This window comes from Bradyrhizobium sp. (assembly GCF_049519115.1).
Classification (GTDB): domain Bacteria; phylum Pseudomonadota; class Alphaproteobacteria; order Rhizobiales; family Xanthobacteraceae; genus Bradyrhizobium.
The window spans coordinates 1-53,778 of record NZ_JBEKRB010000009.1 but is presented as its reverse complement, the minus strand read 5'-3'; the positions used below and the strand labels follow the sequence as shown (position 1 = coordinate 53,778).

The 53,778-nt window shown below is 61.3% G+C and carries 60 protein-coding genes and 3 pseudogenes (1 of these 63 only partly in view); 39 read left to right on the top strand and 24 right to left on the bottom strand.

Going from position 1 to position 53,778, the window contains the following annotated elements:
- Positions 1-140, bottom strand: partial view of a phosphoserine phosphatase SerB gene (gene serB, locus ABSE61_RS10105; protein WP_423870953.1) — the start only. Its footprint begins 757 nt before the window's first position; only the first 140 of its 897 coding nucleotides appear in the window; it begins with the start codon at positions 138-140; its stop codon lies off the left edge, out of view.
- Here serB and miaA point away from each other — a divergent pair.
- From miaA to ilvC, 8 genes are all read left to right on the top strand, one after another.
- Complete coding sequence (gene miaA / locus ABSE61_RS10100; protein ID WP_423870952.1) at positions 139-1,068, top strand: tRNA (adenosine(37)-N6)-dimethylallyltransferase MiaA; 930 nt, start codon at positions 139-141, stop codon at positions 1,066-1,068. The two genes, serB and miaA, sit on opposite strands and share 2 nt — an antisense overlap.
- A 547-nt stretch (positions 1,069-1,615) precedes the next feature.
- Positions 1,616-3,391, top strand: coding sequence for an acetolactate synthase 3 large subunit (locus ABSE61_RS10095; protein WP_423870951.1), 1,776 nt, complete (start codon positions 1,616-1,618; stop codon positions 3,389-3,391).
- Positions 3,392-3,608: 217 nt separating this feature from the next.
- Complete coding sequence (locus ABSE61_RS10090) at positions 3,609-4,592, top strand: threonine dehydratase (protein WP_423870950.1); 984 nt, start codon at positions 3,609-3,611, stop codon at positions 4,590-4,592.
- A gap of 173 nt (positions 4,593-4,765) precedes the next feature.
- Positions 4,766-5,308 (top strand): acetolactate synthase small subunit, encoded by a 543-nt coding sequence (gene ilvN / locus ABSE61_RS10085; protein ID WP_423870949.1) that lies wholly within the window; start codon positions 4,766-4,768, stop codon positions 5,306-5,308.
- Between the two features lie 3 nt (positions 5,309-5,311).
- Positions 5,312-6,007: a class I SAM-dependent methyltransferase gene (locus ABSE61_RS10080; RefSeq protein WP_423870948.1), complete on the top strand. Its 696-nt coding sequence runs from the start codon at positions 5,312-5,314 to the stop codon at positions 6,005-6,007.
- A gap of 10 nt (positions 6,008-6,017) precedes the next feature.
- Positions 6,018-6,899: an EamA family transporter gene (locus ABSE61_RS10075; RefSeq protein WP_423870947.1), complete on the top strand. Its 882-nt coding sequence runs from the start codon at positions 6,018-6,020 to the stop codon at positions 6,897-6,899.
- Between the two features lie 2 nt (positions 6,900-6,901).
- Positions 6,902-7,501 (top strand): LysE family translocator, encoded by a 600-nt coding sequence (locus tag ABSE61_RS10070; RefSeq protein WP_423870946.1) that lies wholly within the window; start codon positions 6,902-6,904, stop codon positions 7,499-7,501.
- 160 nt (positions 7,502-7,661) lie between these two features.
- Positions 7,662-8,681 carry a ketol-acid reductoisomerase gene (gene ilvC / locus ABSE61_RS10065; protein ID WP_423870945.1) on the top strand — a complete coding sequence of 340 codons (1,020 nt, stop codon included), beginning with the start codon at positions 7,662-7,664 and terminating at the stop codon, positions 8,679-8,681.
- 162 nt (positions 8,682-8,843) lie between these two features.
- Here the strand turns inward: ilvC and ABSE61_RS10060 are convergent.
- Positions 8,844-9,129 (bottom strand): annotated as a pseudogene (locus ABSE61_RS10060) (GIY-YIG nuclease family protein).
- Between the two features lie 64 nt (positions 9,130-9,193).
- Positions 9,194-9,589, bottom strand: a complete 396-nt coding sequence (locus tag ABSE61_RS10055) for a RidA family protein (RefSeq protein ID WP_423870944.1) — start codon at positions 9,587-9,589, stop codon at positions 9,194-9,196.
- 171 nt (positions 9,590-9,760) lie between these two features.
- Between ABSE61_RS10055 and ABSE61_RS10050 the strand changes: the two genes are divergently transcribed.
- Positions 9,761-10,360 carry a M24 family metallopeptidase gene (locus ABSE61_RS10050; RefSeq protein WP_423870943.1) on the top strand — a complete coding sequence of 200 codons (600 nt, stop codon included), beginning with the start codon at positions 9,761-9,763 and terminating at the stop codon, positions 10,358-10,360.
- A gap of 73 nt (positions 10,361-10,433) precedes the next feature.
- Here ABSE61_RS10050 and ABSE61_RS10045 read toward each other — a convergent pair whose 3' ends face one another.
- Positions 10,434-11,477: an AraC-like ligand-binding domain-containing protein gene (locus ABSE61_RS10045; protein ID WP_423870942.1), complete on the bottom strand. Its 1,044-nt coding sequence runs from the start codon at positions 11,475-11,477 to the stop codon at positions 10,434-10,436.
- Between the two features lie 439 nt (positions 11,478-11,916).
- On the opposite strand from ABSE61_RS10045, the gene ABSE61_RS10040 reads away from it, so the two are divergent.
- Together ABSE61_RS10040 and ABSE61_RS10035 are read left to right on the top strand one after the other, a co-directional pair.
- Complete coding sequence (locus ABSE61_RS10040) at positions 11,917-12,498, top strand: cupin domain-containing protein (RefSeq protein WP_423870941.1); 582 nt, start codon at positions 11,917-11,919, stop codon at positions 12,496-12,498.
- A gap of 286 nt (positions 12,499-12,784) precedes the next feature.
- A complete protein-coding gene (locus ABSE61_RS10035) occupies positions 12,785-14,407 on the top strand; it encodes an ABC-F family ATP-binding cassette domain-containing protein (RefSeq protein ID WP_423870940.1) in 1,623 nt (540 codons plus the stop codon).
- Between the two features lie 583 nt (positions 14,408-14,990).
- Here ABSE61_RS10035 and ABSE61_RS10030 read toward each other — a convergent pair.
- The 4 genes from ABSE61_RS10030 to ABSE61_RS10015 form a co-directional block, all read right to left on the bottom strand.
- A complete protein-coding gene (locus ABSE61_RS10030; RefSeq protein ID WP_423870939.1) occupies positions 14,991-15,434 on the bottom strand; it encodes a Spy/CpxP family protein refolding chaperone in 444 nt (147 codons plus the stop codon).
- Between the two features lie 129 nt (positions 15,435-15,563).
- Positions 15,564-15,968, bottom strand: a complete 405-nt coding sequence (locus ABSE61_RS10025; protein WP_423870938.1) for a hypothetical protein — start codon at positions 15,966-15,968, stop codon at positions 15,564-15,566.
- 16 nt (positions 15,969-15,984) lie between these two features.
- Positions 15,985-16,509: a sensor histidine kinase gene (locus ABSE61_RS10020; protein WP_423870937.1), complete on the bottom strand. Its 525-nt coding sequence runs from the start codon at positions 16,507-16,509 to the stop codon at positions 15,985-15,987.
- Positions 16,506-16,871: a histidine kinase dimerization/phosphoacceptor domain -containing protein gene (locus ABSE61_RS10015; protein WP_423870936.1), complete on the bottom strand. Its 366-nt coding sequence runs from the start codon at positions 16,869-16,871 to the stop codon at positions 16,506-16,508. The genes ABSE61_RS10020 and ABSE61_RS10015 overlap by 4 nt, the downstream gene beginning before the upstream one ends.
- 480 nt (positions 16,872-17,351) lie before the next feature.
- Between ABSE61_RS10015 and ABSE61_RS10010 the strand changes: the two genes are divergently transcribed.
- Genes ABSE61_RS10010 through ABSE61_RS10000 form a run of 3 tightly spaced genes read left to right on the top strand, consistent with a single transcriptional unit; the run spans position 17,352 to position 19,491 of the window.
- On the top strand, positions 17,352-17,990 hold the full coding sequence (locus ABSE61_RS10010) for a tetratricopeptide repeat protein (protein WP_423870935.1): 639 nt from the start codon (positions 17,352-17,354) through the stop codon (positions 17,988-17,990).
- Positions 17,991-18,001: 11 nt separating this feature from the next.
- Positions 18,002-18,640: a class I SAM-dependent methyltransferase gene (locus ABSE61_RS10005; protein ID WP_423870934.1), complete on the top strand. Its 639-nt coding sequence runs from the start codon at positions 18,002-18,004 to the stop codon at positions 18,638-18,640.
- Positions 18,641-18,684: 44 nt separating this feature from the next.
- A complete protein-coding gene (locus ABSE61_RS10000; protein ID WP_423870933.1) occupies positions 18,685-19,491 on the top strand; it encodes an alpha/beta fold hydrolase in 807 nt (268 codons plus the stop codon).
- Between the two features lie 8 nt (positions 19,492-19,499).
- Here the strand turns inward: ABSE61_RS10000 and ABSE61_RS09995 are convergent, their stop codons facing one another.
- The 5 genes from ABSE61_RS09995 to ABSE61_RS09975 all read right to left on the bottom strand — a co-directional run bounded on the left by ABSE61_RS09995 (position 19,500) and on the right by ABSE61_RS09975 (position 24,304).
- Positions 19,500-20,465 carry a J domain-containing protein gene (locus tag ABSE61_RS09995; protein WP_423870932.1) on the bottom strand — a complete coding sequence of 322 codons (966 nt, stop codon included), beginning with the start codon at positions 20,463-20,465 and terminating at the stop codon, positions 19,500-19,502.
- A 349-nt stretch (positions 20,466-20,814) separates the two neighbouring features.
- Complete coding sequence (locus ABSE61_RS09990; RefSeq protein WP_423870931.1) at positions 20,815-22,113, bottom strand: NAD(P)/FAD-dependent oxidoreductase; 1,299 nt, start codon at positions 22,111-22,113, stop codon at positions 20,815-20,817.
- A gap of 7 nt (positions 22,114-22,120) precedes the next feature.
- Positions 22,121-22,852, bottom strand: a complete 732-nt coding sequence (locus ABSE61_RS09985; RefSeq protein ID WP_423870930.1) for an amino acid ABC transporter ATP-binding protein — start codon at positions 22,850-22,852, stop codon at positions 22,121-22,123.
- Positions 22,853-22,859: 7 nt separating this feature from the next.
- Positions 22,860-23,513, bottom strand: a complete 654-nt coding sequence (locus ABSE61_RS09980) for an amino acid ABC transporter permease (RefSeq protein ID WP_423870929.1) — start codon at positions 23,511-23,513, stop codon at positions 22,860-22,862.
- Between the two features lie 23 nt (positions 23,514-23,536).
- A complete protein-coding gene (locus tag ABSE61_RS09975; RefSeq protein ID WP_423870928.1) occupies positions 23,537-24,304 on the bottom strand; it encodes an ABC transporter substrate-binding protein in 768 nt (255 codons plus the stop codon).
- Positions 24,305-24,573: 269 nt separating this feature from the next.
- On the opposite strand from ABSE61_RS09975, the gene ABSE61_RS09970 reads away from it, so the two are divergent.
- Together ABSE61_RS09970 and ABSE61_RS09965 are read left to right on the top strand one after the other, a co-directional pair.
- The gene (locus ABSE61_RS09970) at positions 24,574-25,413 is read left to right on the top strand and encodes a universal stress protein (protein WP_423870927.1); all 840 of its coding nucleotides are present in this window, start codon (positions 24,574-24,576) and stop codon (positions 25,411-25,413) included.
- A 328-nt stretch (positions 25,414-25,741) separates the two neighbouring features.
- Positions 25,742-26,002, top strand: coding sequence for a hypothetical protein (locus tag ABSE61_RS09965; RefSeq protein ID WP_423870926.1), 261 nt, complete (start codon positions 25,742-25,744; stop codon positions 26,000-26,002).
- A gap of 43 nt (positions 26,003-26,045) precedes the next feature.
- Here the strand turns inward: ABSE61_RS09965 and ABSE61_RS09960 are convergent, their stop codons facing one another.
- Together ABSE61_RS09960 and ABSE61_RS09955 are read right to left on the bottom strand one after the other, a co-directional pair.
- A complete protein-coding gene (locus ABSE61_RS09960) occupies positions 26,046-27,629 on the bottom strand; it encodes an ABC transporter permease/substrate-binding protein (protein ID WP_423870925.1) in 1,584 nt (527 codons plus the stop codon).
- Complete coding sequence (locus ABSE61_RS09955) at positions 27,626-28,411, bottom strand: ATP-binding cassette domain-containing protein (RefSeq protein ID WP_423870924.1); 786 nt, start codon at positions 28,409-28,411, stop codon at positions 27,626-27,628. The genes ABSE61_RS09960 and ABSE61_RS09955 overlap by 4 nt, the downstream gene beginning before the upstream one ends.
- 139 nt (positions 28,412-28,550) lie before the next feature.
- On the opposite strand from ABSE61_RS09955, the gene ABSE61_RS09950 reads away from it, so the two are divergent.
- From ABSE61_RS09950 to ABSE61_RS09905, 10 genes are all read left to right on the top strand, one after another.
- Positions 28,551-29,384 (top strand): ABC transporter ATP-binding protein, encoded by an 834-nt coding sequence (locus ABSE61_RS09950; RefSeq protein ID WP_423870923.1) that lies wholly within the window; start codon positions 28,551-28,553, stop codon positions 29,382-29,384.
- A gap of 276 nt (positions 29,385-29,660) precedes the next feature.
- Positions 29,661-30,224, top strand: a complete 564-nt coding sequence (locus ABSE61_RS09945; RefSeq protein ID WP_423870922.1) for a YbhB/YbcL family Raf kinase inhibitor-like protein — start codon at positions 29,661-29,663, stop codon at positions 30,222-30,224.
- A gap of 123 nt (positions 30,225-30,347) precedes the next feature.
- Positions 30,348-31,136, top strand: a complete 789-nt coding sequence (locus tag ABSE61_RS09940; RefSeq protein WP_423870921.1) for an ABC transporter permease — start codon at positions 30,348-30,350, stop codon at positions 31,134-31,136.
- A gap of 256 nt (positions 31,137-31,392) precedes the next feature.
- On the top strand, positions 31,393-32,379 hold the full coding sequence (locus ABSE61_RS09935) for an ABC transporter substrate-binding protein (protein WP_423871038.1): 987 nt from the start codon (positions 31,393-31,395) through the stop codon (positions 32,377-32,379).
- A gap of 21 nt (positions 32,380-32,400) precedes the next feature.
- The gene (locus tag ABSE61_RS09930; protein ID WP_423870920.1) at positions 32,401-33,096 is read left to right on the top strand and encodes an NUDIX hydrolase; all 696 of its coding nucleotides are present in this window, start codon (positions 32,401-32,403) and stop codon (positions 33,094-33,096) included.
- A gap of 233 nt (positions 33,097-33,329) precedes the next feature.
- The gene (locus ABSE61_RS09925; protein WP_423870919.1) at positions 33,330-34,325 is read left to right on the top strand and encodes a polyphosphate kinase 2 family protein; all 996 of its coding nucleotides are present in this window, start codon (positions 33,330-33,332) and stop codon (positions 34,323-34,325) included.
- A 70-nt stretch (positions 34,326-34,395) separates the two neighbouring features.
- Positions 34,396-35,637, top strand: a complete 1,242-nt coding sequence (locus ABSE61_RS09920) for a sensor domain-containing diguanylate cyclase (RefSeq protein WP_423870918.1) — start codon at positions 34,396-34,398, stop codon at positions 35,635-35,637.
- A gap of 73 nt (positions 35,638-35,710) precedes the next feature.
- Complete coding sequence (locus ABSE61_RS09915; RefSeq protein ID WP_423870917.1) at positions 35,711-35,959, top strand: hypothetical protein; 249 nt, start codon at positions 35,711-35,713, stop codon at positions 35,957-35,959.
- A gap of 239 nt (positions 35,960-36,198) precedes the next feature.
- Positions 36,199-36,411: a hypothetical protein gene (locus ABSE61_RS09910; RefSeq protein ID WP_423870916.1), complete on the top strand. Its 213-nt coding sequence runs from the start codon at positions 36,199-36,201 to the stop codon at positions 36,409-36,411.
- A 306-nt stretch (positions 36,412-36,717) separates the two neighbouring features.
- Entirely contained in the window at positions 36,718-37,311 is a 594-nt protein-coding gene (locus ABSE61_RS09905; protein WP_423870915.1) for a phasin family protein, read from the top strand.
- Positions 37,312-37,502: 191 nt separating this feature from the next.
- Here the strand turns inward: ABSE61_RS09905 and ABSE61_RS09900 are convergent, their stop codons facing one another.
- Positions 37,503-37,724, bottom strand: coding sequence for a hypothetical protein (locus tag ABSE61_RS09900; RefSeq protein ID WP_423870914.1), 222 nt, complete (start codon positions 37,722-37,724; stop codon positions 37,503-37,505).
- A gap of 317 nt (positions 37,725-38,041) precedes the next feature.
- On the opposite strand from ABSE61_RS09900, the gene ABSE61_RS09895 reads away from it, so the two are divergent.
- The 8 genes and pseudogenes from ABSE61_RS09895 (at position 38,042) to ABSE61_RS09860 (ending at position 43,726) form a co-directional block, all read left to right on the top strand.
- Positions 38,042-38,398 (top strand): hypothetical protein, encoded by a 357-nt coding sequence (locus ABSE61_RS09895; protein WP_423870913.1) that lies wholly within the window; start codon positions 38,042-38,044, stop codon positions 38,396-38,398.
- Positions 38,350-38,769, top strand: a complete 420-nt coding sequence (locus tag ABSE61_RS09890; protein WP_423870912.1) for a BA14K family protein — start codon at positions 38,350-38,352, stop codon at positions 38,767-38,769. Before ABSE61_RS09895 ends, ABSE61_RS09890 begins: the two co-directional genes overlap by 49 nt.
- Positions 38,770-38,866: 97 nt before the next feature.
- On the top strand, positions 38,867-39,310 hold the full coding sequence (locus tag ABSE61_RS09885) for a hypothetical protein (RefSeq protein WP_423870911.1): 444 nt from the start codon (positions 38,867-38,869) through the stop codon (positions 39,308-39,310).
- A complete protein-coding gene (locus ABSE61_RS09880; protein WP_423870910.1) occupies positions 39,310-39,984 on the top strand; it encodes an OmpA family protein in 675 nt (224 codons plus the stop codon). The genes ABSE61_RS09885 and ABSE61_RS09880 overlap by 1 nt, the downstream gene beginning before the upstream one ends.
- Positions 39,985-40,588: 604 nt before the next feature.
- Positions 40,589-42,148 (top strand): 2-isopropylmalate synthase, encoded by a 1,560-nt coding sequence (locus ABSE61_RS09875; protein WP_423870909.1) that lies wholly within the window; start codon positions 40,589-40,591, stop codon positions 42,146-42,148.
- A gap of 273 nt (positions 42,149-42,421) precedes the next feature.
- Positions 42,422-42,745 (top strand): annotated as a pseudogene (locus ABSE61_RS37130) (Clp protease N-terminal domain-containing protein); the annotation flags it as partial.
- Positions 42,746-42,763: 18 nt separating this feature from the next.
- The gene (locus ABSE61_RS37125) at positions 42,764-43,150 is read left to right on the top strand and encodes an ATP-dependent Clp protease adaptor ClpS (RefSeq protein WP_490338366.1); all 387 of its coding nucleotides are present in this window, start codon (positions 42,764-42,766) and stop codon (positions 43,148-43,150) included.
- A gap of 243 nt (positions 43,151-43,393) precedes the next feature.
- On the top strand, positions 43,394-43,726 hold the full coding sequence (locus ABSE61_RS09860) for a hypothetical protein (protein ID WP_423870908.1): 333 nt from the start codon (positions 43,394-43,396) through the stop codon (positions 43,724-43,726).
- A gap of 133 nt (positions 43,727-43,859) precedes the next feature.
- Here the strand turns inward: ABSE61_RS09860 and ABSE61_RS09855 are convergent, their stop codons facing one another.
- The 3 genes from ABSE61_RS09855 to ABSE61_RS09845 form a co-directional block, all read right to left on the bottom strand.
- Positions 43,860-44,060: a hypothetical protein gene (locus ABSE61_RS09855; RefSeq protein WP_423870907.1), complete on the bottom strand. Its 201-nt coding sequence runs from the start codon at positions 44,058-44,060 to the stop codon at positions 43,860-43,862.
- Positions 44,061-44,342: 282 nt separating this feature from the next.
- Entirely contained in the window at positions 44,343-44,525 is a 183-nt protein-coding gene (locus ABSE61_RS09850) for a hypothetical protein (RefSeq protein WP_423870906.1), read from the bottom strand.
- A gap of 259 nt (positions 44,526-44,784) precedes the next feature.
- Positions 44,785-45,024 (bottom strand): hypothetical protein, encoded by a 240-nt coding sequence (locus ABSE61_RS09845; RefSeq protein WP_423870905.1) that lies wholly within the window; start codon positions 45,022-45,024, stop codon positions 44,785-44,787.
- Positions 45,025-45,326: 302 nt separating this feature from the next.
- On the opposite strand from ABSE61_RS09845, the gene ABSE61_RS09840 reads away from it, so the two are divergent.
- Both ABSE61_RS09840 and ABSE61_RS09835 read left to right on the top strand, forming a co-directional pair.
- On the top strand, positions 45,327-45,512 hold the full coding sequence (locus ABSE61_RS09840) for a hypothetical protein (RefSeq protein WP_423870904.1): 186 nt from the start codon (positions 45,327-45,329) through the stop codon (positions 45,510-45,512).
- Between the two features lie 228 nt (positions 45,513-45,740).
- Positions 45,741-46,979 (top strand): ABC transporter substrate-binding protein, encoded by a 1,239-nt coding sequence (locus ABSE61_RS09835; protein WP_423870903.1) that lies wholly within the window; start codon positions 45,741-45,743, stop codon positions 46,977-46,979.
- 281 nt (positions 46,980-47,260) lie between these two features.
- On the opposite strand, the gene ABSE61_RS09830 is transcribed toward ABSE61_RS09835, so the two are convergent.
- The 3 genes from ABSE61_RS09830 to ABSE61_RS09820 form a co-directional block, all read right to left on the bottom strand.
- Positions 47,261-48,160, bottom strand: coding sequence for a J domain-containing protein (locus ABSE61_RS09830; RefSeq protein WP_423870902.1), 900 nt, complete (start codon positions 48,158-48,160; stop codon positions 47,261-47,263).
- Positions 48,161-48,427: 267 nt separating this feature from the next.
- Positions 48,428-48,898: a hypothetical protein gene (locus tag ABSE61_RS09825; protein ID WP_423870901.1), complete on the bottom strand. Its 471-nt coding sequence runs from the start codon at positions 48,896-48,898 to the stop codon at positions 48,428-48,430.
- Between the two features lie 234 nt (positions 48,899-49,132).
- Positions 49,133-49,267: a hypothetical protein gene (locus ABSE61_RS09820; protein WP_423870900.1), complete on the bottom strand. Its 135-nt coding sequence runs from the start codon at positions 49,265-49,267 to the stop codon at positions 49,133-49,135.
- A gap of 242 nt (positions 49,268-49,509) precedes the next feature.
- Between ABSE61_RS09820 and ABSE61_RS09815 the strand changes: the two genes are divergently transcribed.
- Both ABSE61_RS09815 and ABSE61_RS09810 read left to right on the top strand, forming a co-directional pair.
- Positions 49,510-49,689, top strand: a complete 180-nt coding sequence (locus tag ABSE61_RS09815) for a hypothetical protein (RefSeq protein ID WP_423870899.1) — start codon at positions 49,510-49,512, stop codon at positions 49,687-49,689.
- 687 nt (positions 49,690-50,376) lie between these two features.
- A complete protein-coding gene (locus tag ABSE61_RS09810; RefSeq protein WP_423870898.1) occupies positions 50,377-50,697 on the top strand; it encodes a superinfection immunity protein in 321 nt (106 codons plus the stop codon).
- A gap of 10 nt (positions 50,698-50,707) precedes the next feature.
- Here the strand turns inward: ABSE61_RS09810 and ABSE61_RS09805 are convergent, their stop codons facing one another.
- On the bottom strand, positions 50,708-51,103 hold the full coding sequence (locus ABSE61_RS09805; RefSeq protein WP_423870897.1) for a hypothetical protein: 396 nt from the start codon (positions 51,101-51,103) through the stop codon (positions 50,708-50,710).
- Between the two features lie 118 nt (positions 51,104-51,221).
- Complete coding sequence (locus ABSE61_RS09800; protein WP_423870896.1) at positions 51,222-51,755, bottom strand: lipocalin-like domain-containing protein; 534 nt, start codon at positions 51,753-51,755, stop codon at positions 51,222-51,224.
- A 194-nt stretch (positions 51,756-51,949) separates the two neighbouring features.
- On the opposite strand from ABSE61_RS09800, the pseudogene ABSE61_RS09795 reads away from it, so the two are divergent.
- A pseudogene (locus ABSE61_RS09795) lies at positions 51,950-53,004 on the top strand (alpha/beta hydrolase).
- Positions 53,005-53,778 lie beyond the last annotated feature (774 nt).

Below are 53,778 nucleotides of genomic sequence, written 5' to 3'. Positions count from 1 at the left end.
AAGGGGATGTCGACGGCGACCTCATCGAACAGCCATTGCGCGGGTCCAGAAAAGGGCAGAATCGCGCGCGCGCCCTCGAGCACCGTGCTATCGAGTGCGGGATTGGCAGGATGGCAAATCAGTGTAGCGACAAGGGACATGAATTCGAAAGGCCATAACAACACTGCCGTGCTTATCGCAGGGCCGACCGCCAGCGGCAAGTCGGCCTTGGCGCTGGCGTTGGCTCGAAACACCAATGGCGTGATCATCAATACGGATTCCATGCAGGTCTATCGCGACCTGCGCGTGCTGACGGCGCGCCCCTCTCAACGCGAAGAAGCCGAAGTTCCGCATCGGCTCTATGGCCATGTCGATGCGGGTTTAAATTTTTCGGCCGGCGCCTGGGTCGCGGATGCGACCAAAGTGCTCGCGGAACTGCGCGCGCAACATCGCCTGGCCATCTTTGTCGGTGGCTCCGGTCTCTATTTCAAGGCGTTGACGCGCGGGCTCTCGGCCGTGCCGCCGATTCCGCCAGAGGTGCGCGAGGCGGTGCGCGCGCGGCTTGAGCGCGACGGCGTCGAGGCGCTGCATGCGGAGCTTTCGCGGCGCGATGCGGTTTCCGCCGAACGGCTCAAGCCGCGCGACCGCACCCGCGTAGCGCGCGCGTTTGAGGTGATCGAAACCACCGGACGGTCGCTGCCGGATTGGCATCGCGAGGGCCTGCCGCCGCTGTTGCCTGAAGGCACGTTCCGCGCGCTCTATCTTGCACCGGAGCGCGATGCGCTCTACGCGCGGATCGATGCGCGGTTCGAGGCGATGCTGGAAGCCGGCGCGCTGGAAGAGGTCGCACAGCTCGCCGCGCGAGAACTCGATCCGCTGTTGCCGGCGATGAAGGCGCATGGCGTGCCGGCGCTGATCCGCCACCTCAGGGGCGAGATCACGCGCGAAGAGGCCAGCGAGATCGGCCGCGCCGACACGCGTCATTACGCCAAGCGGCAATTCACCTGGTTTCGGCACCAGCTGCCGGAGTTCGAGTGGGTGAAGCCGGAAGCGGCGGGGGAGTGGGTGGAGGGAATGCTTCGCTCATAGTGCTTCCTTTCGTCGTCCCTGCGAAAGCAGGGACCCATAACCACCGGCGTTTGGTGGAAGCACACAGTGTCTACCCACTGTCCAAACGGAAAGGCCGCGGCGTATGGGTCCCCGCGTGCGCGGGGACGACAGATGCGTATAGGGTGCTAGGTCGCGCCCCGGAATGATGGCCCGGGCGTCCCGCATGCCTGCAAACCCAAAATTCACCCTCGCCGAAACCACCGAAGCCCGCTAGGGTTGATTTGAGCGCAATCGGTGGCCTCCGGCTTGACTTTCGGCCCTCAGCCAGTATGTTCGCGCAACCTTTGGGAAGTCCGAGCTGCTAAATGCGTAATATTATTGCCAAACTCCTTATTATCGTAGTCGTACCCAGGCGCGCCGCCGGGGATGGCTAGTTGCCATCCAAATTCGGACGGTGCGCCAGGGCCCTCTTCGGGGCCTTTTTTATTACCCAAACCTCAAGACCTGAAGCCTCAACCAGCCAGACGCCTTTCGAACCCGAAACACCGCGCCAAAGCGCATCCGGGCCAAGCCAAGGAAATACGTCATGAGTGACAAGAGCCACGATCCGAACCAGATGACCGGCGCCGCCATGATTGTGCGCGCGCTGATCGATCATGGCGTCCAGCACATTTTCGGCTATCCCGGCGGCGCCGTGCTTCCGATCTATGACGAGATTTTCCAGCAGAGCGAGGTCGAGCACATCCTGGTGCGGCACGAGCAGGGCGCCGGCCACGCCGCCGAGGGCTATGCGCGGTCGACCGGCAAGCCCGGCGTGGTGCTGGTGACCTCGGGGCCGGGCGCCACCAACATGGTGACGCCGCTTACCGACGCGCTGATGGATTCGATTCCCTTGGTCTGCATCACCGGTCAGGTGCCGACCCATCTGATCGGCAACGACGCGTTCCAGGAATGCGATACGATCGGCATCACGCGGCCCTGCACCAAGCACAACTGGCTGGTGCGCAATGTCAACGATCTTGCCAAGGTGCTGCACGAGGCGTTTTACGTCGCGAGCACCGGCCGTCCAGGGCCGGTGGTGGTCGACGTGCCGAAGGATGTGCAGTTTGCCGCCGGCACCTATCATCCGCCGCGCAAATCCGACGTGCATGTCTCCTACGCCCCGCGCGTCAAGGGCGATGCGATGCAAATCCGTAAAGCCGTGGCGTTGCTCGCCGGCGCCAAGCGGCCGGTGATCTATTCCGGCGGCGGCGTCATCAATGCCGGCCGCGAGGCTTCCAAGCTGTTGCGCGAGCTGGTCGAGGTCACGGGCTTTCCCATCACCTCGACCTTGATGGGGCTGGGCGCCTACCCGGCCTCGGGCAAGAACTGGCTGGGTATGTTGGGTATGCACGGCACCTATGAGGCCAACATGGCCATGCATGATTGCGACGTCATGCTGTGCGTCGGCGCGCGCTTCGACGACCGCATCACCGGGCGCACCGATGCGTTCTCGCCAGGTTCGAAGAAGATCCACATCGATATCGATCCGTCCTCGATCAACAAGAACATCCGCGTCGATGTGCCGATCATTGGGGACGCCGCCAACGTGCTCGGCGATATCCTGCAGGTGTTCAAGGCCGAAGCGAAAAAGCCCGACATCAAGGCCTGGTGGGCGGGAATCGCGAAATGGCGCGCGCGCAATTCGCTGTCCTACAAGAAGAACAACGATGTCATCCTGCCGCAATTCGCGATCCAGAAGCTGTTCGAGGCCACGCGCGGCAAGGACACCTACATCACCACCGAAGTCGGCCAGCATCAGATGTGGGCGGCGCAGTTCTTCGGCTTTGAGGAGCCGCACCGCTGGATGACCTCAGGCGGTCTCGGCACCATGGGTTATGGCCTGCCGGCTGCGCTCGGCGTGCAGGTCGCGCACCGCGACAGCCTCGTCATCGACATCGCGGGCGATGCCTCGGTGCAGATGACGATCCAGGAAATGTCGACCGCGGTTCAGCATGAGCTGCCGATCAAGATCTTCATCCTGAACAACCAGTACATGGGCATGGTGCGGCAGTGGCAGCAGCTGTTGCACGGCAACCGCCTGTCGCATTCCTATTCCGAGGCGCTGCCGGATTTCGTCAAGCTCGCGGATGCTTACGGCTGCGTCGGTTTGCAGGCGATCAAGCCTGCCGATCTCGACGGCGCGATCAAGGAGATGATCAAGGTCAAGCGCCCGGTGCTGTTCGATTGCCGGGTGGCGTCGCTGGAAAACTGCTTCCCGATGATCCCGTCCGGCAAGGCGCACAACGAAATGCTGTTGCCGGCGGAAGCCAACGACGAAGCGACCGCGGAAGCCTTTGCCGCCGGCAAGGCGCTGGTGTGACCGGGTGCGAGCATGATTGAACCATCAGCACGCGGCTTCTTTCTTCACCTCCCCCTGAAAGGGGGAGGTCGGCATGCTCCCAAGCGCTTTTGCGCTATGGAGCGTGCCGGGAGGGGGTCTGTTTATCAAATCGACCTCAACGCGTCATCTGACCCCGACCCCAACCCTCCCCCTTTCAGGGGGAGGGAGTGCTCCGTCGTCGCTTGGGAGCACTACCATGTTTAACCTCACCGAACTCGAAGGCGCGCAGACAATCGTCCATGCGGCGATGAGGCCTACGGCTGCGCACGCCTGGCCGCTGCTGGCACAACGGCTCGGCACCGACGTCGTCGTCAAGCACGAAAACCACACGCCGACCGGCGCCTTCAAGGTGCGCGGCGGGCTGATTTATATCGATCGGCTCAAGCGCGAGCGGCCGCAAACGGCCGGCATCATCTCGGCGACCACAGGCAATCACGGCCAGAGCCTCGCGTTTGCCGCCGGCCGCAACAACGTGCCGGTGACGATTTATGTGCCGCACGGCAATTCGGTCGAGAAGAATCGCGCGATGAAGGCGTTCGGCGCCAACCTCATCGAACACGGCGAGGATTTCGAGGCGGCGCGCAGCGAAGCCAAACGCCATGCAGAGCGTGACGGGCTCGAGATCGTGCCGTCCTTCCATCCTGACCTGGTGCTGGGCGTTGCCACCTACGCACTGGAACTGTTTCGCAGCCAGCCCGATCTCGACGTGCTGTATGTGCCGATCGGGCAGGGCTCCGGCATCTCCGGCTGCATCCTGGCGCGCGACCTGCTCGGCCTGAAGACCGAGATCGTCGGCGTGCAGTCGACCGAAGCGCCTTGCTATGCGCTGTCGTTCAAGGCGGGCACGATCGTGAGCACCAACTCCTGCAACACCCGCGCCGACGGCATGGCGACCCGCATTCCGGACCCGGACTCGTTTGAAATCATCCGCAAGGGTGCCTCACACATCGTCGAGGTCACCGACGAGGAGATCGGCGAAGCGATCCGCAGCTACTGGAGGGATACGCATAATCTCGCCGAAGGCGCCGGCGCAGCGCCGCTGGCCGCTGCTTTCCAGGAGAAGGCAAGACTGCGCGGCAAGCGCGTCGGCCTGATCCTGAGTGGCGGCAATATCGATTTCGAGTTGTTTCGCAAATGGGTAATGGCGGATAGCGCCGTCGAAAAGGTCATGATGGCATGAACGGAACAACCGCCAATGTAGCCGTCATGCCCGGCCTTGTGCCGGGCATCCACGTCTTTCTTCCCACGAAGGATAAGACGTGGATGAGCCGGGCATAGGCGAGCGGAAGCGACGCCGTTCTTCGAACGGCTGCGCCCGGCCATGACGAAGAGGATACCGAAGGGGACTTACCAATGAACCAGCCCGCATCCGCCTACTTCATGGACGAGCGCCACGTCCCTACCGAGTCGCACACGCTTTCGGTGCTGGTGCAGAACGAGCCGGGCGTGCTCGCCCGCGTGATCGGGCTGTTCTCCGGGCGCGGCTACAACATCGAAAGCCTCACCGTCTCGGAAACCGAAAGTCAGAAGCACCTTTCCCGCATCACCATCGTCACGACAGGTACGCCGATGGTGATCGAGCAGATCAAGCATCAGCTCGACCGCATGGTGCCGGTCTATCGCGTCGTCGACATGACGCTGACCGGCCGCTCGATCGAGCGCGAGCTCGCGATGGTGAAGGTGCGCGGCACCGGCGACCATCGCGTCGAGTCGCTGCGGCTCGCCGAAGCCTTTCGTGCGCGCGTGATCGACGCCACCACCGAAAGCTTCGTGTTCGAGATCACCGGCAACTCCGCCAAGATCAACCAGTTCATCGAGCTGATGCGCCCGCTCGGCCTGGTTGAGGTTTCGCGCACCGGCGTCGCCGCCATTGCGCGGGGGCCTGAGGGGATGTGAGCCATGCTGGCGCGCGACTGGTATTATAACCAACGCCGGAAGATCGGACTCGATTCTGCGGTCGCCTCGCTTTACGACGGCCACGACGATAGCGACCTGCGCGCTCGCACCGCGTTGTCCGCCCTCGGGGTGCGGCCCGGCTGGCGGATCGCCGATATCGGCTGCGGCAACGGCGTTTTGGCGTGCGAGGCCGCGCTGATGGGCGCCCAGGTCGATGCGATCGATATTTCGCCGGCGATGCTGGCGCTGGCGGAAATCTGCGCCCGCGACCGCAAGGTCGCGATCCGCACCCAGTCGGCGGGGCTCCTGAGCTTTGCCTATCAGCCCAATAGCTACGACCTGATCGTCAGCGAATTCACGCTGCATCATCTGCCGGATTTCTGGAAGGCGGTGGCGCTGTCGCGGATCTTCGCGGCATTGAAGCCCGGTGCGAATTTCTATCTGCGCGACATCGTGTTCGTGCGAACGCCAGATGGCGGCGAGCGCGACGTCGAGGAATGGGCGGAGTTTTCCATCACCAACCACGACTTCAACCGCGACAGCGTCGTCACCCATATGCGCGACGAGTATTCGACGTTCGGCTGGGTGATCGAGCGCATGCTTGGCGATGCCGGCTTTGTGCTGATGTCGGCCGATTACCATGCCCCGTTGCACGGCACTTATCTGTTGCACAAACCGAAACACGGCGAGCAGGGCTAGAAAAGCAACAATGAAACCGGCCGACGTTTGCATTGCAGTCCTGGTCGCGGTGATCTGGGGGCTCGCCTTTGTCGCGAGCCGGATCGCGCTTGACGAATTGTCGCCGACGATGCTGACGGCGCTGCGGTTTGCGATCGGGGCTCTGCCATGCCTGTTTGTGCCGCGGCCGAAGGTCGCCTGGCCGATCCTGATCGCGATCAGCTTCACGCTGTTTCTCGGCCAGTTCCTGACGCAGGCTTACGGGATCGGCCACGGCGTTCCGGTCGGGCTTACCAGCGTGATCGTGCAGAGCCAGGCGCTGTTCACGGTCGGCTTTGCAGCCCTGTTGCTCGACGAACGTCCCTCGCGGGTGCAGACGCTCGGCATTGCGATTGCAGCCGGCGGCCTTCTGATGATCTGCGGCACCGTCGGCTATGACTTCAGCGTCCAGGCCTTTGCCGTGTTGATGTTCTCTCCGATTTTCTTTGCAGCCGGCAATCTATTGTTGCGACAGGCGCCGGGCGTGCCGATGTTCGATTTGTCCACCTGGCTCTGTCTGATCGCCGCCGTGCCGCTGCTCGCGCTGGCCGTTGTCGGTGACGGGGCGCAGCCGACATGGCATGCGCTGTCGCACATGTCGCTCAAGGTTCTCATTTGCATGCTCGTCATTGGGCTTGTGTCCACCTGCACGGCCTATTGGCTATGGGGGCGGTTGCTGCGCGATTACACCGCAGCGCAGGTGGTGCCGTTTGCTTTGTTGGTGCCATTTGTCGGTTCGGCGGCCTCCAGTATCGTCTTCAATGAAACCTTCGGGCCGCTGCGATTGGCGGGCATGCTCACCGTGGTCGCCGGCATCGCCGTGATGCTGCTGTCGAAGCGCGCGCAGGTCCTCCCGAAGGTCGTGGGAGCTTGACGATGTCGCACTCGCTTGTGGCCGCCTTCATCCTGTTTGCCGCGGTGATGTATTTCACGCCGGGGCCGAACAACATCATGGTGATGTCGTCCGGCCTGACCTACGGCTTTCGCCGTACGCTGCCGCATATCGCCGGCGTTACTTTCGGGTTTGCCTTCATGGTCGGCGCGGTCGGGCTTGGCTTTGGCACAATCTTCATCGCCTTTCCGGTGTTGCAGACCGTCCTCAAATATGCCGGCGCCGCCTATCTGATTTATCTTGCGGTTGTCATCGCGATGTCAGGGCCGCCCGAGCCGGGTGAAACCGGCCGCGGTCCCCTGACCTTCTGGGGCGCGGCGATGTTCCAGTGGGTCAACGTCAAGGGCTGGGTGTTTGTGATTGGCACCATCACCGCCTATGCGGATATTGCCAGCTTTCCCTTGAATATTGTCATGCAGACCGCAGTTTGCCTCTTGCTGGGCGTTTTGGCCTGCGGGACCTGGACGCTGTTCGGCACCGCCTTGCGGCCATTCCTGAGCTCGCCTGCCGCGGTGCGCGCCTTCAATCTCGTGATGGCCGTGCTGCTGCTGGCCTCGCTCTATCCGGTCTTGATGGACGCATAAGAGGGCCAAAAACCATGCGAGAACAGGGTTACCCTGCCTCGGAAAATGTTTTAGACCACGCCGGAAATTCCTGGGCGACCGGCGGTCCTTCTACCTGAATGCCTGACCCATCAAGCCTGATCCATGGGCCGATTTCGGCCCCTTACTCGAGGAAACCAACATGCGTGTTTATTACGATCGCGACGCCGACCTGAACCTGATCAAGGGCAAGAAGGTCGTCATCGTCGGCTACGGCAGCCAGGGCCACGCCCATGCGCTGAACCTGAAGGATTCCGGCGTCAAGGAAGTCGCCATCGCGCTGCGCAAGGGCTCGGCCTCGGCCAAGAAGGCGGAAACCGCCGGCTTCAAGGTGATGGAAGTCGCCGAGGCCGCCAAATGGGCCGATCTCGTGATGATGCTCACGCCCGACGAATTGCAGGGCGATATCTATCGCGAGCACCTGCACGACAACATGAAGAAGGGCGCCGCACTGGTGTTCGCCCACGGCCTCAACGTGCACTTCAACCTGCTCGATCCGCGCGCCGATCTCGACGTGCTGATGATCGCCCCGAAGGGCCCCGGCCACACCGTGCGCTCGGAATATCAGCGCGGCGGCGGCGTGCCTTGTTTGATCGCGATCGCCAAGGACATCTCGGGCAACGCCCATGATCTCGGCCTGAGCTATGCGTCGGCGATCGGCGGCGGCCGCGCCGGCATCATCGAGACCACGTTCAAGGAAGAGTGCGAGACCGATCTGTTCGGCGAGCAGGTGGTACTCTGCGGCGGCCTGGTCGAACTGATCAAGGGTGGCTACGAGACGCTGGTCGAAGCCGGCTACGCGCCGGAGATGGCCTATTTCGAGTGCCTCCACGAAGTGAAGCTGATCGTCGACCTGATCTATGAAGGCGGCATCGCCAACATGAACTACTCGATCTCCAACACCGCCGAATATGGCGAGTACGTCACCGGACCGCGCATCATCACCGACGAGACCAAGAAGGAAATGCGCAAGGTCCTCGCCGACATCCAGGGCGGCAAGTTCGCCCGCGACTGGATGCTGGAGAACAAGGTCAACCAGACCTCGTTCAAGGCGACCCGCGCCAAGCTCGCCACCCACCCAATCGAGGAAGTCGGCGCCAAGCTCCGCGACATGATGCCGTGGATCAAGAAGGGCGCTCTCGTTGATAAGACCAAGAACTAGGGCTTGATCCACGCTCTTATTTGCGAGATCGCGCAAGCGCGATCTCGGTGATCAAGAAGGGCGCGCTGGTGGACAAGACGAAGAACTAGGGCTTGATCCATAAGAGCCGTCATTCCGGGACGCGCCTCTTGGGCGCGGGCCCGGAATCCATAACCACAGGCCTCAGTTGGAAATGCCGGGGTAAAGATCGCTCCACTCCGGATTTTGTTCTTCGATCGGCCGAATCTTCCGGTCGCCCCGCCACTTCTTGAGCTCTTTCGCGCGCGATCGCGGTGGCCGCGTCCTCGTAGATTTCAAACCAAACCAGCTTATCTACGCAGTAGCGCGTCGAAAAACCGCCGACTGCCTTGGTTCGGTGTTCGTAAACTCGCCTAACGACGTCGTTGGTCACGCCGAGATAAAGCGTGCCGTGCTTCTTGCTCGCAAGCAGATAGACGTAAAAAGCCATCACAGCGAGTGGTGGTTATGGATTCCGGGCTCGCCCTTCGGGCGCCCCGGAATGACGGAGTTAGCTACGCCGCCGCGATGCAGTCGATCTCGATATCGAACGGACCGAACCATTTCGGCACGCAGACAAAGATGCGTGCCGGCGGGTTGTTGGGGAAATACCGGTCGTAGATCGCGTTGACGGCGGCGAACTTTTCCGCCGAGGTGCAATAGACATTGCACTTGAGCACCTGGTCGAGCGAGGAGCCCGCGGTCTCCACGCAGAGTTTCAACTGCGCCAGCACGAGCTCAGTTTGCCGCTCGACCGTCGCATCGACAACGACGCTGCCGGTTGCGGGGTCGAAGGGCGGGAGTCCCGAGACGTAGACCGTATCGTTGTGCCGCGTGGCGATGCAGGCGGGCGCCTTCACCCGTTCCAGGTATGTCGACAACGGCTCGACGCGGATCACTTCTCTGGTCATCTGGTCTTCTCCGGTTAGACAGCGATCATGACACAAGGGATGTACACGATGCTTCGATATCAATCGAAGCGTCCATGCCGCGCTCGCAAAACCTGCTCCCGCCTGTCAATTGAACGGCGAGATCGAATTCCCGGGCACATGCATGGCAACCTTGATCGCGGAGCTTCCGGTTTGAAACAGGAAAAAGAAACCCCGTCGGATCGCCGCGCGGCTTTGGTTTCCGCCGAGCAGCGCGCATCGACGCTGTTTGACGAGATCGAAAGGCGCGGACTTGTCAGGGCGGGCCGAACCGAGCGAGACGTCGAACAGGAAATTTACGCCATTGCGTTGCAACAGTTCGGCGTCGAGAAACATTGGCACAAGCGCATCGCGCGCGCCGGCGCCAATACGCTGACGCTTGCGGCCGATAACCCTCCTGTTCGCAACATCGAGCGGGACGACATCGTCTATCTCGATTTGGGGCCGGTGTTCGAGGACTGGGAAGCCGATCTTGGCCGCACCTACATTTTGGGTAATCACCCCGGAGCACCGCTGGTCGAAGCGCTGCCGGTCATCTTCGACAGGGTCCAGTCTCATTATCATGCGTCACCTGACATAAACTGGCGCGGAGCTTTACGCGTTTGCGCAACAAGCGGCGGCCGACGCCGGCTGGATTTTTGGTGGCGCCATCGCCGGCCATCTGGTCAGCGAGTTCGCTCACGCGCTTATTCCCGGCGACAAAAACCTGAATCGTATCTATCCGGGCAATCCGAAACGGATGCGCGATCCTGACGAGCTTGGCCGCGAACGGACACTGGATTTTGGAGATTCACCTCGTCGAACCCGCCGGTGTTTACGGCGGATTTTATGAACGCCTGCTGTAGTCGGGCCGACAACGTGAATCAGAAGCGTTGATGCCGGCCTTTAACTCCGGCGCGCGGCGCGGGCCAGCGTCTCGGAAGGGCGCTCGCCGAAGGTTTCGCGATAGTCTCGCGCGAAGTGTCCGAGATTGCCGAAGCCACAGACAAAGGCGACGGATGGAAGTCTCAAGATCCGGCGTGGCGAGCATTTCACGGGCATGCCTGAGCCGGACCATCCTTGCAAAAGCCATCGGCGAATAGCCACGGCTCCGCTGGAAGGTCCGGAAGATCGCGCGGGCACCGACGCCGGTTGCTTCGACGAGTTTTTCGATCGATATCGCCTGATCCCAATGGGCCTCGATGAATTCCTCCGCCAGGCGCACATGCGATGGCAGCGTATCCTTCGCCTCCCGCTTCAGGAGATCGCTGAAGGTATGGCGGTTGGCGCTCAGGAACGACACCAGAATGGTCTGTTCGAGTTCGCGAAGCACCAATGGTGGCAACGGCTCGGCGGTCGCGTTGAGCTGTTCGGCGAAAAAAAGGATCAGCCGCCAGAGCTGCTGAAAGCGGGGAGTGTTCCGGTTGACGGCAGCCTCGAACTCAAGTTTGCCGCTCGGCCACGCGCCGAGAAGGTAGGCGAGCTTGCGTTCGAACGCACATGGATCGATCCACAGGTTGAACCACTCATGGCTGACGTCGGTGTGGAGGGCGATCTTCTGGCCCGGCGAGATGACGCTGGACTGATTTGAATCCAGTGCCAACGCGCTGTTTCCGATCGCAGCAAAGCCCTTGCCACTTAGGGCCGTGAGCAGGCGAAACCGCGGGGCTTCCGGATAGCCGATGGCGACGCCGCTGCTGCCATAGCCGTAAACCAGGCTGATATTCTCAAGCTGAACGAAATTGCCCCGCGCCCGAAGCGTCGAAGGTTGCTTCACTTCGGCTTTGCTGGCGCCAAAACGCGTGAGCAGCACGTTGCGGAACTCTTCCGAATCCGACGTGCGAAAAACCGGAAATCGCTTGAGCGGATCGGCCAACTGCTTGGAAGGCATGGTTCAGTCTGCTCGCATTCGCAACCTGTCGCGCTCGCAGCCGTGCCGGACATCAATTCCGTTTCGTGCGCCGCTGGTCGCGCCGATTGCCGTTCAGGTTACAGGACTTCGCGGTCGACCGGAAGAAGGTGCCCGCTTCGCGATCGCTTCGTTATATCAATTCGAATATCGCCGGATGCCTCGCGCGAGCACCCGATGCCTATCGTTTGTGCACAAATGTTTCCGGAATTTCATCATGGCGATCAGCCGGCAACAGGCGCACGCCCCGCGTTGTTGCGACAAAATGGTATCCGCCGACCTCTGGCCGCGGTTCGCGCGGACGCCTCGCGCCAGCTTGATGCCCGGCCGCGCGACCGTTACGTTGAAGGGCGATCGTCGGTTGCGGCGGTTGCGTCCAGCGCGAACGGCACTTCAAAAACAACAACAAGGGAGAAACGAAATGCGAAAGCGCGGCATGCTGATCCTCATGGCCCTGTTCGCCTTCGCGCTGTCGGGTGCGCAGGTTTTCGCCGCGGAGCCTGCGCCGGCTGTGATCGACAACGAGCGCGTCAAGGTCTTCGACACGATCGAAAGCATTGCACCGATGCCGGACGATTTTGTCGCCATTTCCTTCGCCGAGGGCACCGCCATATTTGGCCGTGCGGGCGAGACCGCGGGCGTTCCCGGATTTCGCACCATCGTCATCGATCTGAAAAATCATCCCGTCGCGCCATTGGCCAATAATACCGGCTATCCCAACGCTTACCCGCGGCCGCATATCGACAAGCTGTTGGAAAACGACCGTGTCATCGTCTGGCATTATCGCTGGTTCCTGAACGATCCGACGCCGATGCATTTCCACGACAAGGATGTCGTGGTGGTGTATCTTGAGGACTCGCCGCTGCAATCGACCGAGCCGAACGGCAAGGCCGTGGTGAACGAGTACAAATCCGGCGATATCCGCTTCAACAAGCGCGACCGTACCCACACCGAGCTGGTGGTGCGGGGCTCGGCGAGTGCGGTGATCACGGAACTGAAATAGCGATATTCGCCGTCGATGCTTGTTTACCTCCCCAGAAAGGGGGAGGGGGGTCAGATTTCTCTACTGTGTCATCGCTCGTTCTCTGTGCTTCCAGTTATCGGAATTGGCCCCCCACCCCAACCCTCCCCCCTTTCAGGGGGAGGGAGTCCTAGAACAGCGAGTGCAGTACGCTTCCCCTTTGTCCCATCATGCTCTCTCCGCGCATGATCTTTTCGGAAAACCGGTTGCCACTTTTCCGGATCATGCGTAAGAGCGGCCCGAAACTCCTTTCGGGCTACACGCACGCATGATCCGTCTCGACAATATCAGTAAGCAGATCGGCCACCAGATTCTGTTCATCGAAGCCTCCGCCGCGCTCCAGAAGGGCGAGAAAGCGGGTCTGGTCGGCCCCAACGGCGCCGGCAAGACGACGTTGTTTCGGATGATCACGGGCCAGGAATTGCCGGACGAGGGCCAGGTCTCGACCGACCGCGGCATCACGATCGGCTATTTCAGCCAGGACGTCGGCGAGATGAGTGGCCGCAGCGCCGTTGCCGAGGTGATGGACGGGGCAGGGCCGGTCGCTGCGGTCGCGAGCGAATTGAAGGTGCTGGAAACCGCGATGGCGGATCCCTCTCGTGCCGAAGAGATGGAAGAGATCATCGCCCAATATGGCGAGGTGCAGCACCGTTTTGAGGAACTCGACGGTTACGCGCTCGAGGGCCGCGCCCGTGAAGTGCTCGCCGGTCTTAGCTTTAGCCAGGAAATGATGGAGGGCGATGTCGGCGCGCTCTCGGGCGGCTGGAAGATGCGCGTGGCGCTGGCGCGCATTCTCCTGATGCGTCCGGACGTCATGCTGCTCGACGAGCCAAGCAACCATCTTGATCTCGAGAGCCTGATCTGGCTCGAGCAATTCCTGAGAGGCTATGACGGCGCGCTGCTGATGACCTCGCACGATCGCGAGTTCATGAACCGCATCATCAACAAGATTGTCGAGATCGACGGCGGCTCGCTGACGACTTATTCCGGTAATTATGAATTCTACGAGACCCAGCGCGCGCTTTCCGAAAAGCAGCAGCAGGCGCAGTTCGAGCGTCAGCAGGCGATGCTGGCCAAGGAAATCAAATTCATCGAGCGCTTCAAGGCGCGCGCCTCGCATGCAGCCCAAGTGCAAAGCCGGGTGAAGAAGCTCGAAAAGATCGAGCGGGTCGAGCCGCCGCGCCGCCGCCAGACGGTGGCGTTTGATTTCCCGCCGGCGCCGCGTTCCGGCGAAGACGTCGTCAGCCTGAAAGGCGTGCAGAAGGCCTATGGCAGCCGCGTCATCTACGATTCTCTCGACTTCATGATCCGCCGGCGCGAGCGCTGGTGCGTGATGGGGGTGAACGGCGCGGGCAAGTCCACGCTGTTGAAACTGGTGGCGGGCTCGACCGAACCCGATGACGGAATGGTGGCGCTGGGCGGCAGTGTCAAGATGGGGTACTTCGCCCAGCACGCGATGGACCTTCTCGACGGCGAACGCACGGTGTTTCAGTCGCTGGAGGATGCGTTTCCGCAAGCCGGCCAAGGCTCGCTCCGCGCGCTGGCCGGCTGCTTCGGCTTTTCCGGCGATGACATCGAGAAGCGATGCCGGGTGCTGTCGGGCGGCGAAAAGGCGCGGCTCGTGATGGCGATCATGCTTTTTGATCCGCCGAACTTCCTGGTGCTGGACGAGCCCACCAACCATCTGGACATGGCCACCAAGGAGATGCTGATCGCAGCGCTCGCGCAATATGAGGGCACCATGCTGTTCGTCTCGCACGACCGGCATTTTCTCGCCGCGCTGTCGAACCGGGTGCTCGAACTGACGCCCGAGGGCATCCGTCAATATGGCGGCGGCTACACCGAATATGTCGCCCGCTCCGGCCACGAGGCGCCAGGTCTGCATAGCTAAAAGCCTGCATAGCTAAAAGCCTGCATAGCTAAAAGCCTGCATAGTTAGTGGAGTGGATTTGACATTCGCCACCCAACGAGCCGCAAACTCCGGAAGCGAATGGTGCAAAAGAGAACGGCCTCAGCGCGGGGGCGTGCCGAGGCCGTCGTTCATCGGATGCCCCGGGTGACGCATTGCATCCGGCAGTGAAACAACAATTTGCCTCAATAGCGATCGTTCCGACGACCCGTCAATAGCCGATCGGCGAAATTTTTGTGACTGAGCAATATTGACCGCCGCCGTCGAACTTGAACAGGCATAGTGCCCCCAGCATCGACCGCATCCACGGGAGGCATCCATTGGATAAGTTCATTCACGTGCAAAATCTTGTCCTGTACAGGAAACGCCTCGCAGAGCCTTGCGACGAAGCGCAACGGCAGATGCTCTTGAGACTCTTGGCGGAGGAAGAGACAAAAAGCCCTCATCCAAATGAAAAGTTGCGGCCGCCCTTGTAGCCCCGACGGCTGTTGTCGGTCCCCGACAAAGGCGCCGCATCCGCCCGGCAAGGCGCGCTTCCTTGAATGCGAAGAAATATCGTGCTCTTTCACTCCTGGCCGCGGCGCTCGCGGAATCGGTCGAACTTCGCCTTCTGCCGGTCGTCCAGGCTGTTATAGAACGCGATCAGCAACGGGTTTTCCGCTTTCAACGCCGTCAGCCGCGCCTCAAGCAAGTTCTGACCGAAGACGAGACGGGCCTCGAACGACGTCAGATCCGGTTTGTTGGAGCAGAGAGCGGCTTTGGCATCTTCAAGCGACTTCTTGCGTGCGTCGTGGAATGGCTTGAAAGCGGCCTTTTGTGCGTCATTCAGGTCGAGATATTCCGCCAGGAGAGCCGCCATTTCGGGACGATGAGTCGGCCCGCCCCGTTCGGCGCAAATACGTTCGAAGGGTGCGTGGCGTGGTCCATATGGCCTTGCCTCCACCTGGCCCAAAGTTGCGGCAAAGGCCGCAGATGCAACGATCAGGACCGAAACGCTCAGCTTCCGCATTTCTAATGCTCCCATACCGGGTTGAATTCTGGATTGGATGATTTGGCGATTGGATTCGATTTCACTTTTTCACAACTGAAGACCGTTGACCGTGGGTGTTGACCGACGCTGGCCGACGGCTCTAAGGCTCTATTTTCTGCCGCCGCCGTGACCGCCACCGCCGCTCGCATGGCCACCGCCGCTCGCATGGCCGCCGCCCCCATGGCCACCGCCGCCCGCGTGGCCGCCGCCGCCGCCACGACCGCCGCCACGATATCCGCGTCCACCGCCACCGTAGCCGCCTCCCCCGCCTCCGTAGTAGCCGTCGTCATAGCCGCAGTCGTTGAAATAGCAGTTGCCCCCGACAACCCCGCCCAGCACGCCGGAGATCACGCCGCCGATGATGGCTTCCGGATTGACGTACCTGATCTGCTCGACTTGCTGGTCGGGCTTCATTAATTGCGGACCGGCAATACTCGTCACGCCGGCCCAGGCTGGCGCTGTCGCGAACATCATTCCAGCGCCGACAATCGCTGCAACTCGAATACGGTTCATTTGGGGATCCCTTTTTCTAATCTGATCGTCTTGATGCTGACGATGCGGTTGTTTCTCCGTTTATCGTCCGCGGCATGGTTTCCGAGGCGATTCCGGAAAACAGCACGGTAAATCGCGCGCCCTCGCCGTCGTTGCTGCGGCCGATCCGCAACTCTGCGCCGATCTGCCTTGCGAACGACTGGATGATCTTCATTTCCAGACCCTTGCTGGCGGCGGGGTCGAAACCTTCAGGCAACGCCGGCCCGTTATTGGAAACTGAAAGCGCGTAGCCATGGGCAGGATCGGGTTGCAGGCGGACGGCAATCCGGCCGTTGCCATATTTCGCAGCGTTGGTGATCAGTTCACTGACGATGAAGCCGAGCGGAATCGCGGTCGTGACCGGCACATTGATCTCGACGCCTTCGACGAGCACCTGCTCGGGGCACTCATTCGACGACAGCATGGCGGAGAAGTCGCGCGCGAAGTCCTCTAGGAATTTTCTGAATTCGATCACTTGCACCCCGTCGTAGGAATGGATGCGATGATGGATACGCGCAATCATGGAAACGCGATTGGCCGCGATGGCAGTTGCGCGGCGGCTTCCGCGGTTTGCGCTGATCGGCTCTGTAACGAAAGCAGGCTGATGGTCATCTGCAGGTCGTTCATCAGCCGATGATCGGATTCCCTGCTCAGGAGCTCCTGCTTGCGGATCAACTCGTCCTGTTGACGCAGCCGCGCCCCACTCTCCGCCAACGCGTCGCGCAGGCGGATTTCCATGAATCTGTACTGGGCCAACTCGCGCTCGTAGCTATCGACCGAGCGACGCTCCGGGCCCGAAAACGCTTTCAGGACGGATGGCAGTCGCTCGCCGCCGCCCTTGTCGACGCTGCCAATGAAGTGCGGAATGACTGTCTGATCGCTCATAACCTTAGGATGCTTATGAGGCGCATCACACGACGTTGATTCAGATCAAAACCTCGCCGATACTTAAATTTTGAAAGTGAGCAATTTTGATCACATGCTGCAGAATTCCGAAGAGTACCCTGGCTGGTTCATATCTTCGCTTCGCGCATTCGTTTGGTGATCGCCGGCGAACCGCGCTGGTGCCACGGTTTCCGGCGGTTCATGGTATATGCAAGCCACCCGGCAGAAAGATTAGACCACGATAATCGGCAATTCCGAGTAGTAGCATCGGCTTTGCAGATGCGCAAAATCCGGAGTTAGCGCCGCCGGCTATCGTCGTGCTTCCACAGCACAAGCCAGGAAGTATCTGGAGACGGTTGGTGCCCGTCCCCAGGCGCCCGGCCTGCATAGCTAGCTGTCACGGCTTCTTCGCTTTTCGTCTCGATTTAGCGTGCTATTCTCAAGCCCGATCCGAAAAACAATCCGGACGGGAGGGGAGCCATGCCAGGGGGATTTTGGGCGTATTGCGCCTGCGTGCTTGTGACCGGAGGGGGCCTGCTGGCCGGCTCGCTCACGGCTCAAGCCGCGGGCGATGATGCCAACATATGCATCAAGGAATCCGGCGATGCGGCGATCGACGCCTGTTCGCGCGCCATTCAGTCCAGGCGCTACACCGGCCATGTGCTGGCGCGTCAATATCTTAGCCGCGGCGTCGAGCGGCGGACCAAGCAGGATTATGACCTGGCGCTTTCGGACTTCGCGGAAGCGCTGAAGATCGACAAGAAATATGCCGACGCCTTCTACAACCGTTGCGCCATCTACAATTTTAAAAAAGAATACGATTCCGCGATCACGGAATGCAGCCAGGCCATCAAGCTCGGTCCCGGCACGGAGGCAACCATGGCCGGCGGCAGCGAGCGTCTTGGCAAGGATCATGCTTTGTCTGATTATTACACCGAACGCGGTTTCGCTTATTTCAAGAAGGAAGACGCCATCCACGCTTTCGTCGACCTCGACAATGCCATCCGCCTCAATGCCAATAACGGCAGGGCGCTGAAGACCCGTGGGCTCGCCTACGAGGCCAAGGGCGATTCCCGCGCCACGGCCGACCTCGCCTCGGCCAAGCTGCTCGGCGAATGAGTGCTGATCTCATGACGCAAGCAAACCCGAGGGACCATTGGGAAGCGGTCTACACCACCACCCGAGATGAAGCCGACGTCAGTTGGTTTCAGGATAGTCCTGTGCCCTCGCTCGAATGGATTGAACAGGCGCAGCCTAGCCGGGACGCGGCCATTATCGATATCGGCGGCGGGGCGTCGCGGCTGGCCGACGGTCTTCTGGAACGCGGATTCCGCCACGTCACGGTGCTGGACATCTCCGCGGCCGCGCTCGATCTCGCGGCGTTACGGCTCGGCCGGCGCGCCAGCCAGGTCCAGTGGATCGTCGTCGACGTGAGGGCGTGGGAGCCTGCGCAGCGTTTCGACATCTGGCATGACCGTGGTGCTTTTCATTTTCTGATCGAGCCGGCCGACCGCGCGGCCTATATCGCGCGGCTGAAGCAGGCGCTGGTCTCCGGCGGCTACGCCATCATCGCAAGCTTCGCCACTGACGGTCCGGAAACATGCAGCGGGCTGCCGGTCCACCGTTACGATGCGGCGGGACTGGCGAAGGAATTGGGTGAGGAGTTCATCCTGCTGGACTCCCGCCCGCATGATCACGCCACGCCCAAAAATGCTAAGCAGCGCTTTCAGTTCTCGATGTTCCGACGGCGCGGCGGGCCGGCGGCGTGACGTCGCAGCCCGTCAAACATAAGAGAGATTGGAAGGAGATTTCCATGCCGGCGGCTTCTGTCGAGACCACGCGCCGTGCTGCGCTTGGCGCCCTGGCCGTCACGGCTGCGCTCACCGCGGTTGGGAGCAGGGGTGAAGCCCAAACGGCGCCAAAAACCTTCGTGCTGGTTCACGGCACCTGGCACGGCGGCTGGTGCTGGCGCCGCGTCACAGACGTGCTGGAGAGAAAAGGGCACAAGGTCTATGCGCCGTCGCTCACCGGCGTGGCTGACCGCTCGCATCTACTGACCAGGGATGTCAACCTGACCACGCATGCCAATGACGTGGCGAACCTGATCAAGTGGGAGGATTTGAAGGATGTCGTGCTGGTCGGCCATTCCTCCGCCGGCTTCGTAATCACGCAAGCCGCCGAGCAAATCGGCCCGCAGGTTGGGTCCATTGTCTATCTCGATGCGTTCGTGCCGCAGGTCGGCGACAGCCTGATCTCGCTTGCCAATCCCGGCCCACGCAAGGCGCTTGAGGAAGCCGTGGCGCGCGGTGATCTCGTCGCAAAGCCGGTGCCGGCCGCAGCTTTCAACGTCAACGAAAAAGACCGCGCCTGGGTCGATGCCAAATGCACGCCGCATCCGCTCGCGGCCGTGGTGGAGAAGGTGACGGCGGCCAGCGCCTACGAGAAAATCGCCCGCAAGACCTATATCCGCGCGACCGGCTTCAAGAGCCCGGTGTTCGACGAGACGCTGGCGAAAATGAAGGCGATGCCGGGCTGGAAGACCTATGAAGTCGCCTCGGGTCATGACGTGATGGTCGACAGGCCCGACCAGCTGGCCGATATCCTGCTCGAAGTCGCCTGAAGGCTGTCTTACTGGAAGGTCGCGGCAGCGTACCACGGCTGCTGCGACACAAAGCGCGGTACCGTCCGCGGGATCGGCAACGGCACGGTCTTCGGTGGCGCGTCCTGATGCCCTTTCGCGGCTGTCGCGAGCAGCGACTTCGGGTGGCCCGGCTTCTCGGCGCGCTTCAACGGTGGCAGATCAGGGAAGCTGCGGTCGTCTTTTTGATCGCGGAAAAAAAGAATGCCGCGGTCGACATAGGGTGCCGTGAATTTCCGGTCGAGTTGCGTCACCTGGTTGGGATTGACCATGACGGCCGCGACATCGCCGCTGCCGAAAGCTGAAACTTCGCGTGCTGAAACGTCGCGGGGGTGAATGACGGTTGCGGTGTCGGGCGCGGGATCATAACCGGAGACGCCGGACGGTGAGGCCCCTTCCGTATCAGACGCCGGAGCCATCGCCATGGCGTTCACGAGGCCCGCGGAGGTGCCCTCGGCTCTCGCGGCGATAAAGGCGTTCACCGCGGCCGGATCCGGCGCATCCACTGAACTGACGGCGGCGATGCTGTCGGAAAGCCGCGACCTGAGATCGATCGCGTTGGCGGAAGCGTGCGAAACCGGGAAGCTGCCGATCGGAGACACCAGCGCCACCGACATATGCATGAACAGGAGATAGCCGCCGGTGCTGACGATCGAGAGCGAGGCGAACGCCAGCACACCGGAAGCGATCTTGTGGATTTTCGCCGCGATCGGATGCGCAGCCGCCGGGTCTTTCTCGATCTGCGCGAGCACCAGCAAATGATCATAAGCCGCGCGCTGATCCCGGTCGCAGAGGATTTCGTTGGCGCGGACGATCTGGCGGAATCTTATCGCAGCGTCCGGATCGTCGGGACGCAAATCGGGATGGGCACCCTTGACCGCCCTGCGAAACGCAGTCCTCAGGCCTTCGGCATCGTCTTGTGGAAGAGCCCCAAGCAAATCGTAAAGCGTATCCATTGCGCTCTCGCTGCAGGATTCACTCGCCCCCCGTCTGAAATTCCTGCGCGAAATTTACTGCGGAGTACGCGTCAACCAAATTCACCGCATGAAAATGATGTTGATCTATCAGGGCAAAAAAATGGCTTTATGACTTGATGCCAAAAAAGCTTTCACAATCGAGGCTTGTTTGGTTAACGAAGCACGCCTCGGCCGACGATTGCCCATGCGATACCGCAATCCCGCGCCGGTTGCGGCAAAAGCAAGGCAAAGCCAAGACGGGATTTGGTCCCGAGCTTCGCGTCGCGTCCTAAGCTTTGGCTCCGAAGTTTCATCAAAGCTTTATAAAACCGAGTCGGTTACGCGGCCTTCAAAGGCCAAGCCGGTCGCGCAGCCGGCCGACCATGACGGCGCTTCTGACCGCAACCGGCCATGCCGCATGAAAGCGGATCGGCTTGATGGCGGTCAAGGGCATGTCGATCGGCGTTGTTTCGCCGCCGATCAGGCGCCTGGCCAGCTGCTGTCCCATCGCGGTCGCAAGCGCGACGCCTCGGCCATTGCAGCCGAGATAAGCGAGCAGGCCGGCCGCGGGTTCATGCACATGCGGATAATGATCGGCGGTCATGGCCAGGCGGCTATTCCAGCCGTGGGTCCAGGCGATGCCGCGAACGGCAGGCCACAGTCGCTCGGCATAGCGCATCAGGTAGGCGACCGCGTTGGGGTCGCTGATCCAATGCATCGGACCGCGTCCTCCCATCAATAGCCGGTTTGACGTATCGACGCGGTAGTAGACGGTGATGTGGCCGCTCTCATAGAGCACCGAGCGGGTCGGCATGATCTCGCGCGCGACGTCCTCACGCAACGGCGCCGTCGCCGCGATCGAACTGAACAGGGGCACGATGGTGCGCTTAAGACCGGGCCACAGATCGTCCGAAAATCCGTTGGTGGCGATCAGGACCTTGTCGGCGCGAATAATCGCGCGCGGCGTGTCGATCCGCCATCGCGTGCCTTCCCGTGAAAGCGATACCGCCGGGGTCCGGGCGTGGATCGCGCTACCCACCGCCAGCACGGCGCGGGCGAGGCCCCGGGCGTAGTTCAGCGGGTGGACGTCGCCGCCCCGCGCATCGAACAAGGCGCGGAGATAGCGATCCGTGCCGGTTATTTGCCGTAACTCTTGGCGATCGAGCAGGCGGACCGGCATGTCGCGCCGGATGCACTGTGTTGCCGTGGCCTCCACCGCGCGGGCGTGGCTCTCGTGATAGGCGGCGCGAAGGGTGCCGTTCTGGCGGGCGGCGCAGGCAATCCCGAGCCGGCGGATCAGCTCGAGCGTGAAGACCGGCGTGTTGTAGGAAAAGGCGATCATCCGCGCCCCGAGATCGCCGCCGAATTCGGCCTCGACCGTATCAGGATCGAGTTTCAGGCCCGGATTGAGCTGGCCGCCATTGTTGCCGGAAGCGCCCCAACCGGGCTCACGGGCTTCGAGGACCAGCGTTTCGACGCCCTGCTCGGCGAGATGCAAGGCGGTCGAAAGGCCCGCGAAGCCGCCGCCGACGATCGCCACAGCCACGTTGCGGTCGGCGTCGAGCGGCGGCAATTGAAGCGGCGGCACGGCGGTCGCCGCATACAGGCTCGGCGGCAAAGGAAGAGAATTCGTCGCTGTCGTTGTCATGTCGGTTTCATAAAGGATGAAGCACGCGGCGCAGGAAATCCTGCGTGCGCGGATGCTGCGGCTGGCTGAGCAGCGATTTGGCGTTGCCCTGTTCGACGACCACCCCGCCATCGATGAACAGCACGCGGTCGGCCACCTCGCGGGCAAATCCCATCTCGTGGGTGACGACCAGCATCGTCATGCCGTCCTCGGCAAGCTTGCGCATCACCGACAACACGTCGCCGACCAGTTCGGGATCAAGCGCCGAGGTCGGCTCATCGAACAGGATCGCGCTCGGCTGCATTGCGAGCGCACGCGCGATCGCGACACGCTGTTGCTGGCCGCCGGAAAGCTGCGCCGGAAACGCATCGGCCTTGTCTGCGAGGCCGACCTTCGCCAGCAGCTCGTGGCCGCGCGCGATCGCGTCACGGCGCGGTTCGCGCTTCACATAGATCGGGCCCTCGATGACGTTTTCCAGTGCCGTCCGATGCGGAAACAGGTTGAAGCGCTGGAACACCATCGAGACCTTTGTCCGGATCGGCACGATGGACGCCGCCTGGCGTTCAACCCGCGCACCTTCGACAAGGACGTCGCCGGCCTCATAGCTTTCCAGCCCGTTGACGCAGCGCAGGATGGTCGATTTTCCCGAGCCTGACGGGCCGATGATGCAGACGACCTCGCTTTTGCCAACCGACGCCGTGATGCCTTTGAGCACCTCGTTTTTGCCGAAGCTCTTGTGAACGTCGCGAAGCTCGATCATCGCTCGATCATCCTTTGCCCGCCTTCTTCTCGAAGTGCCGAACCAGAAGGATGAGCGGAATGCTCATGGTGAGATACATCAGCGCCACCAGCGTGAACACGCTGGTGTTCTTGAAGGTCGAGGACGCGATCAGTTTGCCTTGTAGCGCAAGTTCAGCGACCGTGATGGTGGAGGCTTGCGAGGAATCCTTCAGCAGCATGATCATGACATTGCCGTAGGGCGGCAGCACGATGCGCACGGCCTGCGGCAGGATCACACGGCGCATGGTCAGCCACCATCCCATGCCGATCGCCTGCGCCGCCTCGATCTGTCCCTTGTCGATCGCTTCGATGCCGGCGCGAAAATTCTCGGCCTGATAGGCCGAATAGGCAATGCCCAGTCCGAGGATCGCGGCCTGTAGTGCCGTCAGCGTGATGCCGAAATCGGGCATCACGAAATAAAGATAAAACAACAATACGATGATCGGAATGCCGCGAATGAGATTGATCAGGCAGGCGCTGGTCCAGCTCAGCACGCGAATGCCGGAAACCCGCATCATGGCCCATAGCAGGCCGAGAATGGTCGAGAGGATCAGCGAGCCGAGCGTGACGAGAATGGTCAGCCCCACGCCCTGCAACAGGATCGGTACAAACTCGGTGGCGTCGCGAAGGAATTTTTCCATCGATCAGATAAAATGCGAGCAGCTCAGCTGCCCTTGCCGCCAAGTCCCCATTTGTCGAGGATCTTCGCCAGTGTGCCGGTTTCCTTCAGCTTGGCGAGCGAAGCGTTGATCTTCGCCTTCAGCTCCTGATCGCCCTTGCGCACCCCGATCGCCACGGTGCCGATGGTGGCCGGCTTGTAGCTCTCGACCAGGCGCACCTCCGGAAAGCTGCCCTGCCTGAGGTTGTGGGCGAGGATCGGATAGTCGGCATATCCCGCCTTGAGGCGGCCGGTATTCACGTCGCGCAGGATGTCGGGAATGGTGTCGTAGGCCTTCACCTCGGCGAACAGCCCGGTCTTTTTCAAGGCATCGACATAGGCCGTGCCGACCTGCGCGCCGACCACCTCGCCCTTGAGGTCTTCGGCGCTTGTATAATTTCTGCCGTCGGTCTTGGGAACGATCAGCCCCTCGCCATAGGTATAGACCGGATCGGAGAAGTCGATCACTTCCTTGCGCGCCGCGGTAGCTAACATCGCGGCCGAGATGATGTCGATCTTGTTGGATGTCAGCGAGGCGACCAGCGTGGAAAACTGCATCGGTTCGACCTGGACCGAAAACCCGGCGTCCTTGCCGATCGCGGTGATGAGATCGACCATCAGGCCTTCGATGGTGTTGGTCTTGGTGTCGAGAAAGGTGAAGGGAGCGCCGGTCGGCGTCGAGCCCACCTTCAGCACCTGCTGAGCGGAAGCGCTTACTGCTGTTGTCAAAGCGACTGATATCGCGGCCAGTTGGACCAAACGCCTGAACTTCATCGTGCCCCCTCGAAACGTCTTGAGCGGCCTGCGCTACCATCGGCTCACAGCCGCCGCGAAAGGCTCATTTCGCCGATCCGAAATTACGGTCATATCGCCGGGAGCAGTGCAAGGGGTTTTCATGCAGCTCTGGCCGCAACCTGGGCGTCCCCCGCGGAAGCCTGAACTCGGCAGATCCGGTCATGCCGGTCACTCATTGAGCTTGATCAATGCCGCGACCGGCCGGTGAGGCTATCCGGGAGCAACCAGTAACGCTGAGGCAGCTATCAATGCCGTTTAAAAGCATCGCCGTATTGTTCGAACCAACGCCCTCCGGCGAGGCCCGCGCCGCCTATGCCGCCAGACTTGCGCATCGCCACGGGGCGCATCTCGTCGGCATCTTCATGACGCCCCCTCTTTTCAACGGCAGCACCGCGGAATCCCTCGTTCAGGGCCACAAGGCTGTCAGGGAGGTGATCGTCCTGCACAAGGCGAAGGAAGCTGAAGCGATTGAGCATGCCAAACGAAGCCTGTGCGCTGTCTGCCGCGACGAGGGTATCGGCTTCGAGTTTCGTGCTCTGTCCCGGGGCGATTTCGGCGACGATATCGCGCTGAATTCGCTGCACGCCGACCTTGTGATTGCCTGCGCCGGGCAAGGCGGTGGATTGCCTCTTCAATGGTCCCCTGAGGCACTGCTGCTTGCCACCGGTGTGCCGTTTATCCTGCTGCCCGAATCGTGGAACGCCTCCGCGGTCGAACACGTCGTGGTGGCCTGGAATGCCAGCCGCGAGGCGCGGCGCGCGATCAGCGATGCGCTTCCGCTGCTTGTTGAAGCGAAGTCGGTCACGATCCTCCTCGTCGATGCCGGGAAGAATCCCCGTCACGGCGAGGAGCCGGGGGCGGACATCGCGCATTACCTCAGCCGTCACGGGGCCAAGGTTTCCGTCAAGCAGACGGCGTCACGGGGCGAGCCTATCGCCAAGGTTATCCTGGATCACGCCAGGGAGCACGCTGCGGATCTCATCGTGATCGGCGCCTATAGCCGTGCGCGAACCGCTCAAATGATCTTTGGCGGCATCACCCGGTCGTTGTTACGAGACGCTGGCGTTCCGCTGCTGATCGCGCACTAAGGCGTTAACCACCTGCGCGGGTTGTTGGTGCTCCGGCCGCGATTGGTTCCGACACAACCTCGTTTCTAAAAAATACTTTAAGCCTCAATAAATGTTTCTTTAGTTGGTCCCGGCCACAGCGAGATTAGATTCATCGCATCGACCGGTTCGTCTCCATTTGTCGCCGGCAATGCCAGCGAACGAAGATCGGAAGTGGTGACGATGATTCGGGGTGGCGACGAACGGGTCAGTGTTTTGGTGTTGGCTTGAGCAGCAACGAAAGAGCCGCCTCCCTTTTCTTTCGGATCGCGCTCTCAGCCATCACCGGGATGATCAAGAGGAGATAATCATGACCAAACTTTCGCTTCTCGGTATCGCCGCCGTCGCCGCTTACGCCACGCTGGCAGTGCCTTCCTTCGCGCAGCAACGCTCCACGCATGTCGCCAATGCCTACGCCCAGGCCAGCGCCTGTGCCGACCACGAACCGGGCAACCCCTATAACAAGGAAACCGATTATATGGGTTGGAGCGCCTGGCGCGTGCGCGGCGGCTGGGATGCCAGCAATGACTACAACTGCACGCCGAACCATATGAACCATGGCGGGTTCTGATCGTGAAATCGACGCGCGATGGATCTTCTCCATCGCGCGTCGTCTATCTGTTGGTCTTTTCTGATTTGATTTTTTCCCAGAGCCAGCGCGCCACCGCATCGGGCGACGCGTTGCCGTCGCCGCCGGCTGCGCGCAGGTTGGCCTCGCGCATCGCGGCAATATCGATGCGGCCGATCAGGGGTTGCAGCGCCTGCCGCAACGCCTGATCGTCGGCGCGCTTGGGCGCTATCAGCAGGATCGCATCGTAAGGCGGGAGCGCGGCCTTGGGTTCGTCGAGCGTAATCAGGTCGTATTTTGCGATCAGTCCGTCGCTGGTGTAGCCCGCGATCACGTCAACCTCGCCGGACGCCACTGCCGCATACATGAAGTCCGGCTGCATCTGGCGTTGCTCACGGAAATTCAGACCATAGGCCGTGCGCAACGCCGTCCATTCCGGCCGCGAGAAAAATTCATAGTCGGCGGCGATCGACAACGCGGGCGCGATGGCGACGAGATCGCTGACCGTGCGAATGCCGTACTTTTCGGCGCGCTTTCTCGGCATCACCAGCGCATAGGCGTTCTCGAAACCGAGCTCGCCCAGCAAGCTGACCTTCTGCCGCGCCAGTTCGGCCTTCAGATCATCAAGCAGTTGCTGCCGCGGCTTGAGCCCGACGTGATGAAACTGGTTGCTCCACAGCGTGCCGGAATAATCGACATAGACGTCGATATCGCCGTTCACCAGCGCCTCAAAAATCACGTTGGAGCCAAGCCCTTCGCGTGATGTCGCCGGGAGGCTGGCGGCTTCGAGCCGCTGGCTGATCAGCGCCGAGAGCACGTATTGTTCGGCAAAGGTCTTGGCACCGACCACATAAGTCGACGCGGAGCGCGACAGCGAAGGCACCAGCGTGGCGGCGACCAGTGCGGCGATCCCGGCGCCACCGAGCGCCGTGCGGAAGTTGCTTCGCGTGCGCAGGCCGGTCTCGGTCAAGGCGAGCAACTGATCGACCGCGAGCGCGAGAAGTGCTGCGGCCGCGCAGCCGAACAGCACCAGTACCCAGTTCTGGGTCTGTAGCCCCGCAAAGATGTAGTTGCCCAAACTGGTCTGGCCGATCGGCGTCGACAACGTCGCGGTGCCGATCACCCACACCGCCGCGGTGCGGATCCCCGCCATCATCACCGGCAGCGCCAGCGGCAGTTCGACCGAGGTCAGCGATTGCATCGGCGTCATGCCGACGCCCTGGGCGGCCTCCAGGATCGAGGGATCGATGCCGCGAAGCCCCGTGAGGGTGTTGCGCAACACCGGCAGCATCGAATAGAGCGCCAGCGCCAGCACCGCCGGCAGGAAGCCGAACGCGGAAAAACTGAAGCCGAACCAGGCAAACGAGAGCGAGGCGGCCGCAAGCAACAGCGGATAGAACAGCGCCAGCAGCGCCAGGCCCGGCACGGTCTGCACGATACTCGCCAAGCCGAGCAACAGACCGCGCAGCACCGGGCGGTTGCGCGCGACGATCGCGAGCGGCAACGATACCAGAAGCCCGAGCGCCAGTGCGGCCACGCTGACCCGCACATGGCTGCCGAGATAGTCCGGCAGATGCGCCAGCGCTTCGCCCCAGCGTGGATCGGCAAGAAAACTCGAGAATGAACTCATGCGCCGCCTCGCGGCAAAAGCGCATTGAGACGCTCGGCCTGCCGGCGCGGCGTGCGCAGCAATTCGCCGACATAGGCGTAGTCGGTTTTCGCCAGCTCCGGTGCCGTGCCTTCTGCCAGGAGCTTGCCGCCGTGCATCACCGCGATTCGGTCGGCGTGCAGGATCGCTTCGGTCATGTCATGGGTGATCAGGACCGTGGTCAGGCCGAGGCGGTCGTGCAGCGCGCGGTAATCGTCGCAGAGCGCATCGCGGGTCAGGGGATCGAGCGCGCCGAACGGCTCGTCCATCAACACGATCTTCGGCTGAGCCGCGAGCGCGCGGGCGACGCCGACGCGCTGGCGCTGGCCGCCGGAGAGTTCATGCGGAAAGCGATCGCGAAATTCGCCGCGATCGAGCCGCACCAGATCGAGTAGTTCATCGACCTTGGCGGAGATGTCAGCCTCGCGTTCGCCCTTTAGCTTTGGCGTGATGCCGATATTGGTGGCGACGCTCATATGCGGAAACAGCCCGCCGCTCTGGAACACGTAACCGATGCGGCGGCGTAGCGCGACCGGATCGGCCGTACGCACGTCTTCGCCTTGAATCGTGATGCGGCCGTGATCCGCCTCGATCAGGCGGTTGGCAAGCCGCAGCAGCGTGGTCTTGCCCGAGCCGGAGCCACCGACGATCGCGAGGAACTCGCCGTCCTCGACATGAAGCGAGACGTCATCGACGGCCTTGACGCGGCCGCCATCGAAACTCTTGCCGACATGGTCGAAGACGATCAGGGCGGCAACCTCCATTTGTGCGCTGGTACGCGCCGGGCTGCTTTGCACGCAAAGCGGCTCTCGCCTTCCGATTACCACGTCACGGCCTTGCGTTGAACTTGTCGTTCGAAGGCGCTAAGGCTGTCCTTAAATAGAGGGTTAAGGAAAATCCGGGGTGGAACAGCCAACGATAACGAACAAGACGTCCACGGCGGTCGCGCTGCAGGACGCCACGGTAGCATTCCGCCTCGCCGGCGGGCGCGTCTATACCGCGGTCGAAAAGGCCAACCTCACGGTGGCCCCGGGCGAGTTCGTTGCCATTGTCGGGCCGACCGGGTGCGGCAAATCGACCTTGCTCAATGTCGCAGCCGGGCTTCTGGCGCCGGCCGGCGGCACGGTGCGGATTTTCGACGGCCCGCTGACCCGGCTCAACCGGCAGGCTGGATATCTCTTCCAGGCCGATGCGCTGTTTCCCTGGAAGACCGCGATCGACAATGTCGCGATCGCGCTCGAAGTCGACGGCACGCCACGCCGCGAGGCGCTGGAGCGGGCGCAAGGCTTTCTCGACCGGGTCGGCCTTGGCGCCTTTTCGCATCGCTACCCGCACATGCTCTCCGGCGGCCAGCGCAAGCGCGTGGGGCTCGCGCAGGTCCTGATCCGCGACCCCAAGATTCTCCTGATGGACGAGCCGTTCGGGCCGCTCGATGCCCAGACGCGCCAGATCATGGGCAACCTGCTGCTCGAGCTCTGGAGCGCGGACCGCAAGGCGGTGCTGTTTGTGACCCACGATCTGGAGGAGGCGATCGGGCTTGCCGACCGCGTGGTGATCATGTCCGCGGGTCCGTCCGCGCGCATCATCGGCGACTGGCGTGTTCCTCTCGCGCGGCCGCGCGACATCACCGAGGTCCGGCTGACCAAGGCCTTCCATGACCTGCACCGCGAGATCTGGGACGCGCTGAAAGGCGAGGTAATGAAGGGCTACGCCCAATCCACCAAAATCGCCGGCTGACGGCGGTTTTGCGAAGGATGGTCCCGCCTGGGCGGCCAAATATAACAACGGAGATCGATGATTATTCCCTGCTCGTTCACGGCTTTGTCACGAGACGCCTCCGGCGGGCAGGTGATCTTGATCTCACGGGGCGCGAAGCTACACTCCGCGCGCCAAAAACGAGCCCACCCCAAAAACCAGCAATCAGAGGCAGGGGATCCCGGGCACGTCATCAAGGGTAAACAACCCAAGGCAACAACCCAAGGCAACTACCAAGGCAAACAAAAGGAAGATGTCATGTTCCTACGTGGTTCAATTCTGGCCGGAGCAGTTGCTCTTGCGGCCTTGAGCGTTTCTCCCGCCAGTGCGCAAGGCGTGTTCACGCTGACCTCGCCGAGCTTCAAGGACGGCGAGCGGTTGGCGACGAAGTTCGCCGGCAACAACAAGACCAACCCGAATTGCGTCGGCGAGAACGTCTCGCCCGCGCTCTCCTGGTCCAATCCGCCCGCCGGCACCAAGAGCTTCGCGATCTTCATGTTCGATCCGGAAGGGCGTCCGCCCGGCGGCGTCAGCCACTGGGTTGCCTATGGCATTCCGGCTTCGGTGACCGGCTTTGCCGAAGGTGAAGTCTCCAAGCCGAGCGACAAATATGTCGGCGGCACCAGCCTGATGAAGCTCGCGAACTATTTCGGCCCCTGCACACCGCCCGGCCCGATCCATCACTACACGCTGACACTGATGGCGACCGACCTCGATCCGAAAGCGCTCGCGGCCGGTCTCGACCGCGCAGAGGCGCAGAAGGCGCTCGACGGCCATGTGTTGCAGGCTACCGGCCTGATCGGCACGTTCTCGAAGCCGTAACGTCAATTCTCGTCATGCCCGGCCTTGTGCCGGGCATCCACGTCTTCGTTGATGTGGAAGCAAAGACGTGGATGGCCGGGACAAGCCCGGCCATGACGGATCTTTAATTATCGGATTTGCTCAATGCCCCGCGTGACGCTTCTTTCCCTTCAGGTGCTGGTTGCGGTCGTGGCGATCGCGCTGTGGCAAATCCTGGCCACGGTGCCGATCTTCGGCCGCATGCTGCTGCCGCCGTTCTTCTTCTCGACGCCGCTCGCGGTCGGTAGCCAGATCGTCGACTGGTTCGTAACCGGGGTGATCTGGAAGCATCTGGCGATCACGCTGTGGGAATCGATCCTCGCCTTTGCGATCGGATCGTTTTTGGGCGTTGCTGTCGGGTTCTGGTTTGCGCGCAAGCCGCTGGTCGCCGCCGTGTTCGACCCCTACGTCAAAATGGCCAATGCGCTGCCGCGCGTGGTGCTGGCACCGATTTTCGCGCTGTGGCTGGGACTCGGGATCTGGTCCAAGGTGGCGCTCGGCGTCACGCTGGTGTTCTTCATCGTGTTTTTCAACGTCTATCAGGGCGTCAAGGAAGTCTCGACCACCATTCGCGACAACGCCCGCATGATCGGCATGAACGAGGGCCAGCTGATGCGCCATGTCTACTGGCCGTCGGCGCTGTCGTGGATGTTCTCCTCGCTGCACACGTCGGTCGGCTTTGCCGTGGTGGGCGCGGTGGTCGGCGAGTATCTCGGTTCGGCAGCGGGGCTCGGTTACCTGATCCAGCAGGCCGAAGGCGTGTTCGACGTCGCCGGCGTCTTTGCCGGCATGTTCGTGCTGTCGGCCTTCGTCATCCTGATCGATATCTTTGTCAGCATGGTCGAACGGCGTCTTCTGGTCTGGCGTCCCAACGCGGGCGAGGCGAGGGCGTAAGGTTTCGCGTCGTAGCGGGACGATGCGCATCCGCCACTTGTCATCACCGGGCTTGACCCGGTGATCCACGTCTTACTTTCTCTGTGAGGATGCAAAGACGTGGATGGCCGGGTCGAGCCCGGCCATGACCGAGCGGCTTATGCCAGCTTCTCATCTTTGCCCCACTGTTCTATCCTGTGCGAAACAAGGGACCGGCGCGGAGGAAATCGTGAACATCAGGCTCAAACAGGCAGCCTTGGCCTTCGTGGCGCTCGCCATGATTTCCGGATTCCAGCCGGCTCAGGCGCAAACCAAAGTCACGATCGCGGTCGGCGGCGGCGCCTGCCTCTGTTACCTGCCGACCGTGTTGGCGAAACAGCTCGGCGAGTATGAAAAAGCAGGCCTCGCCATCGAACTCGTCGACCTCAAGGGCGGCTCGGATGCGCTCAAAGCGGTCCTCGGCGGCAGCGCCGACGTCGTCTCCGGCTATTTCGACCATTGCGTCAATCTCGCCGCCAAGAAGCAGGAACTGGTGTCGTTCGTGGTCTATGACCGCTATCCGGGCCTGGTGCTTTTGGTGTCGCCGTCGCATACCGCCGACGTCAAATCCATCAAGGATCTCGCCGGCAAGAAAGTCGGCGTCAGCGCGCCGGGCTCATCGACCGATTTCTTTCTCAAATATCTTCTGAAGAAAAACGGCGTCGACCCGGCAAGCGTCGCGGTGATCGGCGTCGGGCTGGGCGGCACGTCGGTCGCGGCGATGGAGCAAGGCCAGATCGATGCCGCCGTGATGCTCGATCCCTCCGTCACCGTGCTGCAAGGCAGCCATCCTGATCTGCGCATTCTCTCCGATACCCGCACCGCCAAGGACACCTTTGAGGTATTCGCAGGCGAATATCCCGGCGGCGCGCTGTATTCGACGGCGGCCTGGGTCGCCGGTCACGACAAGGAAGTGCAGGCGCTGACCGATGCGATGCTCGGCACGCTTGCCTGGATACACGCCCATTCGCCCCAGGAGATCATGGCGAAGATGCCGCCCGAGATGGTCGGCAAGAACACCGAACTTTATCTCGCCGCGCTGAAGAACACGATCCCGATGTATTCCGAGACCGGCAAGATGGACCCCAAAGGCGCGGACGCCGTGCTGGCGATGTTCAGCGAGAGCTCGCCGGAAGTCGCCAAGGCCAACATCGATGTGACCAAGACCTACACCAATACGTTTGTCGATCGCGCCGGGAAGACCACGGGCTCGAATGCGAAGTAAAACCTCGCCGCCGGTGTCTGTATGACCCCGCCCGAGATTCATCGCGTCGCGACGCTTGATCTGAAAGTGCGCAGCTTTGCGTGGCCGTTTGCAGCGGAGCGGCGCGTCGAGATCGACGCGCATTTTGCCGCCAAGCAGCGCGAGAAGCCTGAACTGTGGAACGGCCGCGTCCTGCTCGGCCGCAACGCAATTCATGCCGGCGATCACTTCAGCGCCGATTTCTTCGAGACGGACTTCGCGAATTTTCTGGCGTGGCGCGACTGGGACTTTCCCGACACGAGCGTCTTCAACGGTTTTGGCATGGGTGCGCTGCGCTCTTCCGACGGCGCGTTCCTGCTCGGCGAAATGGGCGCGCACACCGCGAATGCCGGCCGCATCTATTTTCCGGCCGGCACACCCGATCCCGACGATGTCAGGGACGGCAAGCTCGATCTCGCCGGCAGTATCGTGCGCGAGGTCGCCGAGGAAACCGGCCTCGATGCGGCCGATTACACCATGGACACGCACTGGAGCTGCGTATTTGCTGGGCCATCGATTGCGATGATTCGGATATTGCAGGTCGAACTGACCGGCGAGGCGCTTCGGCTGCGGATTGAGGCCAATCTTGCCCGTGAGACTCAGCCTGAGTTGCATGCCGTGCATCTGGTGCGGTCGCGTTCCGATCTTGTGCCCGCGATGCCACGCTTTGTGAGTGCGTTTCTCGAGGCCCAGTTTTAAGCGGCTTTATTGAGCCGTGGGTGGTGCGCTCCCTTCCCCTGAAAGGGGGAGGGGTGGGGTGGGGGTCAGTGTTCGGTGCAGCAGAGAACCGGCCAGCAAAGGTGAGGTTACGTGACCGCCTCCCGGCTCGCTTCGAAGCGCGAGCGCTTTTCGAGCTCGCCGACCTCCCCCTTTTTGGGGAGGTGAGGAGAGACCTTTTTAGTGCGAAAGTCTTTTTAGCTTTAGGATGATCCATGAGCAAAAAGCCCAAGCGGCCCGTGACCGAGCGGTTGAAGCCTTTTGTTGCGCCGTTCCGGTTCGACGGCTCAGGCGAGTTTCATCTGAAATTGCACAACACCGGCGAAAGGGGCGGCCTCGACAAGGACGAAGGCGAAAAAGTCCTCGAAGCCAACCGCCAGCGCCTCAACGATCTTCAGGAGAAACTATATGCACAGGACCGCTGGTCGCTGCTGGTGATCTTTCAGGGCATGGATGCCTCCGGCAAGGACAGTGCGATCAAGAGCATTTTCGACGGCGTCAACCCGCAAGGCTGCGAAGTCACGTCGTTCAAGCAGCCGACGGCCCATGAACTCGACCACGACTTCATGTGGCGCGCCATGATCGCCCTGCCGGGGCGCGGCCGCATCGGCATCTTCAATCGCTCCTACTATGAAGAATGCCTGGTGACGCGGGTGCATCACGAACTGCTCGCGAAGGAAAAACTCCCGAGCAAGCTGATCAGCTCCCACATCTGGCAGGAGCGCTTCACGGACATTGCCGCATTCGAGCGCTATCTGTCGCGCAACGGCACGATGGTCCTGAAATTTTTCCTCAACATCTCGAAAAAGAAGCAACGCGAACGGTTCCTCGACCGGCTGCAACAGCCCGCAAAGAACTGGAAGTTCTCGATGAACGACGTCACCGAGCGCGCCTTCTGGCCGCGATACATGGCCGTGTATCAGGACATCGTCCGGCACACCTCGACGCGGTTTGCGCCGTGGTATGTGGTGCCGGCCGACCACAAATGGTTTGCCCGCGTGGTGATCGGCTCGGTCATCGTCAGCGCGCTGGAAGAACTCAATTTGCGCTTCCCCCGCGTCGCCAAGGGCTCGCTCGATGAGTTTGCCAAGGTGCGAAAGGCGCTGGAGAGCGAAGGCACAAGCGCAGCCAAAAAGTCGGCCAAAAAGCCGACCAAGAATAGGGTCAAGGCTAGTGCGAAGAGCCGCAAGCGGCCCCAAAAAGCTGGCTAGATCGGCGATAAGAGACCGTTAACAATAAAGCCAAACGGAATCGAAAACGTTCACCCGTAATTGTACGTAGATGGGACACCAAGCCGGCGATTACGTTCAACCAGGCGCGCGCAACGAGCAGGACCGGCTCGCGGCGCTGGACAACTATGACGTGCTTGATACTCCGCGGGAGGAGGCATTCGACCGCGTCACCCGCCTGGTCCGAAGCATCTTCGGCGTCTCGATGTCGACCGTCACCCTGATCGACGGCCATCGGCAATGGTTCAAGTCGCAACAAGGCATGCCCAATCAGGAAACCGAACGCGGTCCATCGCTGTGTAATGCGGCGATCCAGCATCCGCGGCCGCTCGTCGTTCCGGACACGCTGCAAGACCTAAGGTTTGCCAATAATCCGTTTGTCACTGGCGCGCCCTTCGTTCGCTTCTATGCCGGCGTTCAGCTCCGCTCGCCGGAAGGCGATGCGGTCGGCACGCTTTGCGCGATGCACGATCAGCCGCGGCCATTCGACAACGCGCAACTCGCCATTCTCGTCGACCTCGCCAAGACCGTGACGAGCGAACTCGAGCTTCGCACGCTGGCGACCCGCGACGCGCTCACCGGCGCCTTGTCGCGCCGCGCGCTGCGCGAGGAATTCTCGCGGGCGATTTCGCTCGCACGGCGCCACAAGTTCGAGCTTGCCTGCATCTTCTTCGACCTCGATCATTTCAAGTCCATCAACGACACCCATGGTCACGGCGTCGGCGATCTGGTGTTGCGGGCCTGTGTCGAGGCGTGCCGGGGCGAACTGCGCTCGACCGACACGATCGGCCGTTTCGGCGGTGAGGAATTTGTGGCCCTGTTGCCGCATACCGGGGCCAAGGCCGCGCTCGCAGTGGCCGAGAAAATCCGCGCCGCAGTCGCGCGATGCCGGGTCGAGGGTGAAAATAGCCCGGTGCGCTTCACCGCAAGTTTTGGCGTCGCCGCGCTCGACGGCAGCGATATCGACGTCGACCAGATGCTCAAGCGCGCCGATACCGCGCTCTATGCGGCCAAGGCCACGGGCCGCAACAATTGCCAGATGTGGCATGAACAACAGCCGGAGTCCGGCCTGTTGCGTCGCGTATTGAAGGCCGGCCTGATCACCTTCAACGGCGGCCGCTCGACCATCGAAAGTACCATCCGCGGGCTTTCCAAGTCAGGCGCGATGATTCAGGTGATCTCGACCGCCGGCGTGCCGGAGCGCTTCAAGCTCGGGGTGGTGTCGGAAGAACTGCACCGCCTGTGCAAGATCGCCCATAAACGCGACAACCAGATCGAAGTCGTGTTCGAGTAGCGCTTTTCCCTTGCGGAGAACGATCGTCTACGATCAAATCGGCAGGCGTTCAATATTTCCCGGGGAGTCAAAAATGCTTAGAAAAATCATGCTGGCCGGTTTGGTCGTCGCGTTTACCGGTGGCGCCGCTTTTGCGCAGGAAAGCTGTGACACCAAGGCCGTCGGCAAGGACGGCAAGCCGCTCGCCGGTGCTGCCAAGACCTCGTTCATGAAGAAGTGCATGGCCGATAGCTGCGCCACCAAGGCCGTAAGCTCCGAAGGCAAGCCGCTCGCCGGCGCCGCCAAGAACTCCTTCATGAAGAAGTGCGAAGCGGGCGGTTAGCGCGGTTTCCCTCATCCTGAGGGATTGACGCCGCAAGGCCAGACCTGGATTTTTTCGTGTTGAATGGAAAGCCGCTCTTCGGGGCGGCTTTCTTTTGTTTTCAGTGCGGTTCCGAATTGAGGCGGGCAGTCCCTAGTTTGGCCTTGTTCGACCATCGAAGCGGCAAGGAAGTGCCCCATAAATCCCAAAAACCCGGCGCTTGATGATCCTGCTTAGGATCCATCATGTGAGTGAGTAAAATGGCACGTCGCAATCCTTCATCGATGTCGGGAGACGGACAAGTTTCCGAGGCGGAGCCGATCACGCCGGCACTTGCGGAATCTCTCGAACGTACGGAGATGCTTCAGGCGCAACTCAAAAGCTCGGAGCGGCTGAACGAATATTACAATGCGGTCGTTGCCGAACTGCGTGCCTCGCTCGAACAGATCGAAGCGGAAGATCGAGCATCCTGATGCGAAGTGACTATTGAGTCGTCATGCCCGGCCTTGTGCCGGGCATCCACGTTTTTAGAGCATCAAAAAGGAAGCCGTTGATGGCCGGGCGTAGGCGGGCGGAAGCGACGCCGTCCTTCAGACGGTTATGCCCGGCCATGACGAAAGGATGCAATTAGCGGGAACTCAGTTGCGCCTATCGTCCCGCCGCCAGGTTCATCACCACATCAACGCCGCGCAACGAACAGGGCATAACCGCGATTCAAACGTAATCGCGGCGAACTCCTGACTTATTGCTTTGTAACTGCATGTGATGGGAGCGTGATCATGCCGACGACACGAGAAGAAAAGGCCGCCGCCAGGTCACGCCAGCGCAACCGCAAGACGGATCAACGGAAGGCGAAAGGCGAAAAGAAGGGTGAGGCGAGGCCCGAAGTCGATCCCGTCAACGCCATCATGGCGCCGATGGAAGCAGCGCAAGAGATCACGCCGGTAGAAGTCACACCCGCCGAAATCACGCCGGTGGAGATCACGCCAGTTGAGATTGCTCCAGCTGAGATTGCGCCGGTTGAGATTGCGCCGGTCGAGGTCGCACCGGTTGCCATGACAGTGGAAACGGAAGCTGTCACCGCCTTGAGCGGGGAGGTGCTGCCGCCGGTGCGCGAGCATGCGCCACAGACGGCGGGCGCCCAGGCGATCGCGCTCGCTTACGGCGACTACACGCGAAAATCGTGGCTTACCGGCCGCTTCCTGGTCGAGCGCCTGATCACGGCGCGGTCGTTCGATGAGGCCATCGAGATTCAGGGCGACTTCGCCAAGCAGGCCTGTGCGAACTTTGTCGCTCACTCCGAGAGGATCAGCGAACTTTACGGCGCATGGGCCCAGCAGTGCTTCAGGCCGTTTGAAAACGTCGCGACCTAGTGGTCCGATTCTAACATTTGCATTCCGTTGAGGCAGGCACTTTTGCAAATGTTAGAATTGAAAGGACCCTTTGACGCGTTTTCTACCGCAGATAAGTCTACGCAACTGGCGTAAACTCGATTGCGACGCGAACCGGTTTTCACCCTCGGATCGAGTCCGAGGGCATGCGTCGCTCGAAAACGCCATGAGCCTCAATCGGCCACGCGCCCCGCATGGTGCAACCAGGCATGGATGATCTGCCACTTGTCCCGCCTGCCGGGGCGGAAATCCAACAGCGGGGAGCTTCTATCCTGAAGCTCGCAGAAAAATTTCAAGCTATCGCGGGCAGTCGGCGATGACGGGTCGATCGGCTGGGCCTGCAGCCAACGATCCCATTCCTGAAGTACCTGGGACTTCCACTGATCCTGTCGCATAGACGGCGCGTCCTCGTCTCAAAGAGGTGAGACCCCCTAAAAATAAAGGGTCTCGGGGTGGTTGCGCTGGTCTTTAGAAGCAGGTTTTTACAAGATTGCTCGGATGAGCGATCTGGAAGGCGCCTTGGCTACCGCCGTGCCGTTGAGAGCCTTCAAACCCACTATGCTCGGGAGGGCTTAATCGTTTCTAAATGCGGCTGCATGGATGTCAAGCGATTGAGCTGACATGACAACAGTGCAGATCGACCTGATGTTATTGTGCAACGCCTCCTTTGAATCTAACATCAGTGAAGCCCTCATAAGACGGACCTATCGGAATGCCAAAACGCTTCGGCCCTGTGATGCAATGCCTGAATGTCGGTTTGGTGACGGGCGCGCTCACGCTGGCGAGCCTGTCCGGGGCTTGCGCCTCCTACAAAGCACAACCGACGCTGGCAACCGGCGCCCCGCTCAGTTTCGGCATGAGCGCTGAGGAGGCCTCGGCCGCGCTGGGCGTGCCCTTGAGCTATGTTCGCGGCCGTCCCGGCAGCGAACTCCTGCTCGCTCTGCCCAACGTCAAGGGCAGCGCGCTGACGATCCGAAGCGACGGGCTTTATCTGCAATTTCGAAGGGGAAGGCTGACCGGATGGAAGGGCGACTGGGGAACGGCGAAGCCGCCAGTGGTGGGCTGGTGATGCGGCCTCTTTTGAAAACGGCGATCTTGGCGGCCGCTCTTGTCGCGTCGGTGTCCAGCGCCTCGGCCCAGACCTATGGCGAAGGGCGGCGCTACAACAATGGCAATACCGCGAGCTTTTTCTTTTACGACAATCGCGACGACCAGCGCGATCTCCCGACCAATGGCGGCTTTCCCGGCAATTTCGCCGCCGACCGGGTTTTCGCCGGCGTCGGCGCCGCCGGATGGCTCGAAAGCAACCCCCAGCATTCGGTCCAGCCCTATCCGTCACAGACCTACACCGTTAATACGGGAAGGTACGTGACCTGTCCGCATACGCGCGTCGAGCAGGCCCCGGACGGGCGGCGATATGTCCGCTGCCTGACGCCATAACAGGCGCGGCCATAGGGCGGCCTGACCCCGGCGTTAAGCACAACTTGCGCCCTATTGCGGTCTTGACGCTAGGCAGCGCCACCATTCAGATGGCGCCATGGTCAAGACTGGGTCATTTGCGCTCCTGGCCGCTGTCATCGCGGCATCGCCAGCCATGTCACCTGTCGTGTCGCCAGCCTTGGCCGAAACCATGAGCTTCGAAAACGCCACCGCGATATTGGCGGAAAGCTGCGGCAAAGATATCGACGCCAACTGCCTGGGCCTCAGCCTCGACGCGCAGCGGCTCAAAGAGTGTTTGACCCGCAATCAGGATAGCGTCTCCGCTCAGTGCCGCACCGATTACGTCAGGGCGTTCGATGCGATCCAAAAGCGCGTGGCCGCGCATGGGGCGGTCGGCAAGCTCTGCTTACGCGAGAAGCAGAAGATTTGCGCGGACGCCGAGGCCAAACCCGGCGAGACCATCGACTGCCTGTTGAAGGCGCCGACCCGCGGCTTGAGCGTCGCATGCAACAAGGCGCTGACGGAGGCGGGGTATCGCTGATGCCACGCCCTCGACTCGCGCGCCGGTTTCTTCCGCTCACGGCCGGGCTGTGGATCGCCATGTTGCCGGCTCCGTCAGCCCTGTCGCAGGAGGGGCCGACGATGGAGGCGATGGTCGGCGTGCTCGCCGGCCTCGAGGCGCCTTCGGATCTGGAAGTGCCGGCGCTGCGGCAGCAGGTCACCGATCGCATCAAAGCCAAGGCGGATGCGATCGCGCTCAAGCGTCCATTGGTTGCGCCCGAGCTCAACAAGCTGCCCCACGTCAGCGTCGACATTCAGTTCAATCCGGACACGCCGGTGATCCGGCCGGAGTCCTATCGCACGCTCGGGCGTATCGCGGATGCGCTGACCAATCCGGCGCTGATGTCGTTCACGTTCCTCATCGTCGGCCGTGTGGAAGCCAACGGCCGGCGCGAAAATAATCTTGCGCTGAGCCAGCGCCGGGCCGAAGCGATCCGCGACGCGCTGCTGATGACCTTCAAGATTTCGTCCAAGCGCGTCCTGGCAGTCGGCCTCGGCGAGGAGCAATTGCAGGACGCCAACAATCCAAAAGCCGCCGTCAATCAGCAGGCGCAGATCGTCACGCTGCGCGAGGTTGCGCAGGTCGCTGTCAAGCCACCGGAAGCCGCCACGAAATCGGCAACCCCGCGCTCCGCCCGCAAGGGCGGTAAATAAGACGATCCGGGAAGCCGAGCTTGTTCGCGGTCGGTCTCGGCGAGGTGCAATTGCAGGCCGCGGTCAACCGGCAGGCGATGATCGTGGCGCTGCGGTAATCCTGACCGGCTCTTCGTCATTCCGGGATGCGCCGTCAGGCGCAGGCCCGGAATCCATGGTGTGCCGCTGGAATACTGGGAAAATGGATTCCGGGCTCGCGCTCACGCGCGCCCCGGAATGACGGCTAGATTAGGTCACCCATGCTGACTATCTTTTGGCGTTGCGGCTTCCCGCCAAACTCGTCTAGAACGGCAGTAAGAGCGAGGGTCCCGGCAACCAAGCGTCAATGGTTTTGACCGAGATTACCGCTTTAAAGGGTCCGGCAATGCTGATTCGCGGCGAAAACGTTGGAGTTCAGGGTGGGATGGCCGATGCCGTCCGTACCCCGGCGACGGCGCCTGCGTCCCTGCCCACCCTCATTATCGGGCTTCAGCTTCTTATCGGCCCCTGAGGGCCGTCTGGGCGATTGCGCCTGGGCACTCAGGGGTTTGTACCGATAGCACCAAAAACCCCTTGAAGCGCTCCACCAGATGCCGCGCGACCGACCCAAAAGGAAGAGAAGCCAATGACCTCCGCCAAAAAGTCCGAAAAGGACCGCGTAGTTATATTCGACACCACCTTGCGTGACGGCGAACAATGCCCCGGCGCCACCATGACCTTCGAGGAAAAGCTCGAGGTCGCCGAGATGCTCGATGACATGGGCGTCGACGTCATCGAGGCCGGTTTTCCGATCACGAGCGAAGGCGATTTCCAGGCGGTCAGCGAGATCGCCCGCCGCTCCAAGAACGCGGTCATCGCGGGCCTCGCCCGCGCCCATCCGAAGGACATCGATCGCTGCGCCGAAGCCGTGAAGTTCGCCAAACGCGGCCGGGTGCATACGGTGATCGCGACCTCGCCGCTGCACATGCGCGTGAAACTGAACATGACGCCGGAGAAGGTGATCGAAACGTCGATTGCCAACGTCACCCGCGCCCGCAACCAGATCGACGACGTCGAATGGTCGGCCGAAGACGGCACCCGCTCCGAGATGGAATTCCTTTGCCGCATCGTCGAGGCCGTCATCAAGGCCGGCGCCACCACGGTCAATATCCCCGATACGGTTGGTTACACCGTTCCGGAAGAATACACCCACTTCATGCGGACGCTGATCGAGCGGGTGCCGAACTCCGACAAGGCGGTATTCTCGGTGCATTGCCACAACGACCTCGGCATGGCGGTGGCGAATTCGCTCGCCGGTGTCGCCGGCGGCGCGCGCCAGATCGAATGCACCGTCAACGGCATCGGCGAGCGCGCCGGCAATGCCGCGCTCGAAGAGATCGTGATGGCGATCAACGTGCGCAACGACAAGTTTCCGTGGTGGAACAAGATCGACACCACGATGCTGACGCGCGCCTCCAAGCTGGTCTCGGCGGCGACCTCGTTCCCGGTGCAGTACAACAAGGCGATCGTCGGCCGCAACGCCTTCGCGCATGAGAGCGGGATCCATCAGGACGGCGTGCTGAAGGATGCTTCGACCTACGAGATCATGCGGCCGGAGATGGTGGGCCTGAAGCAGTCCTCGCTGGTGCTCGGCAAGCATTCCGGCCGCCATGCCTTCGTGCACAAGCTGGAAGAGATGGGCTACAAACTGGGCGCTAACCAGATCGAGGATGCCTTTGTGCGGATGAAGGCGCTCGCCGACCGCAAGAAGGATATCTACGACGAGGACATCGAGGCGCTGGTCGACGAGGAGATGGCCGCTTCGCACGACCGCATCAAGCTGACCTCGCTCACCGTGATCGCCGGCACGCACGGGCCGCAGCGCGCCACCATGAAGCTCGATGTCGATGGCCAGATCAAAATCGAGGAAGCCGAAGGCAACGGCCCGGTCGATGCGGTATTCAACTGCATCAAGGCGCTGGTGCCGCACGAGGCCAAGCTCGAACTCTATCAGGTCCACGCCGTCACCGAAGGCACCGACGCGCAGGCCGAAGTGTCGGTGCGGCTTGCGCATGAGGGCCGCTCGATGACCGCGCGCGCCGCCGATCCCGACACGCTGGTGGCGTCCGCAAAGGCCTATCTCGGCGCGCTCAACAAGATCGTCATGAAGCGCCAGCGCGACGTCGTCACGCAGGCGGCGGGGTGATCAACTTGGGGCGTCATTCCGGGGCAGCGCGCAGCGCTGAACCCGGAATCCGTGGCGCCGCCGCGATGTGTGGAGGAATGGATTCCGGGCTCGCATCTTCGATGCGCCCCGGAATGACGACCTCGATTTCCTTTGTCGCGACTGGGTATAGTCGTTTCAAGAACGGAGCCCGAGCATCCGATGCTCGTCTTCTCGCAAAACCTGAGCCAATCGCTTTCGCGCGCGATCGCGATGGCGGAGCAGCAGTCTTACCCCTGAGCCACGCCCGAGCACGTTCTGCTGGCGTTCCTCGACGATCCCGACGCCATCCCTGTGATGCGGGCTTGCAATGTCGACCTCGCGAAACTGCGAAGCGCCGTACTGGCGTCGATGCCTCATTGGCCGTACACGCAAGACCAGGACGAGCCGGATGACGCGCTGGATCCGGACGAGTGGGATGGAACGCTCGATCTGGACGAGTCCGATGAAGGGCTGAACGGGGACGAGGGGATCCCGGTGGAGCATTTCCAGATCGTTCTTGAGCGCGCCGTCGATCACGCGAAGTCGAGCGGCTGCGAAGAGGTCAACAGCGCAGATGTCCTGGTGGCGCTGTTGGACAGACCCGTCGGCGAGCTTATGAACGAGCACGGCGTGACGCGGTATGACGCGACAACCTTTATCTGTCATGGGATCGGCAAGGATGCTCAGGCGGCATCGCGCGGCGGTGACGTCGTGAGCTGGTCGGGACCCCAGGCTTTATCCGGCGACGCCACGGGCTCATCGATGTCCAGGGTTCAGCTCGTGAACGACGACTATACGCCGATGGATTTCGTGGAGCGGGTGCTGACGGAGATTTTTGAACTGGAGAACGAGGACGCCGAGCGTGTGATGCTCGAAGTCCATCGCGAGGGGGCGGGTGCATGCGGGAGCTTCGCCCGTGAGGAGGCGGAAGCACGCGCTGTGCGAGTCATGGACCTCGCTCTCGAACATCAACATCCGCTTCGATGCCGCGTTCTGCAATAGGCTCCCAGATCCACTCCACCAGTGACGCCATCACTCACCAACTGACTCGATCAACAAAGCCCCGGACAATGTCCGGGGCATTTTTAGTTAACGCTGCACAGTACGTTCACGATGAACTCACTACTTCGTTATCTAAGCATCACGTACGGAACGGAAATCGTGATGTAACGTTTTTGCGCAGGCCTAGAGGCACAACAACAGCGCCCGGGTTTGGGGGAGGAAAAAACCCATGGAGAAAAGAAAATGAATCCCAAGAAAATTGCTATCGTAGCTGCGGCTTTCGCGTGCGCGGCATTGCTTCCGGTGGCGGGCGCGCAGGCGGCCAAGCATCCCCATCACATGATGCATGCGCACCATCATGGCGCCCCCAATCCGGTGGTGGGCGCGGCCGATGCCGCTGGTGAGATCGCAGGTGCTGCGATCGGCACGGCCGGCGTGATCGCCTCCAACGTCACCTCGCCATGGGCAGGTCCAGGCTGGCAAGGCAACTACTGGGCGCCGAGCGCCTGGGGTGACTACGAGTGCCATTCGACGACCTTCGGCTGCCGTCCCTACGGTGCATGGACCCAGCACTAATCCGTTCTTTTAAAAAACAGCGATGCAAGAGGCGGCCCTACCGGCCGCCTCTTTTTTCAACCGAAGATGATGCAAACGAACAACGTTCGCCGCGACACTCAGTCAGCGCGTGCTGACACGGAGTGCCGCGCTCTCACTTCGGCGGCTGCAAGCCGGGCGAGTTGGCCCAATTGCTGAAGCGCAACGCAGCTTCGGCCTGACGCGCTTTTTCGAGCATGGCCTCTTGCTCAGCGCCCGGAGGCAGGAGCGAAGCCTTCTGGCGCGCATCTTCCGCGAAGGAGACGAGGCGATCCTGCAGGGAATGAACTTGCTTGACGCGCTGCCGGGTTGACACGGTGCTACTCTCTGTTGGTGTTGTACGGTAGTGCAACCGGGATTTGCATCATCGATGTAATCCGCCGGGCCTGCCGCCGGGGGATCATGGCTTTTTTAGCCGGGAATGAATGCGCACAATTGGACACAAGAACTGAATTAAATTTGGCCAGAAAACCGTTTCAGAATGGCACCGGTTCGCATGGATCGGCTTAACTTCTGGTCTATTGAATGATTGCTATCATGTCGTGCCCTCGATCTCGGGGCCAACCGGGGCTTCAAGGGTAACGGCTTCGTCACGTTCTCAGCGTGGCGGGGCCGTTTTCGCATGCAGGTCGGGCTCGGCGATCTGAAGCTCTTTCTTCTCGTCTTCCAGTTTTGCGATCAGGATATTGAGGCTTTTGACGCTGCCTTCATCGGTCGTCCGCGCGGACAAGCCGTGATAGTGCCCTATCTCCTTGTCGATCTCCTGGCATTTCCAACACATCGCGGACTCCAACCTGCGTGGACCAACCCCTGGAGGGTGCTCACGTTCCAGGCAGATGGTTGGATCGGCAGCTCGACAGAACGGCAATTTAGCGCGTCGGATAAAACGTTTGAGAATGTCGGTGCACTTTTGTGCTTGGCGACAGCGCAGAGGTTCTCGCGCTCGTTTCGAAGGCCGCCTGGTGTGGCGGTTCAGAAGTCCGCACCATTATCGCCGCGAGTTCGTTATGCGGACTTCTGAGTCAAAGCCACACGGGACACTAGTCGGGATGGACACACGCCTTGGCGTACTTGCGCCAGACATAGGGCGGGGCGCATGGCGGCCTTGGATGCGCGCCGGCGGGGCATTCGTTCCAGGTCACCGCGCCCGTCTCCCAACCGTTCACGACGCATCCGCCATTGACGGCGTTGTGACAGCCGGGGCCGCATTCATCGGCTGCTTGGGCCGCGCTGATGCCAAGCAACGCTGCGAACCATATCAAAGCCAACAACCGTTTCATGTCATCTCTCCTTCGTGAGCCCGCCTGTGGACCGCAGGTTTTCCAACCGAGTGGCGGGAGTGGAGTTCCGGTGAGGCGGTCATGACACGTTTCCAGTGCCACGCTATAAATACCGCCTAGTGCCGCCTGTTTGAAGTTCCTGCACCGCAAGCGGCGAATTCGATCCAGGAACTTCAAATAGAAAAGCGGCACTAGAACCAACAAGTTTTCTAGTGCTCATGCCTTTCCGAAGTTCGTAGAAGTGGGTGCGGCGATGGAGCACGAACTTCGGAAAGTGGGCACTAGCAGGCGGGGGAGGCCTAATGGAGCACACATCTCCGGTTCCGGTCGTGGTCGCGCTGGTCGTTGCGATCATCGGTTCGATCGTCTTGTACAACATGGACTTCATCCACCACACCGTCGTCCGCAACGATGGCATCCTCAAGCTCAGCCGCGAGGCGCTGGCGCGCGCCGGCGCCAACACCACGCCAACCCCGCGGGACCCATAGAGGCTTGCGACCTTTCAAGGCGAATTCTCGACGTCAGATCCGGCGACGCCGGCAAGGGCGTGGTCCAACGCGCGCGAAAATCGCGGCGAACCGTCACAATGGCGCATTGCCGAAATTGGAAACAGCGGCTAACGAAAGATGATGCCCGGCCAAGGGCCGGGCGAAAAGCTTCGTTGGGATAAATGCTCGGTACAAGAGAGCTGCCCGGCATCGCAACGGGAGGATTTGATGAAACTCATATTCGCGGGGCGTTCGGCCGCGCTGTTTGCACTTGCAGCATTTGAACTCGGCATTGGCTTCGCCGCCCCGGCGTCGGCCGACGATAAGGTCGTCAAGATCGGCGTCCTGAGCGACATGGCGAGCCTCTACGCGGACATCAACGGCCCCAACACCGTGATGGCGGTGAAGATGGCGGTGGAGGATTCCGGCCTCGCGGCGAAAGGCTGGAAGATCGGCGTGATCAGCGGCGATCACCAGAACAAGCCGGACGTCGGCGTCAGCATCGCGCGCCAATGGATCGACACCGAGCAGGTGGATCTGGTCGACGACACGCCGAACTCCGGCGTGGCGCTCGCCGTCAGCAACCTTGTCAAGGAAAAGAATTCGATCCTGCTCAATTCGGGTGCGGCCAGCGCCGACCTCACCGGCAAGGCCTGCAACGCCAATACCATCTCCTATACCTACGACACCTACATGCTCGCCCACGGTACCGGCAACGCGCTGACCAAAGCCGGCGGCGACACCTGGTTCTTCATCACCGCCGATTACGCCTTCGGCGCCGCGCTCGAGCGTGACACCACCGCGGTGGTCACCGCGGACGGCGGCAAGGTGCTCGGCGGCATCAAGCACCCGCTCAACACCTCCGATTTTTCGTCCTTCCTGCTGCAGGCGCAGTCGTCCAAGGCCAAGGTGATTGGCCTTGCCAATGCCGGCGGCGACACCACCAACACGATCAAGCAGGCCTCCGAGTTCGGCATCACCGCGGGCGGCCAGAAGCTCGCCGCGCTTTTGCTGTTCATCAACGACGTGCATTCGCTCGGCCTGAAGACCGCGCAGGGCCTGACCTTCACTGAGTCGTTCTACTGGGACCTCAACGACAACACGCGTGCCTGGTCCAAGCGGTTTGCGGAAAAAGCCAACAATCACGCCATGCCGTCGATGAACCAGGCCGGCAATTACGCCGGCATCATGCATTACCTGAAGACGCTGGTAGCGCTTGGCGGCAATCCGCATGACGGCGCCAAGGTCGTCGCCAAGATGAAGGAAATCCCGACCGACGATCCCCTGTTCGGCAAGGGGTCGCTCCGCGCCGACGGCCGCCATATCATTCCGGCCTATCTGTTCGAGGTGAAGAAGCCGGAAGAATCGAAATATCCGTGGGACTACTACAAACTCGTCGCGACGATTTCGCCTGAAGATGCCGCCAAGCCTTTGGCATCGAGCGATTGCCCGCTGATCAAGAAATAGCTGGGCGCTGAGATAGAAAAACCCCCGCCGTCGTGAACCGGCGGGGGCTTCCTCGGGTGGATGTCGCGAGGCTATGAGGGGCTCGCGCGAAGCGCCCCATAGGTGTCGCTCCAAGGACCCATTGGATTAATCTAGCGAGCGTCAATGGTTCCGGCACGGCTGTATTTTGAGCAGCCGGTGCCAACGCTTGGGCAGTTATCGAACGCGTATCCGCCCGATCGGTATTTTGATGCGGTTCACAAGTAGACTGACGGGAGCGTCAAGGCGTCGTCGGGTGGAATCTAGCGTCTGGTCGAGTCATCGATTTGCTTGGCTTTGGCGATGTCCGCGTAAGCGCGCTTCGAATCGCCCAGGCGATGGAGAACAATGCCGCGGTCGACATAGGCGTCCGACGACTTGGGATCGAGAGAGATCGCCAGATCGAGCTTGATGAGGGCGAGGTACAGGTCGCCGTTGCGATAGGCCGAGATGGCCTGTTCGCGATAGTCGTTGGCGTTAGCCGGTTCAAAATCGCGAGCCGCAAAATCGCGCGCAGGAAGGATGCTTTCATCCATTTGGGGACTGGCTGCGCTCGCGGCGGATACGCCGGCGCTTGGTGCACCGGCCTCCTCGATTGAACTCAGAATTTCAAATTTCCTGCCGCCGTCGATCTCGACCTTGTCACCCGTCCAGCCGGGCGCGTCGACCAGTTCGGCCAACACCATTTTTGCCGGTTCGATCTTTTCCGGTTCGATCCTTGCCGGTTCGATTCTCGCCGTTTCGATCCTTGCCGTTTCGATCTTTGCCGGCTCGGCTCTCGACGTGTCGGTCGCCTGCGCCGCTACGAGGGGGAGGTTGTTGACGTATCCAAACAGCATGTATCCGACGAGCAGCACAAACGACACGGCGGCCAGCGTCATCGCGCCGGTCGCAAGCTGGTAAATCGTCGTGTCGGCGACGCGCTTCGACCCGTCATTGCGCTCGCTGTCGGCAATATCCAGCAGGTGGTCGTAGGCCGCGCGCTGCTCGTCATCCAAAAGAATTTCGCTGGCGCGAACGATCTTCCGAAATTTCAACGCGGCGTACGGATCTCCCGGATTGATGTCGGGGTGAGCACCCTTGACGGCCTGACGGAATGCAGCCCGGAGGCTGTCAGCGTCGTCGTTCGGTAGCGCTCCAAGCAAATCGTAAAGCGTTTCCATGTCTCTTCACGCAATTAACTATGTCAATAATCATCTCAAACCTTCGCAATCGCGAACAAAACCTTGTCACCCAGCGTGGCAAAAACAGGGCTGAAATATGGATTTTTGCGCGCTGCGGCCGTCATCCGGCCGACATACAGGAGCGGGCCAGTGGCCCACAGGAGCCGGCCACTTCGAAATAAATGCGCCTAGACCGGAATAAAAACAGCGGCGGCCGTGCCGGGCGGCGGCGATCGTTTGCGGCGATGATCCGCGTTGGAAATCAGCTCAATCTTGCAAGTGCCGGACAGAGGATTGGAGCAGGCCGAGGCGAGTACGCGCGGCTTTTTCGGTTTCCCGATAGCACTGCAGCTCATACTCGCTTTTCAAGCGGACCCATTCATCCGGATCGACGGTTTTAACGTCTGACTTCTTGTATTCGCAATCAGGGGCCGGCTGTGGCGCGAGCAACGCCGGATCAAATCGGCGAATTCGCGCTTGCAAGTAAGTGCGTTCGGCGTGCCTGCGGGCTGGCGTAATAGCAGTTGCGGACGCGGTCCTGACCTGGGGCGGCCTCGCGGCCGTCTCGTGCGGTCCGGGATTTTGCGCACAGCCTGCGATCGCCAGCGCGAGCGAAATCGCCGGGAGATTCAGCCATTTCCGGTTCAGCCATTTTGACACGGCAGCGCGAACACATGTCCCGTGCTGTTCAAATTTGCCGGAATCGGCCGGGCAGCGTGTTTGATTGACGATCGCCATGCGCGCGCGACCCGGGTTCATAATGAAGTTCGTTGAAAGGCTCGTCAGGCAACGCCGGCACTATGTGTAGAAAACTTGAATCTCTTTCTAACGGACACGATGAATGAAGCGTAAATGGCGGCAGGGTGGTGTGGTCCACGGATAGCAGCGCGTCGCCGCGGTTCGAATGCCTGCGCTGCCGGCATTCGGAGCCCGCCGTTTTCGGATCGAAGTAATTAGGTTAGCTTCACTGTCCTAATCCACATGGCTGATATCTTCCCGTAAGACTTTCCGCAGCCCGCGGCTGATTGTCGGCGTATGCGCCGCCATGCCCAAAACGACGCACAGGCCGTCTTGCCCGAAATGCGGGATGCGGATGATCGCAAGCACGCTGGGCTCCTCAACAGCAAGCAGGCTTTCGAGTGCTTGCGCTCTCGGCCATCAAGAGACGCGTCGAGCCGGGGCGTAAGGCAAGCGCCGGTTCGCAGCCTGAGAGCGATATTCCTTCGCGGACGGCAAGAAAGTTGTCGACCGCATCGATCGTGCGCAATATCGAATGCAAAGCCGGGCTTTCCATTGTGCTATGCATTGTAAAGTGATGGACTGGGCCATCACGGCAAAGGGGGATCGCGATGCTTTCGGCTTTGATTGGTGTTCTGATTATTGTCGTCATCGGCGCCATCTGCTTCTGGGCGATCGACAGGTTTGCCATGGATCGCCGGCTGGCGCAGCTGCTGAAGCTTCTCGTGATCCTGATCTGTCTCGCGGCGATCCTGCAACGGATTCTGCCTCTTCTCGGCGTCTATATTTAGCAACCTTCGTCAGGAAGAGCCGGCAACGCCGCTCGGTGTTGCCGACGAGGTGATGGCATGGAACCAACTGCCAGTGTGGCGGTTCAGAAGTCCGCGTCATTGCCGCCCGCGGGTTCGTGATGCGGACTTCCGAACCAAACCCACACTTGATCAATAGGTTTGCCAGTGTCCTTTCGATTCCGAAGTTCGAAACGTGGCTCCGCAAAATGCGACGAACTTCGGAATCGGGACACTGGCGATCGGCGACCGATCCATCATTCGCCGATCTTTTGGATCGGCATCGTTCTGTGCCTGGCGGCCATCGCCATCTATTTGTGGTCCGACGATCTCTCATGGCGTCCGTCGCCGGCTTGGCGGTAAGGCTCGATTTGAGTTGACCGGCGACGGTCAGCCAGCCGCGGTCGTGTCAGACGTCAGCGATGCTTGAGATACCTCTCCGCCTCGACCTGGCTACGAATGTTGTCGTAAAAGGACAGCAGCCGCTCGTCCCTGGGGCGGGATCCGTGGACAGGGATGACGGTCGAAACCCCGTAAAATCCACCTGTTGTGTGAAGGCCACATGGCCCATTCATTTTCGGCCTTGGTCCACTTTTGGACGATACAAGCAACCGGCCGGGTGCGGTGCTGACCGTCTATTTGAGCGTTTTTATTTCATTGATTGCCCGCGAACAGCATTTTTGGTGTGCCATGTTCGATATTTTAGTCGCTGCTTTCATCATGCTCTATCTCGTTCCCACGGCGGACGCCTACGATCGAGCCCATCCACATGCGCTTCGAATTTCCCCCCTGAACGTATTTCTCGGCTGGACCGTTTTCGGTTGGATGGCCGCGTTCGTCTGGTCGCGGACCATTTCGCCCGTCGATTTCTACGCAGCCAGGAACCGGCCGCGGCGCGCGGTGTGTACGAGCGCACGGTGGGCCGCAAGGCTTGCGGTCCCTCGCACCGAGATCGGCCGGGAACTTTTTCGTAGCGCGCGGCCGTCGCAAACGCGAACGTACGGCCGTTGATCGAGCGGCGCTAACAGCCCCGGCAGATCCCCGTGAACGAGCTGACCTGCCGGTGACCGGGCCGGCGATGGCGTGTTTTGTGCCTTAGCTCGACAGCCTGCGCGCTGATCGTCTGCTGTGATGCGTAGGGATAGGAAGGCGGTGCGGCGGCGCGTACCGGCGCCAGAGGTGCCTGGGGGACCGTGATTGCAGGTGCGTTGGAGCGGAGCGGCGGCACACTTGAGGCGTTGCCGATGCCGCTCAGATCGGAAGGCGGCCTGGGATTCGCGGGGCCGTACGGGATGCCGTTGATCGGTGCCATGCCGGCGCCGGCCGTTCCCGCGGGTGGAGTCAGTTGCGCGAAGACTTGACTCCCGAAGCAGGGGCTGACGAGCACGGCGACGACAAGCGGAATGATGCGCGACATCTGGCTCTCCGAACCACCGTACCTTCAACGATAATATAGGGGCGCGTGTTCCCTCATGCAGCACGGGTTTGATCCGATCCGAAAGATTTCTGGCCGGACGCTCTGGTTTGGTGGCGCGCTACCTGAGCTTTTGCCAGATCAGTGTAATGACGATCATCTTGCCATCGAACGGACTTGGCTGAGGCCTGGTCATGTAAATCAGACGATCGCCATCCATGGTTACATCTCTGATCACGGTGGTCCCGCAGCGGACTTCGTCCGAACAGATGTCGACGTGATGCGCCACGGTCTTGCCGTCAAATTCATACGTTCCGCCGTAGGCCAGCATCGTGCGGAAGAGTTGGATACGCTCGTGGTCGGTCAGCTTCGCTGAGCTTTCCGCCTTGGGCCTGTCGCCATATGTAATCAGCACCAGCATGCGGCCGTCCGCGCCATACATGATGAAGCCCTTCGCATTCTCGTCAGGCACGGCCTGACCCGTCTCAAGATGCTTTGTGGACGAACTGATGAGCTGATAGGTGCCCGTCAGTTCGTATTCGGCGGCAACTGTGGGACGCGGGATCAGGATCGCGGCCAGTACAAGCATCTGTACGCCGGCGATCGCGGCGCTTGGCACGAAGCAGCGAGCGACTATCCGTTTTGGAAATTGCATTTGAATTGCGCCCCGCCCTGGAAACCTCAGCATAGCATGCATTCAGACCGCTGATGGGGGCATTGCCGGCGCCGGCCGTTCCCGCGGGTGGAGTGCGTGCAGTGTTTCAGCCGTCCGGGAAAACCGCTAATGTCTGCGGCACGACGCAGGGATCAATCAAGAATTCCCACGCAATCCAAGGGGAGGCGGCACCGATGATCATGAGCTCCAGATTACGTCTCGCTGTTTTGGCCGCCGGCCTCGCGCTGCCGACGGCAGCTTTTTCGCTCGAGGCTGGCACCCGGGATGTGCCGGCAAAGGAAGTCCCGGTGCCAAACGCCGGCGTCAGCGCGCAGGAGCAGTTGGTGATCGGAGCGCCGCTTCCGGCGTACTGGAACGATCATCCCAAGGATGCCACCGCATGGAAGGCGCTGATCAACATGCGCGCCGAGGTGATCAACAAGACGTTGCCGGGCCTGCGAGCAAAGTTCGCCGTCCAGTCCAAGCAAGTGACGATCGCGGGCGTGAATTGCTACATCCTTACACCCGACAACATTCCCGAACAGAACCGCAATCGCCTGCTGGTTCATGTGCACGGAGGCGGCTACGTCTTCGCCCCCGGAGAGGCCGCTACGCGTGAAGCGTTCCTGATGGCCGGCTTCAGCAAGTTCAAGGTGATCTCGATTGATTACCGCATGCCGCCGGATTTTCCCTATCCGGCCGCGATGGATGGTGCGATGGCCGTGTGGAAGGAGGTCACCCAAACGAACGAGGCGAAGAAGATGGCGATCTTCGGCACGTCGACCGGCGGCGGGATGACGCTTGCGATGGTGCTGCGCGCCAGGACGGAAGGGCTGCCGCTGCCCGGCGCCACCGCGCCCGGCACCCCATGGTCGGACATGACCAAGACCGGCGACACTTTCTTCACCAACGAAAAAGTCGACAACATTCTGGTGAGCAACGATGGCTGGCTCGGCGATGCCGCAAAGCTCTATGCCAATGGTCATGACCTGAAGGATCCGCAGCTTTCGCCGATCTACGGCGACCTCACCGGTTTTCTGCCGACCATTCTGACATCGGGCACGCGCGATCTGTTCCTGTCCAATACCGTGCGGGTGCATCGCAAGCTGCGTCAGGCCGGCGTGGTGCCGATCTTCACGTGTTCGAAGGGCAGTCGCATGCGCAATATGCGGGTGATCCCGATGCGCCCGAAACCATGGAGCACTTCAGCGAGCTGACGGCCTTCTTCAACAGGTACTTGGCGAAGTAGTTTTCGGAGAGTTTGAACTCAAAACCGGGGTGCGGTCACCGCGTCGATCCCTTGCCGGTAGTTGGCGGCCTGTTGTTGGGATTTGTAGCCGGGTGGATTTTCACCCAGCGAAATGATGCGCGGAAGTAAACAGCACCGCCACGAACACAAACATGGCGATAAGAGCGCCGAAAACACTTCGGCTCAGTTGCGCCCGGGTCAGGTGCTGGGACATGTCATCCTCCGTGATCCCACAACGGTAATCGCCGCAGGCGCCGAAAGTTCCTGGTGCCACTCGCGTGCTGTTCAGAAAAGGACCTACAACTTAAATTTGTGATCTTGTTGTGACGCACTCTCGTGGCCGAGCGCGAGTGGGATCAGTCAAAAAGAAAGTAAGACGTCATGCCCGCGCCGAGCGCGGGCATGACGTTGGGACTGTGCCCGTCGTGCCAATGCGTCGCAGTTGATCTCGCCCGCAAATCACCGGCAGAATCCGCACCGTTCCGTTCTCGAAAAGAGGGGCGCTTCGCGGTCGTCACGAACGTTGGGAGCGGGATGCGGTGGACGCGAGCGGTGCACACGACGAATGCGCCGAACGCGGACGGTGAAGTCGTGTGGGCCCGACGAGAGTGTCAGTAATCTTGTGTAAGCAGGTTTCTGTGAGTTTACCTTCTGAAAGGAGCTCACATGACGACCACGACATTGACACCTGAACTTCTGGATCAATTGCTTGCGGGCTACGAGAGGCCCGAGGACTTGACGGGCGACGACGGGCTGTTCCGGCGGCTGAAGAAA

Bases quoted from the DNA above. Each gene is read 5' to 3' on its own strand.
- ABSE61_RS09935 (WP_423871038.1), top strand. From the start codon at position 31,393: ATGATTTCCGGATTCCAGCCGGCTCAGGCGCAAACCAAAGTCACGATC.
- ABSE61_RS09905 (WP_423870915.1), top strand. From the start codon at position 36,718: ATGCCGACGACACGAGAAGAAAAGGCCGCCGCCAGGTCACGCCAGCGC.
- ABSE61_RS10005 (WP_423870934.1), top strand. From the start codon at position 18,002: ATGACGCAAGCAAACCCGAGGGACCATTGGGAAGCGGTCTACACCACC.
- ABSE61_RS09880 (WP_423870910.1), top strand. From the start codon at position 39,310: ATGCCACGCCCTCGACTCGCGCGCCGGTTTCTTCCGCTCACGGCCGGG.
- ABSE61_RS09830 (WP_423870902.1), bottom strand. From the start codon at position 48,160: ATGGAAACGCTTTACGATTTGCTTGGAGCGCTACCGAACGACGACGCT.
- ABSE61_RS09940 (WP_423870921.1), top strand. From the start codon at position 30,348: ATGCCCCGCGTGACGCTTCTTTCCCTTCAGGTGCTGGTTGCGGTCGTG.
- ABSE61_RS10020 (WP_423870937.1), bottom strand. From the start codon at position 16,509: ATGATTGCGCGTATCCATCATCGCATCCATTCCTACGACGGGGTGCAA.
- ABSE61_RS10030 (WP_423870939.1), bottom strand. From the start codon at position 15,434: ATGCGGAAGCTGAGCGTTTCGGTCCTGATCGTTGCATCTGCGGCCTTT.
- ABSE61_RS10055 (WP_423870944.1), bottom strand. From the start codon at position 9,589: ATGACCAGAGAAGTGATCCGCGTCGAGCCGTTGTCGACATACCTGGAA.
- ABSE61_RS09975 (WP_423870928.1), bottom strand. From the start codon at position 24,304: ATGAAGTTCAGGCGTTTGGTCCAACTGGCCGCGATATCAGTCGCTTTG.
- ABSE61_RS09895 (WP_423870913.1), top strand. From the start codon at position 38,042: ATGCCAAAACGCTTCGGCCCTGTGATGCAATGCCTGAATGTCGGTTTG.
- ABSE61_RS09985 (WP_423870930.1), bottom strand. From the start codon at position 22,852: ATGATCGAGCTTCGCGACGTTCACAAGAGCTTCGGCAAAAACGAGGTG.
- ABSE61_RS09840 (WP_423870904.1), top strand. From the start codon at position 45,327: ATGGAGCACACATCTCCGGTTCCGGTCGTGGTCGCGCTGGTCGTTGCG.
- ABSE61_RS09995 (WP_423870932.1), bottom strand. From the start codon at position 20,465: ATGGATACGCTTTACGATTTGCTTGGGGCTCTTCCACAAGACGATGCC.
- ilvC (WP_423870945.1), top strand. From the start codon at position 7,662: ATGCGTGTTTATTACGATCGCGACGCCGACCTGAACCTGATCAAGGGC.
- ABSE61_RS09965 (WP_423870926.1), top strand. From the start codon at position 25,742: ATGACCAAACTTTCGCTTCTCGGTATCGCCGCCGTCGCCGCTTACGCC.
- ABSE61_RS37125 (WP_490338366.1), top strand. From the start codon at position 42,764: ATGAACGAGCACGGCGTGACGCGGTATGACGCGACAACCTTTATCTGT.
- ABSE61_RS09800 (WP_423870896.1), bottom strand. From the start codon at position 51,755: ATGCAATTTCCAAAACGGATAGTCGCTCGCTGCTTCGTGCCAAGCGCC.
- miaA (WP_423870952.1), top strand. From the start codon at position 139: ATGAATTCGAAAGGCCATAACAACACTGCCGTGCTTATCGCAGGGCCG.
- ABSE61_RS10040 (WP_423870941.1), top strand. From the start codon at position 11,917: ATGCGAAAGCGCGGCATGCTGATCCTCATGGCCCTGTTCGCCTTCGCG.
- ABSE61_RS09920 (WP_423870918.1), top strand. From the start codon at position 34,396: ATGGGACACCAAGCCGGCGATTACGTTCAACCAGGCGCGCGCAACGAG.
- ABSE61_RS10045 (WP_423870942.1), bottom strand. From the start codon at position 11,477: ATGCCTTCCAAGCAGTTGGCCGATCCGCTCAAGCGATTTCCGGTTTTT.
- ABSE61_RS09925 (WP_423870919.1), top strand. From the start codon at position 33,330: ATGAGCAAAAAGCCCAAGCGGCCCGTGACCGAGCGGTTGAAGCCTTTT.
- ABSE61_RS09845 (WP_423870905.1), bottom strand. From the start codon at position 45,024: ATGAAACGGTTGTTGGCTTTGATATGGTTCGCAGCGTTGCTTGGCATC.
- ABSE61_RS09860 (WP_423870908.1), top strand. From the start codon at position 43,394: ATGAATCCCAAGAAAATTGCTATCGTAGCTGCGGCTTTCGCGTGCGCG.
- ABSE61_RS10095 (WP_423870951.1), top strand. From the start codon at position 1,616: ATGAGTGACAAGAGCCACGATCCGAACCAGATGACCGGCGCCGCCATG.
- ABSE61_RS09955 (WP_423870924.1), bottom strand. From the start codon at position 28,411: ATGGAGGTTGCCGCCCTGATCGTCTTCGACCATGTCGGCAAGAGTTTC.
- ABSE61_RS09970 (WP_423870927.1), top strand. From the start codon at position 24,574: ATGCCGTTTAAAAGCATCGCCGTATTGTTCGAACCAACGCCCTCCGGC.
- ABSE61_RS10070 (WP_423870946.1), top strand. From the start codon at position 6,902: ATGTCGCACTCGCTTGTGGCCGCCTTCATCCTGTTTGCCGCGGTGATG.
- ABSE61_RS09885 (WP_423870911.1), top strand. From the start codon at position 38,867: ATGGTCAAGACTGGGTCATTTGCGCTCCTGGCCGCTGTCATCGCGGCA.
- ABSE61_RS09890 (WP_423870912.1), top strand. From the start codon at position 38,350: ATGGAAGGGCGACTGGGGAACGGCGAAGCCGCCAGTGGTGGGCTGGTG.
- ABSE61_RS09990 (WP_423870931.1), bottom strand. From the start codon at position 22,113: ATGACAACGACAGCGACGAATTCTCTTCCTTTGCCGCCGAGCCTGTAT.
- ABSE61_RS10035 (WP_423870940.1), top strand. From the start codon at position 12,785: ATGATCCGTCTCGACAATATCAGTAAGCAGATCGGCCACCAGATTCTG.
- ABSE61_RS09815 (WP_423870899.1), top strand. From the start codon at position 49,510: ATGCTTTCGGCTTTGATTGGTGTTCTGATTATTGTCGTCATCGGCGCC.
- ABSE61_RS09980 (WP_423870929.1), bottom strand. From the start codon at position 23,513: ATGGAAAAATTCCTTCGCGACGCCACCGAGTTTGTACCGATCCTGTTG.
- ABSE61_RS10090 (WP_423870950.1), top strand. From the start codon at position 3,609: ATGTTTAACCTCACCGAACTCGAAGGCGCGCAGACAATCGTCCATGCG.
- ABSE61_RS09900 (WP_423870914.1), bottom strand. From the start codon at position 37,724: ATGCGACAGGATCAGTGGAAGTCCCAGGTACTTCAGGAATGGGATCGT.
- ABSE61_RS09945 (WP_423870922.1), top strand. From the start codon at position 29,661: ATGTTCCTACGTGGTTCAATTCTGGCCGGAGCAGTTGCTCTTGCGGCC.
- ABSE61_RS09825 (WP_423870901.1), bottom strand. From the start codon at position 48,898: ATGGCGATCGTCAATCAAACACGCTGCCCGGCCGATTCCGGCAAATTT.
- ABSE61_RS10025 (WP_423870938.1), bottom strand. From the start codon at position 15,968: ATGAACCGTATTCGAGTTGCAGCGATTGTCGGCGCTGGAATGATGTTC.
- ilvN (WP_423870949.1), top strand. From the start codon at position 4,766: ATGAACCAGCCCGCATCCGCCTACTTCATGGACGAGCGCCACGTCCCT.
- ABSE61_RS10075 (WP_423870947.1), top strand. From the start codon at position 6,018: ATGAAACCGGCCGACGTTTGCATTGCAGTCCTGGTCGCGGTGATCTGG.
- ABSE61_RS09910 (WP_423870916.1), top strand. From the start codon at position 36,199: ATGGCACGTCGCAATCCTTCATCGATGTCGGGAGACGGACAAGTTTCC.
- ABSE61_RS09915 (WP_423870917.1), top strand. From the start codon at position 35,711: ATGCTTAGAAAAATCATGCTGGCCGGTTTGGTCGTCGCGTTTACCGGT.
- ABSE61_RS09835 (WP_423870903.1), top strand. From the start codon at position 45,741: ATGAAACTCATATTCGCGGGGCGTTCGGCCGCGCTGTTTGCACTTGCA.
- ABSE61_RS10080 (WP_423870948.1), top strand. From the start codon at position 5,312: ATGCTGGCGCGCGACTGGTATTATAACCAACGCCGGAAGATCGGACTC.
- ABSE61_RS09960 (WP_423870925.1), bottom strand. From the start codon at position 27,629: ATGAGTTCATTCTCGAGTTTTCTTGCCGATCCACGCTGGGGCGAAGCG.
- ABSE61_RS10000 (WP_423870933.1), top strand. From the start codon at position 18,685: ATGCCGGCGGCTTCTGTCGAGACCACGCGCCGTGCTGCGCTTGGCGCC.
- ABSE61_RS09810 (WP_423870898.1), top strand. From the start codon at position 50,377: ATGTTCGATATTTTAGTCGCTGCTTTCATCATGCTCTATCTCGTTCCC.
- ABSE61_RS09875 (WP_423870909.1), top strand. From the start codon at position 40,589: ATGACCTCCGCCAAAAAGTCCGAAAAGGACCGCGTAGTTATATTCGAC.
- ABSE61_RS09930 (WP_423870920.1), top strand. From the start codon at position 32,401: ATGACCCCGCCCGAGATTCATCGCGTCGCGACGCTTGATCTGAAAGTG.
- ABSE61_RS10015 (WP_423870936.1), bottom strand. From the start codon at position 16,871: ATGAGCGATCAGACAGTCATTCCGCACTTCATTGGCAGCGTCGACAAG.
- ABSE61_RS09805 (WP_423870897.1), bottom strand. From the start codon at position 51,103: ATGTCGCGCATCATTCCGCTTGTCGTCGCCGTGCTCGTCAGCCCCTGC.
- ABSE61_RS10010 (WP_423870935.1), top strand. From the start codon at position 17,352: ATGCCAGGGGGATTTTGGGCGTATTGCGCCTGCGTGCTTGTGACCGGA.
- ABSE61_RS09850 (WP_423870906.1), bottom strand. From the start codon at position 44,525: ATGTGTTGGAAATGCCAGGAGATCGACAAGGAGATAGGGCACTATCAC.